We start from the raw sequence: 54,578 nt of genomic DNA on the forward strand, positions 1-54,578 counted from the left end.
ATCTCCCAAGGCTAAATACTACTCTCTGACCGATAGTGCACAAGTACCGTGAGGGAAAGGTGAAAAGTACTCCGATAAGGAGGGTGAAATAGAACCTGAAACCGTATGCCTACAAGCAGTGGGAGCACTATGGCTTCGGCCAGTGTGACCGCGTGCCTTTTGCATAATGAGTCAGCGAGTTACTCTCAGTAGCGAGGTTAAGCTCATAGAGTGGAGCCGCAGCGAAAGCGAGTCTGAATAGGGCGCATGAGTTGCTGGGAGTAGACCCGAAACCGGGTGATCTATCCATGTCCAGGGTGAAAGGGAGGTAACACTTCGTGGAGGCCCGAACCCACTGGCGTTGAAAAGCCAGGGGATGAGGTGTGGATAGGAGTGAAAGGCTAATCAAACTCGGAGATAGCTGGTTCTCCCCGAAATATATTTAGGTATAGCCTCACAAAGTAAGTAGCGGGGGTAGAGCACTGAATGGGCTAGGGGTCCTACCAGATTACCAAACCCAATCAAACTCCGAATACCGCTAACTGTTATTGTGGGAGTCAGACTGCGGGTGATAAGATCCGCGGTCAAAAGGGAAAGAGCCCAGACCGTCGGCTAAGGTCCCAAAATCCATGCTAAGTGGAAAACGATGTGGAAATGCCCAGACAACCAGGAGGTTGGCTTAGAAGCAGCCACCCTTTAAAGAAAGCGTAATAGCTCACTGGTCGAGTGGGTCTGCGCGGAAAATGTAACGGGGCTAAGCATGGTACCGAAGCTGCGGATTCGCATCTTAAGATGCGAGTGGTAGGGGAGCATTGTGTAAGCCTGCGAAGGTCGACCGCGAGGACGGCTGGAGGTATCACAAGAGATTATGCTGACATGAGTAGCGAAAAACAGGGTGAGAAACCCTGTCACCGAAAACCCAAGGGTTCCTCAGTAAAGGTAATCTGCTGAGGGTTAGTCGGTCCCTAAGGCGAGGCCGAAAGGCGTAGTTGATGGGAAACAGGTTAATATTCCTGTACCACCTGTGAATGCGATGGGGGGACGGAGAAGGGTAGGCGATCCGGGTGCTGGATGTCCCGGTTTAAGCGTGTAGGCGGGAGAGGTAGGCAAATCCGCTTCTCCATTCAACGCTGAGGCGTGATGACGAGAGCGTATGCTCACAAAGTCGTTGATCCCATGCTTCCAAGAAAAGCCTCTAAGCTTCAGTTCACAGGTGACCGTACCGTAAACCGACTCAGGTGGGTGAGGATGAAAGTCCTAAGGTGCTTGAGAGAACACTGGTTAAGGAACTCGGCAAATTGACACCGTAACTTCGGGAGAAGGTGTGCCCTCATTAGGTGTAGCGATTCGCACGTGAAGCCGAAGGGGGTCGCAGAGAAATGGCGGTAGCGACTGTTTACTAAAAACACAGGACTCTGCTAAGTCGAAAGACGATGTATAGGGTCTGACGCCTGCCCGGTGCCGGAAGGTTAAGGGGATTTGTTAGCGCAAGCGAAGCTTTGAACCGAAGCCCCGGTAAACGGCGGCCGTAACTATAACGGTCCTAAGGTAGCGAAATTCCTTGTCGGGTAAGTTCCGACCTGCACGAATGGCGTAACGATTTCCGCGCTGTCTCAACCAGTGGCTCAGCGAAATTGAATTCTCGGTGAAGATGCCGAGTACCCGCGGCAAGACGGAAAGACCCCGTGAACCTTTACTACAGCTTGACAGTGACATTCGGAATAGCTTGTGTAGGATAGGTGGGAGACTATGAAACTGGGACGCTAGTCTCGGTGGAGTCAACCTTGAAATACCACCCTGGTTGTTTTGGGTGTCTAACCCAGGCCCGTCATCCGGGTCGGGGACACTGTCTGGTGGGTAGTTTGACTGGGGCGGTCGCCTCCCAAAGAGTAACGGAGGCGCACGAAGGTTCCCTCAGGCTGATTGGAAACCAGCCGTAGAGTGTAAAGGCATAAGGGAGCTTGACTGCGAGACAGACAAGTCGAGCAGGTACGAAAGTAGGTCTTAGTGATCCGGCGGTTCTGTATGGAAGGGCCGTCGCTCAACGGATAAAAGGTACTCCGGGGATAACAGGCTGATCTCCCCCAAGAGTTCACATCGACGGGGAGGTTTGGCACCTCGATGTCGGCTCATCGCATCCTGGGGCTGAAGTAGGTCCCAAGGGTTTGGCTGTTCGCCAATTAAAGCGGTACGCGAGCTGGGTTTAAAACGTCGTGAGACAGTTTGGTCCCTATCTGCCGTGGGCGCAGGATACTTGAGAAGAGCTGTCCTTAGTACGAGAGGACCGGGATGGACGTACCTCTGGTGTTCCAGTTGTTCCGCCAGGAGCAGTCGCTGGGTAGCTATGTACGGAAAGGATAACCGCTGAAAGCATCTAAGCGGGAAGCCTCCTTCAAGATTAGGTATCCCTGGGAGCAATCCCCTGAAGGCCCGTTGTAGACCACAACGTTGATAGGCCGGGTGTGTAAGCGCAGCAATGCGTTCAGCTGACCGGTACTAATCGGCCGTGAGGCTTGACCATAAAAAATATTTACCGAAGGGGGTGGTAACCCCACCCCCCTTCATATCAAATCGACTGACCACTTCGCTCCTCGATACTATGCAATTGACGAGATACCTTTTACGGTTTCTCGGTGGCTATGCCGAGAGGGCCACACCCGTTCCCATCCCGAACACGGAAGTTAAGCCTCTCAGGGCCGATGGTACTGCATGGGTAGCTGTGTGGGAGAGTAGGTCGCCGCCGGGATTTTTTTGGAAAAGCCCATCTGTGTATTCAGATGGGCTTTTTCTTTGCTTAAATTTGCGCCGGGCCTGGGGTTAGATCAAGCCTTGTGCAACCATCGCGTTTGCCACCTTGATGAATCCGGCAATATTGGCGCCTACCACGTAATTCCCCGGATAACCGTACTCTTCAGCCGTTTCGAAGCAGGCTTTATGAATGCCGATCATGATCTCCTCCAGTTTCTTCTCGGTGAATTCAAAGCTCCAGGAATCACGGCAGGCATTTTGCTGCATTTCGAGCGCTGATGTCGCAACGCCGCCGGCATTTGCCGCCTTGCCCGGGCCGTAGGCAATTCCTGCTTCGAGAAAAACTTTGATTCCTTCCGGCGTGGTCGGCATATTCGCCCCTTCGCCAACTGCCATGCAGCCGTTGTTGATCAGTTTCTTTGCATCATTGCCGTTAATTTCGTTTTGCGTAGCGGAAGGCATTGCCACCTGGCAGGCAATCTCCCAGATGTTGCCGTTACCGACGTATTTCGCATCTGGATGAAATTCCGTATAATCTTTGATCCGCCGTCGTTCGACTTCCTTGAGCTGCTTGATGAGTTCAAGGTCAAGCCCCTGCTGATGGTAGATGACTCCGTTCGAGTCGGAGCAGGCGACGCATTTGCCGCCAAGTTCATGAATCTTCTCGATGGTGTAAATCGCCACGTTGCCAGAGCCCGAGACAATGCAGGTTTTCCCTTCGAACGATTCCCCCCTGGCTTTGAGCATTTCATTGACAAAATAGGTGGCTCCGTAGCCCGTTGCCTCTGTTCTTACCAGGGAACCGCCGTAATGGAGGCCTTTGCCGGTTAGTACCCCGGCTTCGTAACGGTTGGTGATTCTCTTGTATTGCCCGAAGAGATAGCCAATTTCTCTCCCCCCTACGCCAATGTCTCCGGCGGGAACATCGGTATGCTCGCCGAGATGGCGATAGAGTTCTGTCATGAAACTCTGGCAGAAGCGCATTATTTCATCGTCGGATTTCCCTTTCGGGTCGAAATCAGAGCCACCCTTGCCGCCGCCGATCGGCATTCCGGTTAAGGAGTTCTTGAATATTTGCTCAAAGCCGAGGAATTTGATGATCCCGAGGTAGACGGAGGGGTGGAAGCGCAACCCCCCTTTATACGGGCCGAGGGCACTGTTGAACTCAACGCGGAAGCCGCGATTGATTTGTACCTGCCCTTTGTCGTCCTGCCATGGAACTCGAAAGATTATTTGTCGTTCCGGTTCGCAGATTCGCTCGATAATTTTTCGCTCGGTATACTCCGGATGTTTAACAAGAACTGGTCCAAGGGATTCAAGCACTTCCCTTACCGCCTGATGAAACTCGGTCTCGCCCGGGTTGCGTTGCAGTACCTCCTGGTAGAGTGGTTCGATTTTTTCATCGAGGTGTTGAGGTGTCATTTGTTCTTCCTCCTGTGCAAAAAATATGCAGCCAGCCGTGGCGATATTGGCCCGTCGGGCGCCGCTGCACAAATACAATGCAGATAGTGCGCCATTCTGTCGTTATGTGAACAAAAAGTGTGCAACCAGGTGGGCGGCGGATTTGTAGATGTTAATTGTGGCCATGATCTCTCCCGTTTAGGAAACAGTGATTACTTTGTGTATCATACAGAGTAGAAAATAAAGACTGATGGACCGGTCATGGTGACGGTAGCCGAGCTTTACTTGCCGGACCGGATTCCTCTTGCTATGCTGGATTAGAGAGCTGATTGAGTTTCTGGAGGACTGGCAGGACGATCTGTTCCTCTAGAAGGAGACGCCGAAATGCTGTTGGAAATGCATTGCCATACTTCCGAGCATTCCTCGTGCAGCAGCGTTAGTGCTGTCGAACTGATTCGGCAGGTGTTCGGCAAGGGGTTGCAAGGGATTGTGTTCACCGACCATCATTATCTGTGGTCTGAGGCCGAATTGGCGGCTGTGCGTCTCCAGGCGGCGGTTCCAGAATATTTCCTGCTCCTGTCTGGTCAGGAGATCAATACCCCGGAATATGGCGATGTCCTCGTCTATGGAGCGACTGAGGCGTTTGTTTCAGGGACATCAACTGCCGTTATCCGACAATGCTTCCCCGATGCGGCACTCGTCTGGGCACATCCTTACCGGCACGGGAGGGAGCCCGCGACAAGAGAGCTGTTGAGCGAGCATTTCGCCGGGGTTGAAATATTCAACAGCAATCACACTGTCCGCGAGAACAGCCATGCGCTTCAGGATTGGCACCGCTGGCGATTTACCGCATTGGGGGGCACGGACACCCACGGAGGGAGTTATGCCGGACTCTATCCCACGCATTTTGACCACCCTGTGCACACCATCGACGAACTGGCGGCAGAAATTCGTCATGGCCGTTGTCGGCCGTTTATCAAGGAAATTCCGCATGCCGGGGCAAACAGTCAGGTGACCGAAGTTACCATCGGTACCAAGGGGGCAGACGAAGTCCGGGAACGAATCGTCATTCGGGAGATGCGGAATCGTCATAGCTGGACGACAGCGGAGCGGGCCTTCCAGGTAATGGAACAGGTCGCCGGGGAAGGGTTCAGTAGCGGTCCATACCGGGTTCCCAAACCGATTGACAAGGACCCTGCTTCGATGACCCTGATCGAGCAAGGCGTACGTGGCAAGTCGCTGTTTGACAAATTGCTCACGGCTCGACCTGAAGACGGAACGTTCTATGTCACCTTGGCGGCCGAGTGGCTGGCCCGGTTACATAATTGCCGGCTCGCGGTAACCCCGCCGGCGGAATTCCTGACCAGGGAGCAGCGCCGACTGGAGCGGTATCTCCAGCGATTCAGCGAGATCGACCACAAACAGACGCGTAAAGTCAAACACCTCATTGAGGCTGTGTTGAACGAGGAAGCGCGAATTGTCTGTTCTGCCACGACAGTTTTGGTGCAGGGACACGGGGATTTCCACCCGAAGAACATTTTTATCGGCCAAGACAATCAGGACGACCGGGCCACATTGTTCGTCGCGGCCATTGATTTTGAAAGTTCGCTGATGTTGCCGCGGTCTTTCGACGTCGGTTGCTTTCTGGCGCAGTTTCGGAACCAGTTTTTCGCCCACCCTGAAATCCTGCGAAATTATCCGGACGAACTGTTTATTGATGCGTACCTGCGCCGGCTTGAAGAGGCGGAAGGTGACTTCCTTACACAGGTCCAGCTTTTTCGCGCCCGAACCAATCTGAGCATTGCCGCCTACCTGATCAAGGTCGGCCTCGGCGACAGTGAAGATCTGTGGCGGGTGCTGGTTGAGGCTGAACAGTCGCTCAGTGGCCGGGGATGATGCTTGTATCCCAGCAATGCTGGAATTCCGGCATTTCTCCGCTATACTTGATCTCTATCTATCACCAAGGAGGAATCTCGCCCCATGCTCAGCAAGAAGATGTCGTCGGCGCTCAATAAGCATCTGAACATCGAGCTCTATTCGGCGCAACTTTATCTTTCCATGTCTTCCTATGCCAATTCCATTGGTCTCAAAGGTGCCGCGAACTGGTTCATGGTGCAGTACCAGGAGGAAATGGTCCATTTCATGAAATTCTATATGTATCTCAACAGCCAGGGAGAGTGTGTGTCGCTCGGGCCGGTGGAAGCACCGCCAAACAACTTCCCCTCTCTTCTCGGGATGTTCGAGGCGACACTCAAACATGAAACCTTCATCACTTCTTGCATTAATGAGCTGTCGGAGCTGGCAGTAAAGGAAAAGGATCATGCCAGCAGGATTTTCCTGCAGTGGTTTGTTACCGAGCAGATCGAAGAGGAGGAAAATGATCGGGAAATCATCGGCAAGTTGAAGCTGGTCGGCGATAACGGCTATGGATTGCTCCTCTTGGACAATGAACTGGGAACTCGGGTCTTTACCCCGCCAGCCGCTGCCGCTCCGGGCGCCTAGTGTAGCTGGTTTGCGCCCGGGGGGACGGCGCCTGCCTCCCCCGGGCATGGAGGATGGTGCGGTGAAAGTCCGTTTCTGCGAGCACAATAAGGGGAAGAGCAAGACCTACAAAAAGCTGCGTGAACAGTTCCCCCGGCTGGATGTCAAGATCAAGGACTGCATCAGAAAATGCGGCCCCTGCCACAAAAACCCCTTCGCCGTCGTCGACGGCAAGACCATCTGCGGGATCGATGCCGAAGATCTGTATCAGAAGATTATCAAGGAAATGACCTGATCATCCCCTGCCTGCCACTAGCGGTTCCTGGCGTGTATTTCAAAGAGGCCTGAAAATTAAATAAAATTATGTGGTAGCGGCTAGTGTAAACAAAGTACCCTGCACGAGAAGGCTATCATTCGTTTGGCGAAGTCCGGTTGACCTGTCGGGCCTATTGCTGCCTTCGATGTCCCGTCCGGAGGAGACATTCGCAGCTGATGTCCATTCGTGCAGTTTTTCACACCATGACCCGACGGCGGCTTCTCGGGGCCGTTCTTGCCTGTCTGTTTGTTGTCGGACTTGTCGCCGCATTTGTCCGGGTTCGTTTCTACGGGCATTATGAGGGTATTTACCTCCTCAAGGACGACCGACCCGGCATCGTGATCGCGGACGATGTCATCCTGGGGCAGGAGAGCGAGGTGCTGGCGGCCCTGCCATTCGAACGGTTGCTTGAGGTTTTCGCGAACGAACGGGACAAGGCGATCAATAGCGAGTCTCTTGATTATGAATGGTTTTCTCATGACGGCAGCGGTTTTGTTCGGAGCTACTTTGCCGATGGCACGGTGATGCTCACCTGTCTCAGCCGGTTCGTCGACAGTGGCGGGGGCGAAACGAGGGGTATTTTTGTCGGGGGAGGGCTCCCCTTCAGTCTGAGGAGTGAGGGCGACGGCTCGCTGAATGAAACCGGGATTTCCTTCTACGATACTTCCCGCTGGCAACATCTCTGGTGCAATGTCAACGAATCGATCTCCCCGGGGGACAATCCCGGCTTGATTATCGCCCCATCGACGTGGCAGTTCCTTGGCAGCCGGGCGTTCAAGGCGCTTCCCGGGCAACTTGCCCTGCAAAGTAGCCATCGGGTGGTTCTTGACGGTGTACCGTTGCGGCTCGACCGCTTTGCCTTTTTTAAAGCGGGGCGCCACTATTTTACCCTGGTGATTCGGATCGTGAATGAAGGCGCACGGCCCGCCGGTTACTTTTACGTTTACGGCGACGAACCGTGGGTTGGGAATTACGGGACTTCGGCAGGCAATGTCGGCTGGCTGGCGGACCGGTTGGTTCACTACGAGCAGTCCGTCGATCCGGAGCGTTACGGGTGGGGTGGTTACTTCGACTATGGTAACGCGGCAGCCGGGGAATCTCCCGGTAGCGGCAGCGGGACAGCGAATTTTATCGAATGGCAGCAGGGCGTGCGGCCGAATCTGGTGTACTTCTCCAATCGGATCGGCGCGTTCGCCGAAGAACGCGCGAGAGTTCCCCTTGCCGACCCCGCCAACCGGGTCATCTTCCTCCAATGGGGGCCACGCTACCTCTACCCCGGTCAGTCCGATACGCTGGTATTGGTTATCGGTATGGCTGACCACGATCCGGTGAGCGGCTTGCCGGTCAAGCCGGCGACAACCTTCGATCCCCGAGATTATGCTCCGGTGATTCCCGAGGGCTTTATTTCTGCCGCTTCCCCTTCCCGGCAGTAACAGATTGTTTTAGGCCTTACCTAGGCCTTGATTGTCCCTCCTCAAGTAAAACCCGAACCGGCGGTACATGCATAGCAGTAATCGCCGGTCGGGATTGGGATGCCGATTGGCGGGTGTCCCGCCATCTCCGCCACGTGGCGTTTTCTGCCCTCCAGCGGTTGACCGATGGCAAGGTTGAAGTCGCAGTCGAAGAGATATCCGTCCCAGGAGACGGAGACGAGGCTGCGACACATGAGCCCTTGAACGGTTGCCGGATTGAAACTTCCCGCCAGCTTTTTCAGATAGTTCTCCAGGTTGCCCGACGATTCGAGCCAGTGGCGGAAACGTCCCAGCGGGACATTGGCAAAGGTGTAGAGATGGGAAAAGACGATCCCGTGTTTGCGCAGCAGATCCTGGCGAAATTTCTGCTCCGTCTGGCACTGGGCGGGGGGGAGAAACGCTCCGGTCGGGTTGACAACAAGATCGAGCTCCAGATTGTTCCCGTCCACGCCGAAGCCGAGCTGGTTCAGCATCTTCAGGGTGGCGACGCCTTTCCCCATGTAGTCGATACCGCGCTGGGACTCGGCCTGGCCGGTGTTGCAGGAAGGGAATGAGGCGACGATTACGCATCGCTGCTGCCGGAGCACTTCTACCAGCGCCCGGCTCTCCGGCCTGCCAAGGGCCGACAGATTCGTCCGGAAAAGAACCCGCGGAGCGAGGGGGGCCAGTTCGGTCAGCAGCCACTCGATGTGCGGCACCAATTCCGGCGCGCCACCGGTGATGTCGATCTGTTCGAAGCGAGCTCGCCCGGCGTAAGCGATCACCTCGGCCATGGTTTCCCGGGTCATGACTTCGTGGCGGCTCGGTCCCGCTTCCAGGTGGCAGTGGCGGCACGCCAGGTCACAAAGGAGGCCGACGTTGATCTGGAGAGCCCTGCTGCTCGCCCGGGTTAACGTCAGTCCGTGCTTCGCCAGCGTGGCGCCGAAATCATCGATGCCGGGCTCGGGAAATGCTTGCGGCTGCCGGTTTGATTGCTGATCCATGATGAAGGGCGAGATTTTCAGAGGGAAAGCTTTTCGGCGGCTTTCCGCATCTGGATGCCATGGACAAGTGATGCGCCGCCCCTGATGGCGTTGGCGACGTGCACCGCTTCGGTCATTTCCCCAAGGTTCGAACCTTTTTCCAGACAGGAGGTGGTGTAGGCGTCAATGCAGTACGGGCACTGGATTGCGTGGGCCACTGCCAGGGCGATCAACGCCTTTTCCCGGCCGGTTAGCTCTCCTTCGGCAAATACCGCGCCGTAGTAATCGAAAAATTTTCGCGCCAGCTCCGGAGCGTCTTTGCCGATCTCGGCGAATCGTTCCAGGTCTTGGGGTTCGTAATAGGATGTGGTCATGATGGTTCCCTTCGTTCGATTATCTGCCGGTCAGGGCTTCTGCCGTGCTTTTGCTTTTGCGGACAGGACGGGGAGCAGCGAGAAGAGCCCCAGGAGGGCAAAAGCGCCGATTACCCGGGGTGATGCGACGTCGCCGGCCTGTTCGATGGTGGCTAGGCTTGCCCCGGCATTGCAATACACGAATCCCCCCGGAATGATCCCGATTGCCGTGCCGATGACGAACGTGCGGAGTGGCAACCGTGTCAGGCCTGCGCCGAGATTGATCAGGAAAAACGGAAAGAGGGGGACCAGCCGGAGAAAGAGGAGGTAGTTGAGTCCGGAAGTTTCCAGTTCCCGGTTAATGCCCGCCAGCCGCTGGCCGAATTTGCGTTGCACCGTTTCGTGGAATAGATAGCGGGTAACGAGGAAGGCGGCTGTGGCGCCAAGCGTGGCACCGGTTACCGCATAGACGGTCCCCATCACTGCTCCGAAGAGCGCTCCCGCCGCCAGGGAGAGGATGGTGGCCCCGGGGAGGGAGAGGGCCGTCTGCGCAATATAGATTGCCAGGAAGCCGCCGACGGTTGCCAGCCGATGGCTGGCGTACAGTTCGAGTAGTGTCTGGCGATTGGCTTTGAGCGACGCGATGGTGAACTGTTTGTCGAGATCAAGGGCGAAGAAAAGGACGATAAGCCCCACGACGATGGCGCTGACGATGATTTTGCGGCGACTCATAGGGACCTTATAACCCATTATGCCCGAGATGCAATTGGCGCCGGTCTTCTTCAAACCGTTCCGAATCCGCCGGGGGATGAGTTAATGGGAACTCCTTTTCTTTAGTTTGTAGAAGGCTCCGGCATTGTCGAGAGCGATGGCGGCGTGGTTGGCGACGGTGAGCAGGAATTCCGCTTCGGCATCGGAAAAGGGCCGGCCATTGGCTTGTCCGGAGACGGTGATGACGCCGGCGACTTTCTCTTTGACCCGGAGGGGGACGGAAAGGATGCCGGGGGGGGAGAACAGGTCGCCGTGGGGATCTTCTTCAAGGATGCGGCGGGTGAGGGGAGCCGGCGTTTCCTCACCGATCCGGAGCGGCTTGTTGGTGGCGGCCACCAGCCCGGAAATCCCCTGGTCGCGATGGAGGTTGAAACTTTTTGCCAGTTCGCGGTCGATCCCGACCGAGATTTTCATGGAGAAATTCTGGCCTTCCCGGTCAAGGAGCAGGAGATAGCCTTTGGTGGCGCGGAGTTCCTCGATCACTCCGTCGACGAGCGTAGCCAGGATTTCGCCGACGTCGAGGGTCGCCGAGACGGCGGCGCAGAGCTGATTTGCCGTCCGCATCATCCGGAGTGCGTCATTCAGTTCGTCGTTTTTTCCCTGTAAATCGAAGATCAACCGGCGGTTCTCGATAGAGAGGGCCTGTTTTTCAATGGCCCGCTCAACGATGTTGATCAGGATTGCCGCGTCGTCGATCGGCTTGATGACAAAGTCGTAGGCGCCAAGACGCAGCGCCTTGATGACGTTGAAGCTGGAAGCATTGCTGGTGACGAGGATTACTTCGATATCGGGATTGAGGTCTTTGATCAGCTTGAGCAGGTTGAGACCGCTCATCCCCGGTAGGGTGATGTCGGTTATGACGATGTTGAAGGAAGACCCCGAGAGATGCAGCAACGCTTCCTCGCCCGAAGCGACGGAGGTTACGGAAAATTTTCCCGTCTTGAGGATTTCAACGAGCGCCTTTCGGGATGGTGACGACTCATCGACGAGAAGGAGCTGCTTTTCCGGAGTGGTTTCCACAAGGGACTTCCTTTCCATCGTCTCCGGTCGACCGGAGTCTAATGATGTTAGACTATGATCCGCTAATAATCAACCGCAAATGGAATCGGCTGTCAAGTCGTTTACAGAGCGGATTTGCCGGCCGAGAAAAGCTTTGACAAAAGAGCCGTAATTCTTATAGTATTGCCGGAAATTCGCTTGAGGTCGTGTAATGCAAGCTGCACTTGCCCTGGTTGGGGATGATCTGAAAAATGTCGAGGCACAGTTCAAGAAAGATCTTGAATCTGATGTCTACCTCATCAAGAAAGTCGGCGAATATGTACTTGCCAGCGGCGGGAAGCGCATCCGCCCGACGTTGCTGCTCCTTTCGGCCAAGCTGTGCGGCTATCAGGGCGAGCGGCACGTGCCGCTTGCCAGTGTCATCGAGTTCATCCATACTGCAACCCTGTTGCATGACGATGTGGTCGACAGTGCGACTCTCCGCCGCGGCAATGCTTCGGCCAATGAAGTATGGGGCAACGAGGCGTCGGTGCTGGTCGGCGATTTTCTCTTCTCCAAGTCATTCTCCCTGATGGTCCAGGCCGGTGATCTGCGGGTATTGCAGGTGCTTTCCGACGCCACGACCATCATCGCCGAGGGCGAGGTCCTCCAGCTCCTCTGCACCAGCGACCTTGAGATGACCGAAGAGCGGTACATCGAGGTGGTCAAGAGCAAAACCGCTGTCCTGCTCTCGGCGGCCTGCGAAGCCGGTGCCATCCTTGGTACCGTTTCAGCAGACCAACAGCAGGCGTTGAGCGATTACGGCATGGATCTGGGGATTGCCTTCCAGCTTATGGACGATACCCTTGATTACATCGCCAGCGAAGAGCAATTCGGCAAGGAGATCGGCCACGATCTGGAAGAGGGCAAGATCACCCTGCCGTTGATTCATACGCTCCAGCGGTGTACCGATGAAGAGCAGGAAGTCATTGCCGAGGTCGTCGAGAAAGAACTGCTGGAACCGGGTGATTTCGAGGCGGTCTTTACCTTGGTTCACCGCTACGGCGGCATCCAGTACACCACGACCGTGGCCGCCGAATATGTCACTCGCTGTAAGTCCCACCTCGATGCGTTCGCAGATTCCCCCGCCAGACGCGCGCTGATCGAACTGGCCGACTACGTCGTCAGCCGTAAGCGTTAAATGGCTGCCCTAGGTCGTTAAATGGCCTATCTTGCTGTTTTATTGTAAGTTTGTTGCTGTGATTCTGTGTGGTTCCCCTTGGCGTGGTTATTGCTTTGGTGAGGATGTCTTCATTTGCCGAAGCTGTACGAAGGGGGCGGCCATGGAAGAAGCCACGCTCGTTCACGAGGCTGAGTTGACCGTTGATGGCGCCAGTTACCAGATTCTTGTCTACCGGCATGTCGACGGCCGATACTTTGCCCTGACCGATCTCAGCAAGAACGACATCGTGATCAACGATGGCGATTCGCTCGAAACGGCCCTGGCGAAACAGCGCAGCGTACTCCCCCTCGCCATCGGCTCACGACTGATTCTCGCCGAGTTCAGAGGCCGCTCGCGGATGCCTGCCGGGTGTCAGCTCTGATCAGGTTCTGACAGCAGTCGGTCCTTGATTCCCCGTGATTCCTTGATTCATCGTGGTTTTTGCATATCCCCCTGCCTGTTGCCGGTAACGACAATTTCTGTCGCCGCTCTTTTGTCCTTGCAATCTCATTTCTCATGAACTAAAAGGGGAACCGGGGGGAGGTGCCCGCCTCCTTTGCCCCACCCGTTTGGAAGTTGGCCTGAATTAGCTGACATGACCACCGGAGGTAACAATGAGAGGGATATTCGTCCGCCTGCTTCCCCTGCTGCTGGTCCTCACCCTGACCGGTTGTTCGCGGGAGCAGACCGCCAAACCGGCCATTGAAGGAAACCCCGCACCCAATTTCACCTTGAACACGCTCGACGGGAAATCAGTCACCCTTGCCGACCTGCGGGGGCAGGTTGTGCTGGTCAATTTCTGGGCCACCTGGTGCCCACCTTGCCGCGCGGAGATCCCTTCGTTGATGCGGCTGAATGCCGCCATGGCGGGCAAACCGTTCCGGATGCTCTGTATTTCGATCGATGAAGGCGGCGCGGTGGCGGTGCAGCAATTTTTCCGTTCCAGCGGGATGATGCTGCCGGCTTTGCTGGATACCGACAAAAAGGCCGGTTTGGCCTACGGGATCACCGGTGTGCCGGAAACCTTTGTCATCGACAAGGGGGGTGTTATACTCAAAAAGGTCGTTGGCGGCATGGAATGGGACCAACCCGAGGTGGTCGCTTACCTGAACGACCTGACCAGCAAACCCCGCTAACGGCTGCGGGGAATTACCGGCCGATCCCGCCGGCTGAATGGAGTGGGCATGGAACCATCGCATATTACTTATTTTGGGGCATTTTTCGCCGGGCTGCTGTCGTTTCTCTCTCCCTGCGTGCTGCCGCTGATTCCCTCGTTCATTACCTACATAACCGGGCTCTCCTTTGCCGACCTCCAGTCGGAGCATCCGACCCACAAGGTTCGGCAACTGACGATCATTCATACGCTGCTGTTCATTGGCGGCTTTACATTCGTCTTTGTTTTGCTGGGGGCGTCGGCGACCTTCGTCGGCGGCTTTCTCCAGGAACACATGGTAACGATCAGGAAAGTCGGCGGGGTGCTGATTATTATCTTCGGCATCCATGTCAGTGGCCTGGTGCCGATTCATCTTCTGTTGGGGGAAAAGCGGATCTCGCTCCATCGCAAGCCGGCCGGGTATTTCGGCAGCTTTTTGGTCGGCCTGGCGTTTGCCGCCGGCTGGACTCCCTGCATCGGGCCGATCCTGGCCTCGATCCTGATGGTTGCCGCCACCGAGGAAACGATCAGCCACGGGATTATCCTGCTCTTGGTCTATTCGATGGGGCTGGCAATCCCGTTCTTCCTCGCCTCCCTCGCTATGCATCAGTTTTTGGTGTTTTTCAACCGCTTCAAAAAGTATATCCGGCTCTTGGAGATTGTTACCGGCGTTTTCCTTGTTGTCGTCGGGGTGATGATCTACGGCAACTACCTCAACATCCTCTCCCGGTACGCGATGAAATGGTTTGGAGGGATGTAGCGGATGACTGGTAGTGCTCTTTCGTTCCAGCTGGCCGTGGTCGATCTTGATGCCACGGAGGCGTTCTATGTTGGCATCCTGGAACTTGACGTAACTAGGGCGCTGACCGTTCGCGGCGCCCCAGAGCATCTGATCCTCAAGCAGCAGGGGTTCGAGATCATTTTCGTCGAGGACGACAACGTCCTCCAGGCGCATCCGCTGTTGGCAGAGCGTTTCGAAGAGTACCCCAAAGGGGTTGGCATGACTTTCCACCTGGCGGTGGATGACATTGAAGATGTCTACCAAGCGGTAGTTGAGGAAGAACTGGAAATCTTTTATCCACTGGAGCTGCGCCCTTACGGAGTCAAAGAATTCTGGTGTTTCGACCCGGACGGCTATCTGCTGGTAGTGGAAGAGGCCAGTACGCGCCAACCGTGATCGGCGCGGGTATTCGGGGGAGCTGTAGGGACGTGACCAGTCACGTCCCTATTTTTGTTCGTTTTTCTTGTCGTCCTTCCGCACGGGAGAACAGGAATCGGCCATTCAGGTCTGAACGCCAAAGCGGGGGAGGATCACCCGGTTGAGGATGATCCAGAAGGCGAGAAAGCCGAGCATGATCAAGATGTCTTTCATAATGTCACCTCTGCATTTCTTATATCAGATATAAGGTAGAATATATAGATAAAACAATTGGCCCGGCGGGGTGGCATCGTCGGGCCCGATGACTGCCGTATTATGTCTCAAGGGGTGAGATCATGTTCTTTCATCAGCGGGGCGAAAGAAAACACGGCATTATGTCGGACATTCCCGTTGACGGCAGCCGCTGTGCCGGATGTGCCGCCGACTGCTGCCGGGGATTTTTCAGTGTCGCTCTGACGCCGGAGGAATACGCGTTGCTGCAGCGGCTCGGGGCGCGGCGGCTCGAATTTACCCTAAGCGGCCGTTTCTATCTGATCATCGAAAATGGCTGTGAGTTCCTCTGCGAGGACCGTTGCGGCATATACGAGTCCCGGCCTACCATCTGCCGGCGATTCACCTGTAGTGACGGCGACAAGCCGGCTGCTGGCCGGTAGGGCGGGACGAACCGGCCGACCGTTGCCTTGCTTGAAGAATTGAATTTCGCCTCTCCATACATTCTTACTTGACAACTTCACTTGGCAAATTTATATTGAAAATCACTTTCAACTGTGGAGCGGGTGTGAACAAGGCCAAAAAGAAAATCTTTGCCGACTTCATCGCTGACCGGGGGCTGAAGACCACCCGCCAGCGGGATATAATTCTCGATGCTTTTCTCGCTTCAGATCGTCACCTGAGTATCGAGGACCTCTACCTCAAGCTGCGTACTAGCCACCCGAACATCGGTTACGCCACCGTCTACCGGACCCTGAAGCTGTTTGCCGAATCGGGCATCGCCCGGGAGATCCAGTTCGGCGACGGACAGACCCGTTACGAGCATGTGGAGCAGGGCGAGCACCACGACCACTTGGTCTGCACCGGCTGCGGGGCGATCATCGAGTTCGAGAACGAGGCCATCGAGAAACTGCAGGACAAGGTGGCGGCCAGCCACGACTTCCTGATCCAGTACCACAAGCTGGAGCTTTACGGCCTCTGTCCCAAATGCCGAAAGTAGCTGTCGGTGCTTCGGTCGGACAGGTGACGAGGGCGTTCACCGTCGCTGGAGTGTCGCGGCTCTTTTTTGGGTTTGGTGAGTGAAAGTGAATATCAAAAGCATAATTAAGAAGGAGCAGTCAAGACAATGGCCATTTTCAAGAAGAAACCTTCCTGCCATGGCCCGGTAACCGGGCCTGCCATCAAGGGAAAGAAGGTCGCCCTGGTTGGCAACCCGAATGTCGGGAAGAGTGTTCTTTTTAACGCCCTGACCGGAGCATACGTTGCGGTTTCCAACTATCCGGGCACGTCGGTTGAGGTGTCCCGCGGTTCGTCGACCATCGACGGCCAACCCTGCGAGATCATCGATACGCCCGGCATGTACTCGATCCTGCCGATCACCGAAGAGGAGCGGGTTGCCCGGGAAATCCTGCTCAACGAGCGGCCTGACGTCGTGTTGCACGTGCTCGACGCCCGAAATCTGGAACGGATGCTGACGATGACGATCCAGCTCGTTGAGGCCGGGCTACCGGTGATCCTGGTGGTCAACATCATGGATGAGGCGGAACGGATGGGCCTGGAAATCGATATCCCGCTATTGCGGGAAAAGTTGGGGATTCCGGTCATTGGTGCCGCCACGGCAAAGAAGCGCGGCTTGGCCGAAATCCGCCAGGCGATTGCCGGCTACGAAGAGGGGCGACAGGCGGTCTTCGGCTACAGTCGACGGCTGGAAGGCGATATCGTCACGATTGCCGAGCTTTTACAGGGAGAATACACCCTGAGTAGGAAGTCGCTGGCGTTGCTCTTGCTGCAGCGGGACGAGGAGATTGCCCGACTGGTGGCGGTGCAGGAGGGAGAGCGGGGTGCGTTCGTTGCCGAACGGGTGAAGGAGAAAATTTTTGAACGGCGTGAATCGTTTCACCTCGACCTGTCGCTGGAGCGGAAGGAGATCGTCAAGGGCCTCTTGGCCGGGGTGATCAGGACCCCGGCCCAACGCCGGGTAACCTTCGGCGAGCGGCTCTCCCGTTGGGCGGTCAATCCGCTGACCGGCGCGCCGCTCCTGATAGTCGTCCTTTACTACGGCCTGTACGAGTTCGTCGGGGTGTTCGGCGCTGGCACCCTGGTCGATTTACTGGAGGGAAAGCTGTTCGAGGGGTGGTTCAACCCCTGGATCAGCGGCGTCGTCAAGTCGATCATCCCCTGGGAGATCATCCAGGAGCTGTTCGTTGGCGAGTACGGGGTGATTACCCTGGGGCTCCGCTATGCGGTCGGGATCATTCTGCCGATTGTCGCAACGTTTTTCCTGTTCTTTTCCGTGCTGGAGGACAGTGGCTATTTCCCCCGCCTGGCCCTCCTGGTCGACCGGCTGTTCAAGAAGGTCGGCCTGACCGGCCGGGCGGTGATCCCGATGGTCCTCGGTTTCGGCTGCGATACCATGGCGACGATGGTGACCCGCACCCTGGAAACGGTACGTGAACGGGTCATTGCCACGGTACTGCTCGCCCTGGCGATCCCCTGCTCGGCGCAGCTCGGCGTCATCCTGGCGCTCCTTTCCAAGACGCCGGGAGCTCTCCTGGTCTGGAGCCTCTGCCTGCTCGCCATTTTCCTGCTGATCGGGCTGCTGGCGGCGAAGATCATGCCCGGAGAGACGCCGATGTTCTACATGGAGCTGCCACCGATGCGCCTGCCGCAGCTCTCCAACGTGCTGACCAAGACCTACACCCGGATGCAGTGGTACTTCATGGAGATCCTGCCGCTCTTCATCCTGGCGTCGGTACTTTTGTGGCTCGGCAAGGTGACCCATTTCTTCGAGCGGCTGGTGGACTGGATGGCGCCGGTCATGGCCGCCGTGGGGCTCCCCCGGGAGGCGGCGGTTGCCTTCATCTTCGGCTTCTTTCGCCGTGACTACGGGGCCGCGGGGCTCTATGACCTGCAGAAAAAGGGGCTCATGGACCCGCGGCAGCTGGTGGTGGCGGCGGTTACCCTCACCCTGTTCGTGCCGTGCGTTGCCCAGTTCCTGATGATGAAGAAGGAGCGGGGAACCAAGGCGGCACTGGGGATCGGCCTGTTCGTTTCGCTGGTGGCTTTCGCCAGCGGCTGGCTGCTCAATCGGTTCCTGTTGACGACGGGGGTCCTGTGATTCGTTGCGGTTACTGCGGTTATGAATTTTCCGAGGAAGAGGGTATCCGCGGTTGCGGCAAGTGCGGCAAGCCGGGCGGCTGCCGGATGGTGCGCTGTCCTCGCTGTTTCTATGAGAACCTGCCGGAACCCGGTACGGTCAAAAAGATGAAAAAGCTGCTGGAAAAGTTAAAATAATACAGATGTGCCATCCCTAATGGCCCTGCAGCGTTCTGCCTCGCCCCCATCGCTGCTCCCCGGCGCTCGCTGGTCGATCGCCTGCTGGCACAAGGAGAAACCTATGAAACTGTCGGAAAAAGCCGAAGAAATTCTTGAAGCACTCTGGATTGCCGTCGAGGAGGAAGGGAAAAGCTCGCTGGAGGTGGACCAGTTTCCTGTCCCGGCCGATGATCCCGCCTACCGGGAGCTGACCGGCCGGGCCTTCATCGAGCTTCGGCAGGGGCGGGTCTATTTCCGCCCCGAAGGGAAGGATGAGGGGCGGAATACCATCCGGCGGCATCGGCTGGCCGAGCGGCTGATGATGGACGTGCTCAATATCCGGGGTGAGGTGGGTGACGACAAGGCCTGCCAGTTCGAGCATCTGCTCCACGAGGGGGTCGACACCAAGGTCTGCACCATGCTCAATCATCCGGCCACCTGTCCGCACGGCAAGCCGATTCCGCCGGGCGACTGTTGCGACGAGGCAAAGAAGAGCGGCGATATCGGCGTGGTGCCGCTGACCGAGCTGAAGGCCGGTGACGAAGGCGCGATCGCCTACATCCTCACTGAAGACGATACGAAGATGCGCAAGCTGATGGCCATGGGGGTCCTGCCGGGAAACAGCATCGTTCTGATGCAGACATTTCCGTCCTACATCTTCCGGGTCGGTTTTTCCGAGTTTGCCATCGACACCAATCTGGCACGGGAGATTTTTGTCCGGCGGTAGCCGCTGTCGGTCACTGGTGGAGAGTAGCCGCGGCGATGGCTGGCCGCGGCTTTTTTGTCGGCTCCGGAGAAAAATGGCGACCGGCGACTTTCTTCTTGACACCGAAAACGTATACGGTTATTTGTTGGGTGCTACTAATTGTATGCTTGGTAACACCTGACAGTAAAATTACCTACGTTCGTGTTTAAGGAGGCTGGTCATGCATATGGCAGATGCACTGATCTCACCGGCGGTCGGCGGCACCATGTGGGCGGTGTCGGCGGGGACCGTCGCCTACTGCTCGCGGCGGGTGCGGCAGGAGCTGGACGACCGGAAAGTGCCGTTGATGGGCGTACTGGGCGCCTTCGTTTTTGCCGCCCAGATGATCAATTTTACCATTCCCGGCACCGGCTCCAGCGGCCATCTGGGCGGAGCGCTGTTGCTGGCGATTCTTCTCGGCCCCCACGCCGCCTTCCTGGTGATCGCCTCGGTGCTGGTGGTGCAGGCGCTCCTCTTTGCCGATGGCGGGCTGCTGGCCCTTGGCTGCAATATTTTCAACCTGGGCTTTTTCCCGGTCTTCTTTGCCTATCCGTTCATTTATCGCAAGCTGGCCGGCAGCGAGGTCGGCGGCGGCCGACAGGCGACAGCGGCCATTGTAGCCGCCGTGGCGGGATTGCAACTGGGGGCGTTCTGCGTGGTGCTGGAAACGGTTTCCTCCGGGATTTCCGCCCTGCCGTTCAAGACGTTCCTGATGATGATGCAGCCGATCCACCTAGCGATCGGCATCGTTGAAGGGGTGGTAACCTCGGCGCTGGTGACCTTTGTCGCCCGGGCCCGACCGGAAATCCTGGCCAATACCCGGAGCGGTGCACCCCTTGCCGCCGTGCCGCTGCGCCGGACGATTGTCGCACTGCTGCTGGCGGCGGTGGTGACCGGCGGGTTCGTCTCCTGGTTTGCCTCGGAGCGTCCCGACGGCCTGGAATGGTCGATCGCCAAGGTGACCGGCAGCGACGAACTGGCGGAACCGGCTGACGGTGTCCACCGGGCGCTGGCCACTACCCAGCAGCGAGTGGCCGTGCTCCCCGATTACTCTTTCAAACAATCCACCGTCCGGGCCAACGCCCGCACCGGCACGTCGGTGGCGGGGCTGGTCGGCACCCTGATTACCCTGGCGGTGGCCGGTCTGGCCGGCCTGTTGCTCCGTCGCCGCACCCGTCCCGCTCCGTAGCTGCCGGGAAGACGGCCGTATGCCGGCCGATCGCTGCTCCATCCGTTACCGAATTGCGGTCCCGTGGGGTATTGATCGTTTTGCGGCGATAGCCGCTGTGCTGATATTTTCTTTGCCGGGAGTACCCACTTCCGGTTGACCGTCGGGTACCCATGGCTTCTATCGATAAAGCGCTCCCCGAATTCGCCTACCTGGAGGTGCTCGCCACCCGCGAGACGCCGATCCACCGGCTCGATCCACGGGCAAAACTGCTGGCTACCCTGGTGTTCGTGGTCATGGTGGTCTCATTCGATCGCTACGCGCTTTCGGCCCTGTTCCCCTTTTTTCTCTTCCCGCTGGTGCTGGTTACCCGGGGGGGGCTGCCCGCCGGTTTCCTGCTCCGCAAGACACTGCTGGCGCTTCCCTTTGCCTTCATGGTCGGCCTGTTCAACCCCTTTTTCGACCGGACACCGCTCCTGGCCCTCGGCCCGGTGGTGATTTCCGGTGGCTGGGTCTCCTTTGCCTCGATCATTCTCCGGGCGCTGCTTACCGTTGGCGCGTCCCTGGCGCTGATTGCCGTGACCGGTTTTACCGGCGTCTGCCTCTCCCTGGAACGGCTCGGCTTTCCGCAGGTCTTTGCCGTGCAGCTGCTGTTCCTCTATCGCTACCTGTTCATCCTGGTGGAGGAGGGGGGCCGGACGGCGCGGGCCCGGGAGCTCCGCTCCTGTGGGGCCCGGGGGCAAGGGATCGCTTCCTACAGTTCGCTGGTCGGCAACCTGCTCTTGCGCACCTGGGACCGCGCCGAGCGGATTCACCGGGCGATGCTGTCGCGGGGATTCCAGGGGGAATTCCATCTGCGCCGGACGACGCGTTTCGGCTGGCGGGAGCTCGTGTTCGTCGCCGGCTGGAGCGGGCTGTTTGTCCTCTTTCGGTTAGTCAATATTCCGGTCCTGATCGGGACCCTCGTTACGGGAGTTGCAGGATGAGCCATCATATCGTCGAAGTCCGCGAGCTGTGCCACACCTATTCCGACGGCTCCGTCGCCCTGCGCGGCGTCTCGTTTCGGATCACCCATGGCGAGTCGGTGGCGATCATCGGTGCTAACGGGGCAGGGAAATCGACGCTTTTGATGCACCTGAACGGCTATCTCGCCCCCACTGGCGGCGAGGTGCGGATCGGCGACTATCCGCTGACCAGGGGGACCCTGCCGGAGGTGCGCCGAACGGTGGGGATGGTCTTCCAAGACCCGGACGACCAGCTCTTCATGCCGACGGTCTTCGACGACGTGGCGTTCGGCCCGCTCAATCTCGGTTTCCCCCGCGAAGAGGCGGAGCGCCGGTCGCTGGAGGCGCTGAGCCGGGTCGGCGCCGAGCATCTGCGGGACAAACCGCCCTACCGCCTGTCGGGCGGCGAAAAGAAGCGGGTCGCCATCGCCACGGTACTGTCGATGGCCCCCGACATCCTGGTGATGGACGAGCCGACCGAGGGGCTGGACCCGTTCGCCCGCCGGCAGCTGATCGGGCTGTTGCGGGAATTCCACCATACGAAGATCTTTACCACCCATGACCTTGACATGGTGTTGGAACTCTGTCAGCGGACCATCGTTCTCCATGACGGGGAAGTGGCCGCCGATGGCCCCCCGGAGGATATCTTCCGGGATGTGGCCCTGTTGGCCGCCTGCCGGCTGGAACAACCCCTGTCGATGCAGGGGTGTCCCGTCTGCGGCCGAACCATTCATCAGGAACCAGGAGGGAACCGATGAAACGACTTTCGTTGATGATGTTCTGTTGCCTGTCGTTCGGGATGGCGGCGGGTGCGGACGGCGGTGAAGGGCCGGCCGGCGAGGCCGGGACCGGCTTGGCCGAACCGTGGGCCTGCCGCGAAGCGGCGGCGCTGGCCCGGCAATTTGCCGCCGAAACAGCACTGGCCAGTTGGCGCGAAAACGAACCGTGCCGGCGCCGCGAGGCTGCGGCGTGCCTGGCTGCCGTTCAGGAAAAAATGCTGGCTGCCGCCGGGACAGCCGGTCGCGCCGCCGTTTCCGACGAGACGCTGGCGCGGCTGTCCCGCCTCGATGCTGCCTTGCGGGGCGAACTGGCCGACAACGAAGGCTACCAGACCCGTCGCAAAGAGATCCAGGCGATGCTGGCCAAGCCGGAAACACCGCCTTTCCTCTACAAGGTCGGGGTCGACGGCTTTCTCCGCGGCGAGGGGGTCGCTGCCTTCCGGCTCACCGATTTCAGTTACCGGCCCGATCACGGCGAGGGGCGGTTCCTCTACCGGGTCAAACCGTATCTTTATTGGCATCCCACCGACTTTCTCGACCTCCACCTGGAAGGGCAAGGCTACGGCTACAGCGGCGGCAACCAGTACTACGGTAAATATTCCCTCTACCAGGGCTTCATCGAGGGACGCTGCCCGCGCTTCGAGGGGCTATCCGTGAAAGTCGGTCGCCAGGAACTGGTGTACGGCAGCGCCTTTATGCTCGGCAGCGATTCGTTCTACGACGGGTTGAGCTATGATGCCGTGAGGGTGCGGCTGACGCCGGTCGGGCCGCTGACCGTCGACCTGTTCGGCGGCTGGTATGCTCCGCCCTTTGCCGATGGGATGGCGGGGAACCTGGCGGGCGGTTATGCCAGCTGGGCTTTCGGCGAGGAAACGGCTCTGGAGGCCTATACCTTCCGCGATACCGGCTCCGCCGACCACCAGGTCGGCGAGTACCGGACCAGTTGGGGGCTCCGCGGAACCATGGCACTGGGACCGGTGGAACTGGAAGTGGAGCCGGTCTGGCAGACCGGGCGCCTGTACAACGCCGATCTGGGGGGCAACGAAAGCATCCGGGCCTGGGGCGGACATGCGGACCTGACGGTTGAGGCAACCCTCGCTGACCGCCGCACCTCGCTGTTCATCGGCGCGGCGTACGGCTCCGGCAGCCGGGATGCCGCCGCCGGCGCCAGTGCGCGGCAGGAGTTCAGCAATCCGGCTACCGATACCTCCTTGACCGGCGACATGAACGTGGTTGGCTCACTGGCGGGACTCGACGTGGGGGATTACCATGCCAGCGGCCTGCAGGTCTATACCCTCGGCTGGGGGGTCGATCTGCTGTCGGCGGTGAATTTCTCCGCCACCGGCCGCTATTTCCTGGCCAATTACGTACCCGAGGGGGCAAGCCGCCGGCTCGGTCTGGAAACCGACTTCACCCTTACCTGGACCGCCAGCGACGAGCTGGCACTGATCGTCGGCTACGACCGCTTCTTCACCGGCGGCTTCTTCCACGCCGCCACCGGCAGCGACAGCGATATTCATTACGGCTATGCGATGCTCCAGTTCAACCTTGCCCACCAGCGGCCGAAGCGACCGGCGGTTCGCTGACCGTCACCCCGCAATGGCGCCGGCTGCCGTGTCCTGGCAGCCGGCGCGGATCTTTCCTTCACGGCGACGTCTCCGTCGACCGGCATTTCTATTTCCCCTTTCCTGATTTGACACTTCCGGAATCGTCGTTATAATTACCCCTGATTTATACGAGAATCTATAATGAGACAAAACGGTTACCGTCCTGTTTTCGGGTAGGCCGGTAACTATGATGGAGTGATGCCCGAGGGATGCTCGCGCGTGCGCTGTCTGGAGATAGTTTGTTGCTGATCGGCTTGCTGTGTCTGATGCTTGCCGTTCTGCTGCCGGTAGCCGTTGCCGGCGCCGGCCGAGTCGGCGGTATGCCGCTTGCCGTCGCTGCCGTTGCGGCGGGACAACCCGGCTGCTCCGCCGTCGGGAGCGTTGCCCCGGCCGCCGCAGAGGCGGACGATGCTTCGACATTCGAGCGCGAGCAGCTGTTGCCGGCGGTATTTCCCCATGCGGTACCATCACGGATGACGTTCGCCGTTCCTCCGGCCCGGTCGAGGGAGGTGGCAATTTACCTTCCCGAGCCGCCCGACCCCCCACCACGTTTCACCTGCCCCCGCTGGCATTGACCGGCCCGAACGATCTCTGCCCCTTGCCGGGGCGAACGCTTCGCCGCCGGACATTATCGCTTGCCGCCTGGCCCTCTTGCCGGGTGGCTGACGGTTGTCACCGCTGACCAGAAGGGGAGGGGTCTGCCCCTGGAGGAATATATCGATGAAGTTATGTGATAAAGCCGGTTTGCTGCTGGTTCTTGCCGGGCTGGCGCTGCCCGGGACGGGGGTGGCGGAAAATCTGATGCTCGACGAGATCGTCGTCCGGGGCGAAACGGAGTCGCCCCGGGAAGAGACGCTCTCTATCCGCGAGGTGCGGGAGAGTCCGGCCAAGGATGTGGGCGAGGCGCTGAAGCAGTTGGAGGGGCTGGCCATCGTCCGCAAGGGAGCGATCGCCAACGACGTGGTGCTGCGGGGGCTGCAGCGGGACAATATCAATGTCCTGGTCGACGGAGTGCGGGTCTATGGCGCCTGCCCCAATCGGATGGATCCGCCGTCGTTCCATTACGATTTTGCCGAGATCGAGGAGATCAAGGTCGTCAAGGGCCCGTACGACCTGGAGAACGCCGGCAGTCTCGGCGGGACCGTCGAGACAGTGACGAAAAAGCCCCAGCCGGGCTTTAGCAGCGACCTGACGCTCGGCTATGGTTCCTACGACAGCGTCAACGCCTCGGCAACCGCCTCCTACGGCGCCGACCGGTTCGACGGGCTGCTCGGCTACGCCTTCAAATATTCCGGTGTTCCCGAAGCGGGGGACGGCAAGCTGATTACCGACATCTATCCGGCGACCAACCCGAATCGCTACCGGGCCGACACCCTCGATTCGAAGGCCTACGAGATCAATACCGGCTGGGCTAAATTCGGCCTCAGGCCGACGGCGAAGAGTCGGATGGAGCTTGGCTACTCCTACCAGGATGCCGAGCATGTGCTTTATCCCTATCTGAAAATGGATGCGGACTACGACCGGACCCACCGGCTCAACTGGCGCTACCGGGCGACGGACCTCACCGGTCCGGTCAAGGCGGTTCACCTGCAGGCCTATTGGGACCGGGTCAGCCACCTGATGGACGACAGCCTGCGGCAGAGCGCCGTCGGCAAAGCGCGGGACTACTCGATGCAGACCGACGCCCGCTCCCAGGTGGTGGGGGCGAAAGCCAACGCGACGGCGGCGGTCGGCCCGGGGAGCCTGAAGGGGGGCGCCGACTACTACAGCCGCAACTGGGACGCCCTGAACGTGCGGGCTGCCTATACCGCCGCCCAGCCTTACGCGCCGCTCAACATGATTCCGGATGTCTTCGTCGATAATCTCGGGCTGTTTGCCGAATACGAACTGCCGCTCGCCGAGCGGGTCAAGCTGCGGGGGGGTGTGCGGGGCGACCTGACCTGGATCAGGGCCGATAAGGCGAACAATGCGACGGCGCAGGACGACCGCACCGATTTCGCCGAAGTGAGCGGCAACCTGCAGCTCACCTGGACGCCGGCCAGCGGCGTCGAGCTGTTTGCCGGGCTAGGGCGCGGGGTGAGAACCCCCGACCCGGAGGAACTCTACATCGATGTGCCGGCCATGGCGCCGGCGATCACCTGGCGGGGGAATCCGGCGCTGCGGCCGACGGTCAACCATCAGGCCGACCTGGGGGTGAAGTATGCCACCGGGCGGTATTATGTCAGTGCGTCGCTCTTTTACAGCCGCCTCGACGATTATGTCAACCTGGCTGCCGTTTCCACCGCCCTCAAGAGTTACCGGAACATCGATGCCTCGTTGTGGGGGGCCGAGTTCGGTTCCCAGGTGTCGCTGCCGGCCGATCTCTATCTGAAGGGCTCTCTTTCCTACACCGAAGGGGAGAACCGGGACGACCATCGGCCGCTGGCGGAAATTCCGCCGCTCAAGGGGAGCTTGGCGCTCCGCTACGATGTGGAGCGCTGGTTCGTCGAAGCGGTGCAGAATTTCACCGCCCGCCAGGACCGGGTCGATTCGGGACTTAACGAACAGGAGACAGCCGGCTGGCTGACCACCGACCTGAAAGCCGGCGTCAAATACGACTCGCTGTCGCTTTACGGCGGCGTCAACAACCTCCTGGACAACCAGTATTACAGCCACTTGTCGTATCAGCGGGACCCCTTTGCCAGTGGCGTCGGCTTCAAGGTTCCGGAGAACGGGCGCAATTTCTACCTGACGGTCGCCTATGCCTTTTGACCGCCATGCCTGGGTGATTACCAGCCGAAAGGAGTATCTCGTGGGAAAACGAATTGTTCTGCTGCTTGTTGCCGCCATCCTCGTCCTGACCGCCGGTCTTGCCGGCGCCGCTTCCCTGCCACCACAGGCGGGTGGCGCACCGCCGGCGGCCGCCACCGTGCCGGCCGATGTCGCCACCCATCCGGAGTGCGACAACTGTGGCATGAACCGGGGGAAATTCTCCCATAGCCGCGTCCTGATCACCTATGCGGACGGCACGACCGTCGGGACCTGCAGTATCAACTGCGCTGCCGCCATGCTGGCGGAACGGCAGGGACAGGCGGTCACCTCGGTGCAGGTCGGCGACTACAACGACGGCACGCTGCTCGCTGCCGAACGGGCGCTGTGGGTAATTGGCGGCGACCGGCGCGGCGTGATGACCGCCACCCCCAAATGGGCCTTCGCCGACCAGGCGGCCGCCGCCGCGTTCATCGCCCGGCACGGCGGTCGACCGGCCTCCTATCAGGAAGTCCTGCGGGCGGCGACGGACGAGCTCTGAGCCGCTGCCGGCGGGAGGGGGAAATGCATTCCCGTGAATACCCCGGCAGATTTGTTGCATGGTCGCTCTTGGCCCACGCTGTCCTGATCGCAGGGCTGGTGGCCGTCGTCGAATGGCGGCCGCCCCGGCTGCTTGTGCCGGCGATCCTCGTCGATCTGGTGGTCGCCGAATCGCCGCCACCCGTGCCGGCCATGCCGACGGTCGCCCCGCAGCCGGGGCCGGTCCGGCGGGGAGCGCCGCCGGCTGCCGGCGCCAGGAAACAGCCGGTCGAGCCGCGGCAGGCGGCGGCGATCCCGCTGGTGACCGCGCGATCGGCAGCGGTACCGTCGGTGACCGTTGCGCCGGTGGGCGAGCCGGTCCGGGCGGCGGCTCCCGCCGTGGCGGTCCCCGTTACGCAGCCGGCGGCTCTTGCACCGCCGGCTGCCTCGTCACCGCCGGCCGGGGCCGTCGGGGGCGGTGACCGGACCGAACGCCCGGCGTACAGCGGACCGGCAACGGGGGAGAAGGAACGTTATCTGACACTGCTCCGGCAGCTGATCGAGGGGCGCAAGGAGTATCCGGCCATGGCCCGTCGTGGCCGCCTGGAGGGGACGGTGCGGGTCCGCTTTGCCGTGGCCCGCGACGGCACGGTCCGGGCGGTCGAAGTGGCTCGCTCCTCGGGCGTGCCGCTGCTCGATGCCGGCGCGGTCCGGGCGGTTAACCGGGCTGGGGCGTTCCCGCCGCTGCCGGCGGCGCTCGCCGGCGACGAGGCACACTTCGAGGTGCCGCTGGTTTTCAGCCTGTCGCCCCGGTAGCCCGTTGGGCGCTGCCGTCATTTCACCACCAGGGAGAGACCAATGAGAAAATTCGGCTTGCTGCTGGTAATGCTGTTGACCATGGCTGCTGTGTCCGCCGGGGCACGGGAGGCGGCTCCCACCCCGCCGGCCGGGGCCAAGTGCCCGGTCTGCGGCATGTTCGTCGACAAGTACCCTAACTGGGTCAGTGTCCTCACCTTCAAGGGGGGGGAGCGGGTGTACTTCGACGGGGTGAAGGACCTCTGCCGCTACTATCTCGACCTGAAGAAATACCGGCCGTCCGGCAAGCCGGCCGACGTGGTGCAGGTCACCGTCCGGGAGTATTACCACCTCCGGCCGATCGACGGGACGAAGGCGTATTATGTGCTCGGCAGCGACGTCTACGGGCCGATGGGGCACGAACTGATCCCGCTCGCCTCGCCCGCCGATGCCAGCGAATTCATGCAGGACCACCGGGGGACGCGGATTCTCCGTTTCCGCGAGATCACCCCGGCGATCCTCGGCACGCTGGAATAAGGGATGGCGGTGAACGATTCCGGACGGGGCGCGGGACTCGGTTATGCCTGGAGCTATCTGGCCGTTACCGCGCTGCTGATGGTTGTCCTGGGGCTCCTGGCACTCCATGCCCGTGTCCGGCAGCGGGCGGATCGGGAGAGCCTGGCCCGTTCCGCCGGACTGGTGCGGCGCCTGGGCCTCACCGACCTCTGCCTCTATACCGAGGCGCGCCATACCCGCCATCCGGCCATGGCCGACCTCCATACCCCGTTCCAGGACGGACCGCTCTCCCTGGACCATTTCCCCACCGGTTCGCTGGTCAGCCTGCCGGCGACCCTGACGAGGAATCATGAAACACGCCCTTGACCGCTACCTGAACATCCTCCAGTACACCATTGCGGCGCTACTCAGGCGGCGGGGGAAGAATTTTTCGTTGCTGGTGATCTTCACCTTCCTCATCTTCGTGCTGGCGTCGGTGATGTTTTTCACCACTGCCCTGAAGCGGGAGGCGGCGCTGCTGCTCGAGGGGGCTCCCGACCTGGTGGTGCAGAAGATGATGGCTGGCCGCCACGATCCGATCCCGCTCACCTATGCCACCAGGATCGAAGCGATCCGCGGCGTCACCGAGGTCCGGCCGCGGCTCTGGGGCTACTATTACGAGCCGGTGGCCCGGGCCAACTATACGCTCATGGTCCCCCTCGCCGCCCCGCCGCCGGCCGGGGAGGTCAGTATCGGCCGCGGCGTCGCCCGCTCCCTGCATCTTGCCGTGGGCGATCTGGTCATGCTCCACGACTACCGTGGCGGCATCGTGCCGTTCGAGGTGCGAAGCCTGTTCGCCGCCGACTCGGAACTGGTCTCTTCCGACCTGCTGTTGATGGCGGAGCCCGATTTCCGGGCGCTGTTCAACGTTCCGGCCGCTGTGGCCATCGATCTGGCGGTCAGCGTCAGCAACCCGCGGGAGCTGCCGACCGTGGCCGCCAAGATCACCGCCGCGCTGCCGGATACCCGGGTGATCGTCCGGGATGATATGCTCCGGACCTACGCGGCGATCTTCGACTGGCGCGCCGGGATGATGATCGTCATCCTCTTCGCCGCCATCCTGTCGTTCGTGATCTTCGCCTGGGACAAGGCAACCGGCCTGAGTGCCGAGGAACGAAAAGAGATCGGCATCCTCCGGGCGGTCGGCTGGGATACGGCGGACATCATCCTGCTCAAGGTCTGGGAGGGGGCGGTGATCGCCCTGACCTCCTTCCTGCTCGGGGTGATCCTGGCCTACGGCCATGTCTTCTTCCTCGGTACGACCATCTTCGAACAGGCCCTCAAGGGGTGGTCGACCCTCTACCCCCGCTTCCGGCTGACGCCGTTCATCGGCGGCGGGCAGCTGGTGGTGCTGTTCATGCTGACCGTCGCTCCCTACCTTGCCGCGACGGTGGTGCCGGCCTGGCGGGCGGCGACCACCGATCCCGAATCCGTGATGAGGAACTAGCATGCTCGAACTGACCGAGATTACCAAACGCTACCATGTGGGCCAGGCCAACGAATTTGCCGCCCTCGACGGGGTCAGCCTGAGCATCGCTCCCGGCACGGCGACGATCCTCCAGGGGCCGAGCGGTTCGGGCAAGACCACCCTGCTGGCCCTGATCGGCTGCATGGGGCGGCCGACCGCCGGCCGAATCCGCCTCTCCAGCCAGTGGGACCTGGCCGGGCTTGGCTTCGGCGACTGCGCGGAGCTCGAACTGACCGGCCTGGCGGAGCGGTTTCTGACCGCCATTCGCCGCCGGTTGTTCGGTTTCGTCTTCCAGAGTTTCAACCTGATCGCCGGGATCAGTGCCCTGGAGAACGTCATGCTGCCGGCCTACCCGACCGGGATGAGCCACGGCGAGTGCCGGGAACGGGCCGCGACGCTCCTGGCGTCCTTCAATCTGAGCCAGCGGGCCGCCACCCGCGTCGAACTCCTTTCCGGCGGCGAGATGCAGCGGGTGGCGATTGCCCGGGCGCTGGTCAACGATCCGGCGATCATCATTGCCGATGAGCCGACCGCCCATCTCGACACCCGGCTTTCCGCCGAATTCATGGCGATGATGGCTGACTGCAAGGCTCAGGGAAAGACGGTGGTGATCGCCAGCCATGACCCGCTGGTCTGCAGCTGGCCGCTGGCCGAAACGGTGGTGGAGATGCGGGACGGCCGGGTGATCGGCGTGGAGCGGCGCCAATGATGTTGCAGCCGGCGGTCCTGGCCCTGCTCAGCGCCTCGCTTTTGGTCTCGCTGATGACGGTCGGCGCCGGCTGGCTCGGGTTGCAGATCCTGCGCCACTGGGACCCGCGCAGCGGCAGCGAACGGCAACTGCTGCTGGAGCGGCGGACCTACCTGGTTTCCACCCTCCTCCGGTTCTGCTTTCTGCTCCAGGCCCTGTCGCTCTTTTATTTCATCTACACCGCGGACAGCCTCCATTCCCGCTTTGCCGGCGCGATGTGCGCGGTCGGCACCTTGAACGTCGATCCCTACGGTTACCCGGTGCTGCTGGTGAAGATCGTCACCTTCCTGCTGGCGGGCGTCTGGCTGATCATCAACCACACCGACAACCTGGCCTACGATTATCCGTTGATCCGGCCGAAATATCTGCTGCTGCTGGTGATTGCCCCGCTGGTGGTCGTCGAGGCCGGGCTGCAGCTCGCGTATTTCGCCGGGCTGCGGACCGACGTGGTCGCCTCTTGCTGCGGTAATCTCTTCAGTGCCGCCGCGTCGAGCCTGCCGGGAGAGATGGCGGCGCTTCCCGGCCGGCCGCTGATGGCGGCACTGGCCGTCGCCGTCCTGCTCACCGTGGCGAGCGGGATCGTCTTTTACCGTTGCCGGCGTTGGGGGCTCGTCTTTTCCCTGGCCAGCGTCGCTACCTTCCCGCTGGCCATCCTCGCCCTCATTTCGGTGCTCTGCCTCTACTTCTACCAGCTGCCGACCCACCACTGCCCGTTCTGCCTGCTGCAGCGGGAGTACGGCTACATCGGCTATCTCCTCTATCTGGCTCTCGGCACCGGCGCCGTCGCGGGAGCCGGTACCGGCTCCCTGCTGCCGGCCGCCCGGCTGCCGAGCCTGCGAGCGATCGTCCCGCGGCAGCAGCGGCGGCTGGTGGTCGTGACGATCATCGCCTATCTCCTCTTCATAGCGCTGGTGCTCGGCCGGATGGCTCTGACCGACTTCCATATGGACCACTGGTAACGGGGCGCGGCATGGCGGGAAGGGCGCCACGGTTTTTACGCTTGACGCCGGCGGCGTGATGGGGGGAAAATGCCGGGGCGCACCGCCGGTATGGCGGCGTTCGCAGAGTTCACCACCGGAGGAAATCATGAGAAGGATCGTCTGCCTGACGGCAGCCATTACCGTCCTGGCCGCTTCGGCCGCCCTGGCCGCCGAGCGGGTCGCCCTGCCGAAGAATTACCTGAAATGGGCGAAGAGCAAAGAAAAGACCATCACCGACAAAACCTCGCTCTTTTACGGCATTCACAACATCTACGTCGACAAAAAGACCCTGCCGGCCTACCGGAAGGGGGGGCCGTACCCGGAGGGGAGCCAGTTCGTGGTGGTCCAGTATGGGATCAGGGAGGTGGCCGGCAAGCCGGTCAAAGGGAAGAAGAGCATGGTGGTGCTGATGAAAAAGGACAAGCGGCAGACCGCCACCGGCGGCTGGCTCTTTGCCGGCTTCACCGCCGAGGGGAAACCGTCCGGTCTCGACCCGGTGAAAAACTGCTACGAGTGCCACCTGAAAGAGGCGCAGGCGACGGACTTGGTCATTTCGAAGTACGCCGATTTCAAGTAGCAGCTCCGCCCCCACCCTCAACCTGCCGTTTTCATCCCGGGCGCCGCCGACCAGCGGCGCTTTTTTCGTCTCTCACCCCGGGAATTTTGCCTTAATATTTCCGTTACTCCGTCGATAAGCCTAACTATGGTTTCTCCCCGCGATGACACGTCCCGTCCCGCCACCGGGCGACAGCAGCCATACGGCTCGGTCTGGTTCGAGAGCCGCTGGTACCGTTTTCTGCTGACATACACCCTGGTGGCCGGGATGGTCACGGCCATTTTCGCCTGGATCGCTTTCGACCATCGGCTCGTTCACCGCGAACGCCTGGCGGCGCGGGAGGCGGGGTTGGTCGACAGCGAGCAGGAATGGCTTGAAGCACTGTTTGTGCGAACCCAGGCCAATCTGCGCGTTCTGGCTGCCGACGACGACCTGTATGTCTTTCTCGCTTCCGGGCGGGAGGAAGCCCGCCTGACCCTGGAGATGCAGCAGCGGTTGTTTCTCGAGGTGCAGAACGGCAGTTACTCACGGCTTTGTCTGCTCGACAATGCCGGCCGGCCGGTTATCAATGTTGTCGACCGGCGCCACTTCGAGCCCGTTCCCCCGGAATCGCTCTCTCCGGCGTTTGCCGGGAAGGCTCTGGCCCGGCGGGTTGCAGCCCTTGCCCCCGGTCGGGTCGCCATGATCGCCCTGGCGCCGCCGCCGATTTCGGCAACGGCTGGCTATACCCCCGGCCTGGTCCTCCGCTTCATGACGCCGGTGTTTGATTCGCCGGGTCAGTTACGCGGCACTCTCCTTCTCGATTACCGCGGTGAACGGGTCATCGAGGGGATGAACCGGTGCAGTGCCAAATCCCTCGGGACACTTTTCCTCGTCGATCAGGACGGGCTGGTACTGGTGGATGCCCACGATGGCGTGGCCGGTCATCCTGCCGGCAACGGCGGGCGGGCCGATTTCGCCCGACTCCATCCCGACTTGTGGCGGGCGATGAAGGCGGGTGGCAGCGGACAGCGACTGACCGCCAACGGGTTGTTCACCTATGTGGCCATTGCGCCGGCTCTTGCAGGTGATGACGATCCCGATGTGCCGGGACCGGCGGGAAGAGCGCTCTCCCCCCCTGCCACCACCGTCTATCTGGCATCATTCGTGTCGACGGAACGATGCCGTGCCTACCTGTGGAATGAACTGATCGATCTGCTTTATGCCTATCTGGTCGCCATGGGGGGAGTGGCGGTCGGTGCCTGGTTCTATTCCGGGGTGCAGCAGAAGCGTCTGGCGGTCCAGCGCGACCTCGGTCAGTCCCACAGCATGCTCAATTCGCTTATCGCGGCGTCACCGCTGGCAATTTTCGCTCTCGATGCCACGGAAGTCGTCACGATCTGGAACCCGGCGGCCGAGCAGATGTTCGGCTGGCCAGCGGCCGAGGTGGTCGGCAACCGGCTGTCCGCAGTTGCCAGACGGCCGGGTTGTTTCCCCGATCATGTCTGGACACGGGTCCTGAACGGCGAGACCGTCACCGGCCTCGAATTTCGCCCCTGCCGTCGGGACGGCCGGGCCGTCGACTTGGTCATGGCCGCTGCGCCGGTCCGCAACGAGCAGGGGGAGGTAGCCGTCATCATGGCGCTTGCTGCCGATATCACGGTGCAGAAGGCGAGCGCGGCGGCACTGGTCGATGCCAAGGAGGCAGCTGAGGCGGCCAACCGGGCCAAGAGCCAGTTCCTGGCAAACATGAGCCACGAGATCCGCACGCCGATGAACGGGGTGATCGGCATGCTCGACCTGCTGCACGAGTCTCTGCCGGTCGGTCAGCAGGCGGAATACGTGGCCATCGCCCATCGGGCGGCCGACAATATGCTGGCGGTCATCAACGGCATACTCGACTTTTCCAAGATCGAGGCGGGGACACTGCAACTGGAGGCGGTTCCCTTCGTCCTGCGACAGGCTGTGGAGAAGGGGGTCGGGCCGCTCCGTGCCGAGGCGGCCCAGAAAGGGGTCGAGCTGGCGATGGTGTATGCGGATGTCGTCCCCGAGCAGGTGGTCGGCGATCCGGTCCGGACCGTCCAGATCATCGTCAATCTGGTCGGCAACGCCGTCAAGTTCACCCGGCAGGGGCGTATCCGGCTGGCAATCGGCGCGGAACCGGCGGGGAACGACACGCTGATGCTTGCCATTACCGTCAGCGATACGGGGATCGGTATCCCGGCCGACCGGCTGGCGGCGATTTTCGAGCCGTTCTCCCAGGCCGATGGTTCCATGACCCGCCATTATGGCGGCACCGGCCTGGGATTGTCGATCGTCAGGAAACTGGCGACGGCAATGGGTGGCAAGGTTTGGGTCAGCAGCGAACCGGGGAAGGGGAGCACCTTCATCTGCACCGTCACGGTGGGGACCGCTCTTACCCAGCCCCAGCCGGAAACCGGGGCGGGTGTGCCGGCGGCGGAACAACCAGCGCCGGTCGCTTCTCCCGGTCCCGGCAGCAGCGGCCGGCCCCTGCGGATTCTCTACGCCGAAGACAGCCCCGTCAACCAGGAGGTCATCACCATCGTTTTACAACGGGACGGCCACCGGGTGACGGTGGTCGACAACGGCGAGGCGGTGCTGGAACTCCTCGACCGCGAGGAGTTCGACCTGGTGTTGATGGATCTGCAGATGCCGTTGATGGACGGCTTCGAAGCGACGCGGCAGATTCGCCGGCGCGACCGCGAGCGAGGCGGTCATCTGCCGGTGATCGCCCTGACCGCCCATGCGATTGACGGAGCCCGGGAAAAGTGCCGGGCGGCCGGGATGGATGATTACCTTTCCAAACCATTCACGGCGGAGAAGCTACGTGCCCTCTTGGCGTGCCATGGCGGGCCGGTCCGGGGGCCGGGCGGAGCGGCGCTGGTCGGGAAGGAGGGCGGTAGCGGTATTGCCGCCGCTCATGGCACGGAGATTGTCGACGAGTTGGCCGGTGCCATGGCGGCCAACGATGCCGAGCAGATCGAAATGGTTGCCGCGCGGCTGAAGCGGTTGGCGGGCGAAGCCCGTCTGGAGCGGCTTGCCGACGAGGCGTTCCGTATCCAGCTGGCGGCCCGGCGCAATGATCCGAACAAGTATCCGGCGCTGCTTGAGGCGGTTCGTTCCCTGGCGGGGGCGCTGCCGGGGAGCGGGACGGCGGTTGTCGGGAACGAAGGTGAAGATCCGGCCGGCAAACAGCGGCCGGTGGGATAATGGCATAACGGAAAGGAGCAGGAATGAAGACGCTGATAGTGGAAGACGACTTTATCTCCCGGAAAATCATGATGGAACTGCTGACCCCGCTGGGTGAGTGCGATGTTGCCATCGACGGCGAGGAGGCGGTTCAGGCCTTCCGGCTGGCCCATGAGGAGAAACGCCCCTACGATCTGATCTGTATGGACATCATGATGCCGAACATGGACGGCACCGAGGCGCTGAAGCTGATTCGCGCTGCGGAAAGCGCCATGGGGGTGGCCGCTGCCCATGAGGTGAAAGTTGTCATGACGACGGCTCTCGACGATCCCAAAAGCGTGGTCGAGGCATTTTACCATGGCGGTGCCACCTCCTACCTGGTCAAACCGATCAGTAGGCAGAAGCTGATGAAGGAAATCAGGAGCCACGGCCTGCTCTGAAGGCGTGGGAACTGCGGTAAATCAGGGGAAACTGGCGGAGATCAGGAAATTCCTGAGATGCCGAGCGGTTTTTTGCCTAAAGGTTTGGCGCCTCGGGCCGATAAGGTAAGCGTTATCAATAACATAAAGACGAAAGCCCCTCCGGGTGACCGGTTGTGCTCCGTCGGCGAGGTTGTGGTTAGTGAAAATTCCCTTTTTGCGCAGTTTTGGCAACGGACCGGATAGCTCGTCGGCGGGCGATGATTTTGCGATCGGTGCCCCGATCGGCGATCAACTGGCCGGCCAGTTCGGCGGCTGGGCGCAACACCTGGAGACTCTGGGCGAACAACTGCTCCTCCTGAACGGCTCCACCGAAGACGAGTTCCTTGCCATTGGCGCCCGTCTCCATGATTTTTACAGCCGCGCCGCCGACATCGAGCGCATGACCCAGGCAATTGCCGGGCAGGTGATGGGCGAAGAGATCAAGGGAGAAATGGCTTCGCTCGGGACGATCCTCGAACGGATCGGCGGCTACCTGGCCCACGCCGAGGAAGAGGTTGAACAGAGCACAACCACCCTGGAAACGATCCGCGACCTGATCGTCCACCTCAACGACCCGCTGGACGGCTTCAAGAAGATCATCAAGAACCTCCACATGTTGAGCACCGCCGTCAAGATCGAGAGTGCCCGGCTTGGCGAAGGGGCGGCCGGCTTCAATACCCTGGCCGAGGATGTGGAGCGCCTGTCGGTGTCGATCCGTGACAGATCGGCCAGCATCCTGGCCGAGCGGGATGCCCTCGGCGGGATGATTGAGGGGACTCTCGGCCGGGTCGCCCAGGTCGAAACCGAACAGCGGAAGAACATCCGGCCGATCCTCGACAAAACCGGGGACAGCCTCAGCACCCTTGCCGTGGTCCACGAGCGCTGCTCGGCGGCGGCAGCGAGCGTCTCCGCGCTCTCGGCGGAAATTTCCGGCAACATCGGCGAAGTGGTTACGTCGCTCCAGTTCCACGATATCACCCGCCAGCAGATCGAGCATGTCAAGGAGGCCTTCGACGACATCCGCTGCCAGCTCGAAGCGCCGGTTACCGATTCCCGGGCCGTCGCCGGCGAATGCGCCGACATCTGCGAACTGCAGCAGGCCCAGTTGCAGCACGCGGCCGCCGAGCTGGTAACCGCCGTTGAGCGGGTTGTCGGCGGCCTGCAGGATATCGCCCGCAAAGAGGCCCATATGGCCGATGAATCGCGGGGGATGGCCGGTATCGCCGATCAGACCGGGCACTCGCTCTTTGCCGAGATGGAAAACGATATGGGGATGGTGGCGGCTGCCTTGGCCGAGAGCGCTGAAGCGAACCGCAACCTGACCGTGGCAATGGAGGCGGTGGTGGCCTCGGTGAGCGATATTGCCAAATTCGTCAACGACATCGAGGAGATCGGCTCTGAGATCGAGCTGATCGCGCTCAATTCCCAGGTCAAGGCGGCCAATACCGGCGACGGTGGGGCGGCGCTCGGGGTGCTTGCTGAAGCGATCCAGAACCTTTCGGGCGATGCCCGGACCCGGACCGGCGCCGTTTCCGAAATGCTCCGGAAAGTCACCGAGGTTACCGAGAGCCTGATCCGGGAGAACCGATTGGAAGTGCGAACCATGACCGACGAGGTGGAGAGCTTGGTCAGCGAGCTGAAGCTGCTGCTCGGTTCGGTTCGGCGGATCAACGAAGAGCTGCTGACCTTCCTCGGTGAGATGGATGGCGCGGTCCAGTTGCTGTCCGTCGATATCGATGCGGCGACCCGCGGGGTGAGTGTCCATCATTCGGTACAGCAGGTCCTGAGCGAAGCGATCGGCGAACTGGATGACCTGGTCCGCCAAGTGAGGCAGTTCGTGCCGTTGGCCTCCGGAGCGGGGAGGGAGGCCCGGCTCCGGGAGCTGGCCGAACGGTACACCATGCACAGCGAGCGTAAGGTTCACGCGGCAGTGACCGGTGGTGGCGCCAGCTCCGGTGGAGCAGCGTTCCCGGCGACCGCCGCAGCCTATGCCGGGGAGCAGGAACTGGGCGACAATGTGGATCTTTTCTGAAGGGGATGCGCTGTGAAAAAGGAGCAACAATGGAAGGATTAATCATCGAGCAGCGGCAGGGCGAGCAGGCTGACCGCCTGTTTCTGGATGTCAGTGGCGAGTTGACGATCTGTTTCGTCGGCGAATTCCGTGAGGCGCTTCTGGACGGCCTGGAAAAGGCGACCGAGATTACGGTCAACGTCGAGCATGTCAGTGCCGTCGACCTGACCGGCTTGCAGCTGCTCTGCTCAGCCCACCGGACGGCTTCGGCGCGGGATAAGACCTTCGGCATTGTCGGCCGGCAGAACCGGATCTTCGCCGAGGCCGAGCGGCTTGCCGGGTTTTCCCGTCATGTCGGCTGCGTTAAGGATGTGGGGAAAACCTGTATCTGGACTGGAGGTAATGAATAATGGCCAAGACGATAATGACCGTGGACGATTCGGCCAGCGTGCGCCAAATGGTCAGTTTTACCCTGAAGCAGAACGGCTACGAGGTGGTTGAGGCGAACGACGGCAAGGATGCCCTGGCCAAACTGGCCGGGACAAAGGTCGATATGGTGATTACCGACCTGAATATGCCCAATCTGGATGGTATCGGCCTGATCAAGGGGGTGCGGGCCAACCCGTCCTACCGGTTCACGCCGATCATCATGCTGACCACCGAATCCCAGGAATCGCGCAAGCAGGAAGGGAAAGCGGCCGGTGCCACCGGCTGGATCGTCAAACCCTTCAAGCCGGAACAACTGGTGGCGGTGGTCAAAAAGGTCCTCGGCTAATGGACGCCCATCGCCAGGCATACAAGGAAGAAGCCTATGAACTCCTGGCCGAGCTTGAAACGTCGTTATTGGAACTGGAAGAGGCTCCCGACGATTTCGATCTGATTAACCGGGTCTTCCGGGCCATGCACACGATCAAGGGGTCGGGGGCGATGTTCGGCTTCGACGATATCGCCGCCTTTACCCACGAGGTCGAGACTGTCTTCGATCTCGTCCGCAACGGCGGGATGGCCGTGACGACCGAACTGGTCAACCTGACGCTGTCGTCCCGCGACCTGATCAAAGGGCTGCTCGACGCTTCGGACGGTGGCGAGCCGGTGGCCGCTACGGACCTGGCCGAGGTCGTCGCCCGTCTGAAGCGGCTGGTGCCGGCGCCGAAGATCGGCAGCCCGTTGCCGGCAGGGCCAGCGGCGGAACCAGCGGCCGTTGCCGACGCGGGGAAGGTGGTGCCGGTCACCTACCGGCTCCGCTTCGTCCCGGTGCCGGAGGTGACAGTCAACGGCACCAACCCGCTCTTGTTGCTCGGCGAATTGCGCGAGCTGGGCAAATGCCGGATCGTTGCCCAGATGGCGAACGTCCTGTTGCTCGATGCGCTCAACCCGGAGTGCTGCTATATTTTCTGGGACGTGATCCTGACCACCGACCGCGGCATTGACGCCATCAAGGACGTCTTCATCTTCATCGAGGACGACTGCGAGCTGAAGATCGACGTCATTGACGACGGCGGGGCGCTTGATACCGATGCCGACTACAAAAAGCTCGGCATCATCCTGACCGAGCGGGGCGACCTTTCTCTGGCGGAGATGGACGAGATCCTCTCCCGGCAGAAGCGGTTCGGCGAACTGCTCGTCGAGAATAACGTCGTCCCGCCGGAAAAGGTGGAATCGGCACTGGTCGAGCAGCAGCACGTCAAGGAGGTCCGCAAGGAGCGGCAGGCGCAGGAGAACGCTTCCAGTATTCGCGTTCCGGCAGATAAACTCGATCTCCTGGTCAACCTGGTGGGCGAGCTGGTGACCGTGCAGGCCCGGCTCTCCCAGACCGCCGCCGGCAAGGCCGATCCAGTCCTGGTTACCATTGCCGAAGAGGTGGAGCGGCTGACCAACGAACTGCGCGATACCGCCCTCAATATCCGGATGCTGCCGATCGGCACCACTTTCAGCAAGTTCAAGCGGCTGGTCCGCGATCTTTCCGCCGAACTCGGCAAGGATATCGAGCTAACCACCGCCGGTGCCGAAACCGAACTGGACAAGACGGTAATCGAGAAACTCAACGACCCGCTGGTCCACCTGATCCGCAACAGCCTCGATCATGGCATCGAAGCGCCGGAGGCGCGGCTGGCGGCCGGCAAGCCCCGCCAGGGGACCGTTCATCTGGCGGCGGTCCATTCCGGCGACAGCGTCCTGATCACCATTACCGATGACGGTGCCGGGCTGGACAAGGAGGCGATCCGGGCCAAAGGGATCGAGCGGGGAATCATTCCCGCCAACGCCGAGCTGAGCGACAAGGAGATTTTCGGTCTGATCTTCGCTCCCGGTTTTTCGACCGCCAAGACGGTCACCAGCGTTTCCGGGCGCGGGGTCGGTATGGACGTGGTGAAAAAGGCCATCGAGGCGCTCCGCGGTACCATCGACCTTGCCAGCGAGCGGGGGAAAGGGACGGTCATCACCATCAAGCTGCCGCTGACCCTGGCGATCATCGAAAGCCTGCTGGTCAAGATCGGCGTCGATTCATTCGTTATCCCGCTGTCGATCGTCGAGGAGTGCGTGGAACTGACCCGCGACGACCTGAAAAATGCCCATGGCCGCAATCTGGCCAACGTCCGCGATCAGATCGTTCCCTACGTCCCGTTGCGCGAACGGTTCCGGATTGCCGGCGAAACGCCGGAAATCGAGCAGATCGTCATCACCCGGGTCCATGACAGCCGGATCGGCTTTGTGGTCGATCATGTTGTCGGCGAGCATCAGACGGTCATCAAGTCGCTCGGCAAGATGTACAAGGATGTCAATGGCCTATCCGGGGCGACGATCCTCGGTGACGGCAGCGTCGCTTTGATTCTCGATATCCCCCGGCTGGTCCGCGACGTGGAACTGGAACAACTGACCAATTGAGACGGTTCACTCCGGGTTCGGCTGCCGAACCCGGGGCGCTGTCGCCCCCCTCCTCCCGGAACCTGCCGATCCCGCCGCTCTTCCGGCCCCACGGTTGGTTCGCTTTTCGTTGTCCGTACCACGTGCGGCTGCCGCTGCTCGCCCCTGCCGAATCCGTTGCCACCGCTTGAGGAACCGCGTGGTCTTGCAGTATGGAGTCGGGTGTTGCAATGATCGGTGCTGCCGTTCAAGGAGGGGCAACGCTGCCCCGGGAGGATCGAAGATGGATCGAAAACAGGCGGAAGCCGGGATTGAGAGCCGTTTCAGCCACCTGAACGATCTGCCGCTGCTGATTCGCCACCAGAGCGACGACGGCGAGTGCCGGTTCTGTAACCGTTCCTGGCTCGAATACACGGGGGGAACGGCGGAAACGGAGTGCGGGGACGGCTGGTTGTGCCGGGTCCATCCCGATGACCGGGAACGGTGCCGGGAAGTTCTGCTCGCCACTATTCGCCGCCGGGCGCCATTCGAGCTGGAATATCGCTTGCGCCGGAAGGACGGCGAGTATCGCTGGCTGCTGGAAACGGGAGGACCAGTCCCGGCCGGCGGGGGGGATGACGCCGGATATCTTTGCTGCAGCTACGATATTACCGGCCGGGTCAAAGCCGAGCGTGTGCTGCTCCAGTCGGAGATGCGACTGCGGGAAACCCTCGAGAACATCCGGCTGATTGCCATTAGGCTCGATACCGCCGGCCAGATCAATCTCTGCAACAAATATTTTCTCGAACTCGTCGACTATCCGATCGATGTGTGACTAGACAGATGCTGCATGAAAAAGCGGGATAAAGCGAAACGAATCGAAATAGACCGAAATTAATCGGAATGGCGCGGGTTTGTGCGAGCGGTTGGGGAAATTATCGTGGCGGAGTTGGACAGATGAGATTTCTACTTTTTAGCAGTTCGGACAGTTGATTTGTGAAATAATGACGCCGTTTTTATCTGGGCGATTATTTCCGTTTCGCGCTTCTTTAAGATAGCAAGCTCTTCAAACAATGCGGCAAGGCTTGCGCCCTGCTTCATCATGATCTCCCGATCCAGCCCCATCTTTCCGTCAGACTCGCGAAGGCTTTTTGCATATCTGCCAAGTGAGGATTTAGATATACCATAACCCTGATCATTAAGCCATGTGGTGATTGGCAGATAATTCCCATCATACGCCCTCAGTCGACGTTTAAGCTCAATCACGACATCCAGTGGTAGATTATTGACCGTTGACCGTTTCGACATCCTATTACCTTATTTCTCGGGCAACGCCAGCCTGACTAGATTGTCGATTACCGAATCCATCATTAATTCGCGGAATTCTCGGTCTTTATAGTTGCCATCGAAAATCCTCATTGATGTCATCGTCAGGTTGATCGTCTTCTCCACAGACAGCGTTGCGCCATATTTCACTATGCACGCATTCAGGCGCTCCTGTACCTGGGCCATCAGTTCGGCGCTCGGGTCTATGACATAGCGCCTTTCCTTCTCCTCCGCCAATTGCCCGCCCTCGCCCCGCCTCATCGGCCCTTGCCCAGCCGCCAACCACGCCAATGTGCACCCACCCACATCAGCTATAGCATGAAGTGTTTCCAGGTCTGGAGTTGTATCACCGCGCAAATAACGTCGCAATGTCCCTTCAGATATTCCGCACTTTTCGGCAAACGACCTATTTGATTCGTCGCCCATGATAGTTTTTAGGCGGTCCTTGAACGCGTCAGAGTTCATAGGCCAAACTCCGACGCAAGTGCACAATTAAACTCCGACGCGTCGGAGTTTGGCAATGAGCTGTAATATAAGTATTTTTGGGTATACTGCGTTATTAAAGGCATAAAGCAAACTCCGACGCGTAAATTATGATTGACGTGCGTCAAAAATGTAATTATCATGCAAAGCATCTTAAGTCTGAACGACAAAAAAGAGGAGGCGGTTATGGATGCCCTCAAACTTGCTGGAAACTTCATGCGCCGACACTTCGACGACTGTACCAAATCAGGCTATTACAGCGGTATCGCCATGTTTCAGGAATTCTTGCGGGAATATCCGCTTAAGGATGATGAATGGACACTTCTGGTCATACATGCAGCCGGAATCATTTGCGAGCGCCCTGGCTCAACAAGCTTTCCAGACGAGCAAGTGACGCCTCAGCTTGGAGGCGCTCAAGATCCTGTTCAGGCTTTAGCTGGCCACAAGAGGACTTCGAATCATTGATGATTCTTCGGAACGCCTCGTTCAGTGCATTGATTGATATGTCTTTATCCCTGGAAATCAGGCGGCAGACTTGATCTCCGATAGCCCTAAGAATAACACCGTCGGATTCGGCAGCTTTTTTATAAGTATCTGCCTGTTTTTTAAGAAACTTATCAACATCCATAACCACCTCCAAAGGATTCGTTATGAAACGAAAAACGCAATTGAGCCGCAGCAAGGCCGCCAAAATAAAGTCAATGCTGGTCGCCAGGGACATCACCCAGCAGTCCATAGCCGAATATCTCGACATCTCCCCGGCCGCCGTGTCCGGGGCCATAAACGGTCATTTCAATTCCCGCCGAACCCGTGAATACGTGGCCCAACTGCTCAATGTTGATTATCACAAACTGTGGGGCAAGTCCGCTTAACCAGTTAAGCGGTTTATACCACAACGTTGAATGAAATCGTACCAAGAAAAATGAGGGTCGTCATGGCAAATAGGAAAGCATCGGTTGACAGCAGCATATCAAAACAGCAGGGCTTGTTTGATAGCGGCCCTGCAGAGGGTTCACTGGATATTGTGCTGGGGCTGAAACAACTGCTTTCCCGTCTCTTGCGCGGTTATGACCGTTACTTGGTCGCCGCCCAGATCAGCAAGGCCACCCTCAAAGAGATCAGCAAAGACTCCCTCGACAAAATGCTTTCATCGGACCCCGCCTATCAACCATCCGCCATCCAGGTGCTGGCCATCTGCAGGATCTGCGGTGACGACCTGGAGCCCTTCCGCTATTTGGTGGAGCCGCTGGGAGCCAGCGTACTCTCCGCCGATGACCATGATCTGGTCGAGATGGCCCGCTTGCAGGAAGAAGAGCGCAAGATCAAGGCCCGGATGAACGTCCTTTTGAGCAAGCGGGGGCTGAAATGAAAAATGTGACTTTCAAAGTGGAGCTGATCGTGCGCGATGACGGATTTATTTCTATCGCCAATGTCAGCGGTTGCGCCGGCTTCAACGATCTGTCCGAAGACTGTCGGGATAAGGAGATATTCTCCATTGCCGCCGGGATGATCAGACTTGAAGACATTTCCCGGTATCGTTCACTCAGGAGCGCCCTGTGAAAAGCCATTACACCGCCAAGGAACTGGCTGGACTGCCGGGGATGCCACAAACGGAGCGTGGCGTACAACGCATGGCAGACCGTGAGATATGGCCGTGGCGCAAGCGCTCTGGCCGTGGCGGCGGTAAAGAATACGCCCTCGCATCGCTCCCCGCCGAGACACGTCAGGCCCTGGCCACCACCAACACCCGCGTCGGTTATGATTCACCGACCGTACAGGCGGCCGACGCCTATGCTACCCAGATGCAACTATCCGCCGAGGAGAAAGAGCGCCAGCGCCAGAATGCCCGCACTCAGAGCCTTGCCACCTTCGACCGGCTCCCCGAGTGGAAAAAACAGGGAGCCCGTGCCAAGCTCGCCATCATCCAGGCCTGCGACCACTACATCAGCCGCCACGGCTTGGCTAAATTTGCCGGTCAGAACAGCTTCGCCCACGAGTACAACCTGGGTCGGATCGACGTCGCCCCCTGGGTGCGCTCCGAGATCCGCCAGATACACCCCGGCACCATGCGCAACTGGATCAGGGAAGAGTTTGAGCTGGGCGTCATGGGACTCGTGGACTGCTATGGCAACCGCAAGGACCAGTCCAAGATCGAAACCTGGAACCGGACCGTCCTTCCGGACGGCACTGAGACGGCACCGATGGCCGACACCATCACGGCCCTGATTCTCAAACACCCCCATATCACCGAAAAAAAATGCAACGAAGCCCTGCGCGGGCTACTGCCGGAAGCACCGGAGGTCCACAACAAGACCGTCAAGCGCTTCATGGACAAATGGAAAACGAAAAACGCTCACCAGTACGCCCTGGCTGTCAATCCTGACGACTTCAAGAACCGTCTGCAGCCCGCCTTTGGCTCCCGCTCAGAGGGTGTCGACGGCCCCAATCAGCGCTGGGAGATCGACGCCACTCCGGCCGACCTACTCCTCACTGACGGCCAGCGCTACAAAATTATCGGCGTCACCGACGTTGGCACGGCCCGGCTGAAGTACTACGTCACCCAGACCGAGAAGGCCGGCGATAACGCCTTTGTCGTGCGCAACTGCCTCCTCGACTGGGGCGTACCCAAGCACGGCACCATCGTCACCGACGAGGGGAGCGCCTACGTCGGGGATCATTTCACGCGGGTCCTCTCCGACCTGGAGATCGATCACCACATCTGCAACCCCTTCAGCGGTGACGAGAAACCACACATCGAACGGAGCTTTCGTACCTTCAGCCATGACCTGATCGAGCTCACCCCCGGCTACTGCGGGCACAACGTGGCCGAGAGAAAACGCATCGAGGCACGCAAATCCTTCGCCCAGCGGCTTATGAACCGCAACGAGGTTATCGAGGTATCTATCAACTCCGCCGAGCTGCAGGACTTCGTCGACCGCTGGATTGCCAACTACCACAATCAGGTGCATTCACGCCTGGGCACGACACCCAACCAGGCCGTGGCCGCATGGCCGCACCCGATCCACGTCATCACCGACGAGCGGGCACTCGACACCTTGCTTGCCGAGGCGGTGCGCCGGGGCGGTAGGCTCCCTATCGTTGGCAAGAAGGGGATCAGGGTCAACGGCGGCCGTTATATCCATCCCGACCTGGGCCGACATATCGGCGAACGGGTGCGGGCCTTCCAGGACCCCGCCGACCTGGGCCGGATCATCGTCCACACCATGAACAGAGAGGGTGTCTGGGAATTTTGCTGTATCGCCGAAGACCCCACGCGCACCGGCATCTCCATGTTCGAGGTCGCCGCTGCGACACGCCACGTCCACAACGAGCACAAGAAAGAGATCGCGCGGCTCACCCGCGAGGCCAAGAAGGCATTGAAAGGCGTCGACGTGGTCGACGCGGTAATGACCTACCGGGAGAGAGAGGCGGCCGCAGCCCAAGGAAACGTCGCCCACTTCCCGCGTCCGACCATCGAGCATACAACGCCCGGCCTGGCCGCTGCCGCCGAGGCCCGTGCCGCCCTGGACGGGAAAGCTGTTGAAACTCCGGGATTCGACGAAACTGCCATAGAGGCCGCCAGACAGCGCTGGGCCGAACTAAACGCCCAGGAAACTAACGTCATAGCCCTGCCCACTGCAGCCCGGCCCATGTTCGGTACCGACCTGGAGAAATACCGCTGGCTCCAGGACAACCCACGGCTCACCACCGAAGATGACGCTACCTGGTCTGCTTGGTATCAGAGCACCACCGAATACCGATTAATGTTCGGGGGAGACGAAGAAGAAGTCCGCAAATAGAAAACCCCCTCCGGCTGCACCCGGAGAGGGTTTCGATCAAGAGCGGGTCGAGCCCGCCATTTCCAAGGAGGAGTCAATGTATAACAAGTTTGTCCGCACGTCAAACGTTCTCAACTTCCTGGCCGGATTCACGGCACTGGAGACCCGAGGCGCTGCAGAAAGCTGCTACATGCTGGTTTCCGGGAGGGCCGGTTACGGCAAGACCGGCACGGCCCGTTGGTGGGCCAACAAGCCGGAAGTAAACGGAGTCTACATTCAGGCTGCCGCAGGCATCACCCCACACTGGATTCTCGCCGAGATCGTGCGAGAGTTGGGCGACGTCCCGGACCGCCGCCGCGAATACTGCTTCGGTCAGGCGTTGCGTAAGGTCGCTCTGGCACGGCGGCCCATCGTCATTGACGAAGCGGAATTCTGCTTGAATGACCCTGAGGTGCTCGAATCCGTGCGCGGCATCTCCGACCTGACCGAAGTTCCGGTCGTATTGGTCGGCTACGACAAGATCATGTCCAAACTTGCCCCCTACGAGCAGCTCTACAGCCGGATATCTGCCATTGTCTCCTTCAACCCTCTCGAAGTTGTCGATGTACGCGCCTGCTGCACGGAACTGGCCGAGGTCACGATTCATGACGACCTGGTCGAGGAGATCCATCGCCAATCCGCTGGCCGTCTGAGACTGATCAAGGAAGGGATCGGCAACGCCGAGCGCCACGCCAAGCGTAACAAGCTCGCCGAGGTATCGCTCGACGACATGCGCGGCCAAGTCATCATCAACAACTGGTCGAAGACCGGAAAGGGCCGATCATGACCTGGCCCGCCAATAAGATTCTCCGGGTGCTGGCCTCCTTGGGTGTGGCTGCCACTGCACAGGAGATTACCGCCGCCACCGGTATGACCCTCGACCAAGTGTGGGACGCTTGCGACACGCTGGTCAAAAATAGGCTAGCCAGTCGCCAGGATCGAGGCGTCTATCTCATCACCGCTGCAGGCACCGCCGCCCTGGTAGACGGTAAGGAAATAAAATCCGGCCCCAAAGGCCCGACCGGCCCTAAAGTCAAGCGCGGCACCTTTCGGGAGCGCCTCTGGCAAGCGATCAGAAAGGAACGCAAGGGTACTATTGGCAACTTTCTATCCCTAGCTCTTCTAGATGGTGAGGACGAGAACAAGGCTACCGAAAACGCGCAGAAATACCTCTGCGTCCTCTGCCAGGCGGGCTACATGTCGCGGTTGCCAGGGAAGCAGCGCGGCACTGCGCTTTGCTCCAATGGGTTCACCCGCTACATCTTGGTAATCAACAGCGGTCCGCTGGCCCCAGTGGCTCGCAGGGTGCAGCGTCAGCTCTACGACCCGAATACCGGCAATACAGTCGAACTCCTGGAGGTGGCGAAGTGAGCCGCGACAACCTCTTTAGCTTTTTTATCACGCTCTTAAAAACCGAGCCCGCCGCGCAGATCGCCGCAGCCACCGGGTATTCGCAAGGTACTGTCTCCCAGGTCAAAAACGGCAAATACCAAGGCGATGACACGATATTTCTTCAGGCAGTTTTCGCCGTTTATGGCAAATGGCAATGCCCTAACCTGGGAACCGACGTTGATTTGCAGCAATGTCGGGCCGAAATGGCGAAACCATACAGTGCTGGCCGGGTACGGCAGTGGGCGGTCTGCCAGCAGTGCGAAAGGAGGTCTTAAGATGATCCACTGGGGCTGGCTGATCGCGGCATTTTACGGCGGGGTACTCGCGGGGATCGCCGTCATCGCTCCCTGCCGGGCAGCCAAGGATGCCGATGAACGGATGGAGCGAATTGCACAGACAGGCGAGAAGGGGGCAAACCATGATCAGACGCATCATTAAACGCATTGTTCAGACGACGTTCACCATTCTGCGTGAGGAGTGCGAGCGATTCAAATTCCGCTGCTGGCTCAAACGCCGGGCGGTCAGGTGGGTGAGATAAACCAACAACCAAAGGAGATCAGGCGATGGCAGAGAACAACAAGGTGATCCCGACAGGGTACATGGAAGACACGCAGGGCCGGCTGGTACCCGTCGAATCGATTAAGGTGATAGACCTCGCCAGGGACGCGCTCGTCATGGAGAGCATGAAAGAGGCCCAAGCTATGGCTGACGCCCTGGCCAGATTCAAGGGCACCATTATGGAGGATATAGAGGCGTTCTGTGAACTCTCCGCCGAGGCGTACGGGGCAAGGTTGGGAGGCAAGAAAGGAAATGTCACCCTCTATTCCTTCGACGGTCGCTACAAGATAATTCGCTCCATCGACGACTTTATCACCTTCGACGAGCGTCTCCAGGCGGCCAAGGTTTTGATCGATGAATGCCTGAAACGGTGGTCCGAAGGGAGCGACGCCAAATTGCGCACCATCGTCAACGATGCATTCCAGGTCGACAAGGCGGGCCGGATCAATACCAACCGCGTCCTGGGACTGCGGCGGATCGAGATCCAGGATGAAACCTGGCAGCGGGCCATGAAGGCGATCAGCGAGAGTGTTCAGGTGGTTAGCTCCAAGGCATACGTCAGATTCTATGAACGGCAACCGGACGGCAGCTACCAGCAGCTGAACCTGAACATTGCGGCATAAGGAGTGGTGATTACCATGGCAAAAGCTAAGCACAGCTTCAAGGACACCAAGGGACTGTTGTGGGTTGCATGCTCCGAGTGTGAACGTGGCGGAAACGGCTCTGCCCCGGACAAATGTTCCTGCGGTTGGAGGGTGAAACGGTTCAACGGCTTGGGGTGTTACGGCAAGGGACAATTATTGAAGGGACTGGAGGTGGCGTAATGAACAAAGTGTTGGAATTGATAAGGGAGTTCGACACCATCACCACTGTCGGCGAACTGCGGAGCGCGCTGGCTGAATGTCCCGATGGTGTGCCGGTCGGCGACGTTGTTGGCTGCCCGCTCCTGGTGGCGATTCTCCTCGATCCAGCTACGGGGGATCTGCAGGCGGAAATCCGTTAATTGCTTGACCGCTGAAGCCGAGGGTCGGACATCAAGGTCCGGCCCTTCCTTGAACGGTTAAGAGGAGTTTGTTGCGTGCAAAATCAATCACAAAAACAGAAAAAGCGGCAAAAGTGCACGCACATGAGTGCGGAAGAATGCAAGCGGTTGCGCTCGGAAATAAAGTTAGGCCCCTGTGACATGTGCCGCATCCTGGGGATACCGCGCCGCACGTACCAGGATTACGAGGCTGGCCGGCGGGGCATACCCGAAAGCGTGGCCACGCAGATCCGGGAGGCGTATCGGCGCAATCGGGAATTTATGGCCGGGCTGCCAGCCCGCATCGAGACCTGGTTTTTCCGCGATTTTCCAGGAGGGGTGATTCCCTCAGTTCACGTCGAAAAAGAGGGAGAGGGACTATGACAAACGCTGATTGGGATCACGTTGAACAGTGCCTTCAGAGCCAATTCCAGCCAGTCGGGCTTGTCTGTGACGGCTATCATCTCTGTCTCTGTCTTCAGCGGATGGGGATGAAGCTGGTCATCACGTTCTTTGTTAACGGCGATCTGAAGGGTCGATGGCTGGGCGAGGATTGCGAGGAACGACGCCGCTTTTTCCGGCCAGTCAAAAAGTCAGCTTGGACGGCAAAGAGTCGTCTTGCCATACAGAAGACGAGTAAACGCATGCTCAAGAGGCTGGGTATCGATCCGACCGAGACCATCACGGTCTATTACCCCTGGTGGAACTCCTTCAAGGCCCTCAAGAGCCATCTGCGGAAGCATAACGAGTGCATCGAACTGGTCAAGAATTGGCGGTACGCCGCAGCAGAGGGGGAGGCCCTATGAGGACCCTCGCTGGAGGCTGGCAGATAGAAGATTCGTGCTACGTCGATGCGGCGCCGAGCCCCGACCGCACCCCGACGCCGGCCGCCGAACTGGAGGCGTTTCTGGCCGCCAACACCTTCTTCTGCGAGGCATACGCCGCGCGGATCAGGGCGCAGCAATGCGAGACGAACAGGAGCAACGGCCTCTACCTCTGCGGTAAGTGCGCCCAGGAGCGCCCCAGTGTAGCAGCGCCGGCCAAGCGCCGGGGCCGGCCGGCCAAGCGCCACATGAGAGATAATCCGGAGAGCCCTTGGCGACAGAACCCGATGTTTATCCCGAAGGAGAGACGCCCGGGCTTGAGTGAGTGCGACGAGTCGTCGGCGATTGCAGCGTCACTGGCGGCTGCACAGTCGCCGGCAAAGTCGCGCCAGAGGCGAATTCAGGCGCAAAACGGGGTAACTTCAGGAGGTCCGTCATCCGAGATTATCGCCCAGTTACTGAAGCGCGTGCAGAAAATGATGTCGAAATCGAAACGGAGGACCTTACGTGGGCGCAACTAAACCTGATCCCCGCAACAACGTACTTTCCTGCCGAGTGAGCGACGACACGAAGCATTGCGTCGAGCATGCCCTGGCCGGCCGCACCATTCAGCAGTTTCTGCATGCCGCCATCGAGGAGAAGCTGATCGCGGAGCGGCAGGGCCGGATTGATGCCCTGATACGCGATGCCATCTGACGACTATGACTACGAGGAACGCGCCGCGATCATGGAGCATTGCGGCGGCCTCGATCGGCACGAGGCCAAACGCCTGGCGCGGGAGCGCCCCTGGGAAACGGACAAATGGTGGGGCATGCCGCAGCCGGAGCAGTTGACCTTTGAAGATGACCCACTCGCCGGCGAATTCTTTCAGTCGATGAAGCAGAAGTTCGGAGGATGGTAATGGATCGGATAGACGAAAGCGGCTGGTTGCAGCAGCGACTCCCGCTGCCGGAAACGAGGGGGGGGGGCTTCCTTGCCCGGTTCGATGACCAATAAACAGTCGCAGTACAGGACGCTGATCCGGAACATGCGAAAGCAGCAAGAGTCAGGGCACTTAGTCAGGTGTCCCGTGTGTGACAAACTGGTGCTCGCTGCCAATACGACGAACGGCAAATGCTCCTACCATGAGTTACGTGAGGATTAAACCATGGCTTCCAGGCCCTTTGAAAAGCGCACCCCCGAGGAGCAGTGGAACATCGACCGGCCGCGCATCCACGCCCTGAAAAACAAGGTCATGGCCACCCGGCCCGACTATACCGACGACAACTACCGGGATACGATCCTGGACATTAGCAAGGGGCGTACCGACTCCTCCAAGGAGCTCTCCGAGCGCCAGCGGCAGGAGTTGATCGGCCGTCTCTCCGTACTGGCCGGGGAAGAGCCGCGCCGGACGTGGCAGCCACGGGACAAGAAGAGCTACCCCGGCCGGCCCAAGAACATGGACAAGCCAGGTCACAGCAGGGCCGAGCAGCTCGGCAAGATTGAGGCGCTGCTCACCGTGGGCGGTAAGGCTTGGGCTTACGCCGATGCCATCGCCAAGGCGGTCTGCAAGGTGGATCGGGTGGCCTGGGTGACGACTGGAGACCTGTACAAGATCATCACCGCCTTGCGCAAACAGGCCAAGCGCGAAGGATGGGACCTCTCCGGAGAGAAATGAACCACCGCGACCTCGACATATACCGCGAGCTCTACAAGGAGACTCTGGCGGATATCTGGGACAAAGTGAGCGACCTCCTGGAGGAGCGAGGTCTCGCCCATGCCGACGCCGAATATGCTGGGCTGCTGATCACCGAGTGGATTCGCACCACCTGGGGCGGCCAATTCCTGGTCGAGCGACACTTGGGTGATCCACGGCCGGCCACGGTCCTGCCCGAGGAGGCCGGCCCGGCTCTGCTCGATGCACCGCCGGCTGCCGTTGACCCCCTTGTGGGCAGCCGCTTCGCGACCTTGCGCGACCATGCCGTGGCCGTGTTGGCGCAACTGGCACCGGGCATTGCTGGCCACGACGGCATTGCCCTGACGATTGTCGAGACCATCCGCAGGGACTATCGTGGCCACTACATCACCCGCATCAAACGACTCTCCCAGCTGCAGCGCGATCAGTACATCTGGCGTCAGGCCACCAGCGCTGCACGGGTGGAGCAGCTGGCTGTCGAGCACGGTATCAGCGTGGTGCGGGCCTACCAGATCAACAAGGAGATGCAGCGCCGCAAGGATCTGCGCGATCAGCTGGTGCTGTCGTTTGACTGAGGCGGAGGACGCGTATCCAGCGAACCTGCACAAATGACGTTGTGGGCATAACGACACGCTCACCGGCTTGCCCGGTGCAGCGGCCGTTATCCGGATTGCCATTGATTGCCAATAGTGGTACATAGAACAGATTGAACCCAAGCCCCTCCACCTAGGAGGGGCTTTCTGCGTTTAAAGCGGCTTTAAACGTGTCCCCCACACATTTCAGTTAAGCTGCCTCCATCAAACGGAGGCAGCTACAATGCTTATCACCAACAAGCAGTTCCGACAACTTTTCCCCGCCAACAAAAACCCCGAGGACTGGGCAGATGCCATTAACACCATCTGCCCGCAGTACGGCATCAACAATGCCCGGCGCCTGGCCGCCTTTCTCGCCCAAGTTGGGCATGAGTCGCAAGAATTCACCCGCATGACCGAAAACCTCAACTACTCCGCCCAGGGGCTGGCCGATACGTGGCCAAACCGTTACGCCGTCGACCCGAAGGCCCGGCCGCGCACTCCCAACGCGCTCGCCCGGCGTCTGGAACATGACCCCGGCGCCATCGGCAATAACGTCTATGCCAACCGGCTCGGCAACGGCCCGGAGGAGTCCGGCGACGGTTATCGCTATCGAGGCCACGGCCCCCTGCAGGTCACTGGACGGGATAACCTGATGGCCTTCGCCCAGGCGGTCGGGAAAAGCCTGGAGGATGCACTGCAGTATATCCGCACCCCTACCGGGGGGATCATCTCGGCCTGCCTGCATTGGCAGCACCGCAACCTCAACCACGCCGCCGACCAGGGGGACGTAGTGGCCTGCACAAAACTCGTCAACGGCGGCACCATCGGCCTCGCCGAGCGCCGGGCACTCAATGCCAAAGCCGCCGCCCTACTGGGCGTAGCCTCCGCGTAATCCCCGTCATTAGCAATCATGCGGGTCAACCCGCCAACCACAAGGAGGAAACATGTCTATCTTTAAACGCTTTGCCCCCCCTGTCGCCATTTTTTCCATCAGTCTATTAGTGGCCATGATCCTGGCGGCCGCCTGTGGGCTGGCCCTGGCTGCCGACCCCGTCGCGGCCGCTACCCCGGTCGTCACGCCGGGCGTTCCCCAGGCATCCCTGTTTGCTTGGTTCCGGCAGAACCTGGTCTACGTCCTCGGCGTGGCCCTGGCTATTTCCGAGTTGCTCGGCGTCATTCCCACCTTCCAGGGCAATGGAGTGCTCGACTCCATCATTAAGAGCCTCAAGTTCCTGATCAGTAAGACGACCACTCCTCCGGCGGCCTGAAAATGGCTGCCGGCTGGGTGGGACTCATCACCACGGCGCTGACGCTCCTCGCGTCAGTGCTGGGGTGGGCGGTAAAGAACAAGGAGACCAGGGATGCACGGACCTATGACAACGATACGGCGCACTTCGACGAAGCTTTGGCTACTCGTGACACTGATGATCTTAGCCGGATGTTTGATGAGCTGCGCGTCCCCGGCACCGAAGGTAGTGACGATCCCGGCCGATCGGAAGCTGACGCTTCTGCCGGACGGTAATTACCAGGTGACTCCGGCGTGGCTACGGGATCGGTATGAGTACGAGCGGGCGATGAAAGACCAGTTGGAGAAATACCGAAATGCCCGATGACATTGACCGCGCTCAAGCGATCAACGAGCAGTTCCAGGACGCCGTGCTGGCGGAACACTAACGCAATCGCCAGCACGGCCCGACCGCAACCCACTGCGATAAGTGCGGCACTGAAATCCCCGAAGGGCGGCGACGAGCCGCCTCGGGTTGTCGCCTCTGTATCCGTTGCCAGGAGGCATATGAAATTCATGCACATTGGAGGGCTTTGTGAGTGTCACGCTGACATTCTGGCAACTAATCACCCTACTGCTGGCGTTTTTCGCGGCGGTTTTCGCCGGCGCACGGTTGCTGCTCAGTCAGATCGACCGGCGGCTCGATGACCGGTTCCTCTCTCTGCAGGAGGCAGCAAAGGCCGGAGATGCCATCATCCACGAAACGTTGCGGCAGCACATCAACGAAGAATCGAAGAATTCCGGCCAACTGATCGAGTTAGAGAGACAGCTGCTCCGGTGGGAGGCCCGGCTGCCGATCGACTATGTCCGCCGCGAAGATTTCATCCGCAATCAGACGACTATTGAGGCCAAGCTCGACGGCCTGGCATTGAAGTTAGACAACTCCCAAACGAAAGGGGTGGAACATGCTTGACCAGAAAGCGCGGC

The 54,578-nt window shown here is 60.1% G+C and carries 65 protein-coding genes, 2 rRNA genes and 1 pseudogene (2 of these 68 only partly in view); 60 read left to right on the forward strand and 8 right to left on the reverse strand.

The features are described from left to right. Together QMN23_RS06535 and rrf are read left to right on the forward strand one after the other, a co-directional pair. Positions 1–2,500, forward strand: a 23S ribosomal RNA gene (locus QMN23_RS06535) (it extends 457 nt beyond the left edge of the window). A 108-nt stretch (positions 2,501–2,608) separates the two neighbouring features. Further along, a 5S ribosomal RNA gene (rrf, locus tag QMN23_RS06540) occupies positions 2,609–2,725 on the forward strand. A gap of 71 nt (positions 2,726–2,796) precedes the next feature. On the opposite strand, the gene gdhA is transcribed toward rrf, so the two are convergent. Continuing rightward, a complete protein-coding gene (gene gdhA, locus QMN23_RS06545) occupies positions 2,797–4,149 on the reverse strand; it encodes an NADP-specific glutamate dehydrogenase (protein WP_282003829.1) in 1,353 nt (450 codons plus the stop codon). A gap of 363 nt (positions 4,150–4,512) precedes the next feature. Here gdhA and QMN23_RS06550 point away from each other — a divergent pair, with 363 nt between their 5' ends. From QMN23_RS06550 to QMN23_RS06565, 4 genes are all read left to right on the forward strand, one after another. Beyond that, positions 4,513–6,024 (forward strand): phosphotransferase, encoded by a 1,512-nt coding sequence (locus tag QMN23_RS06550; protein WP_282002778.1) that lies wholly within the window; start codon positions 4,513–4,515, stop codon positions 6,022–6,024. An 84-nt stretch (positions 6,025–6,108) separates the two neighbouring features. Next, positions 6,109–6,630 carry a ferritin gene (locus QMN23_RS06555; RefSeq protein WP_282002780.1) on the forward strand — a complete coding sequence of 174 codons (522 nt, stop codon included), beginning with the start codon at positions 6,109–6,111 and terminating at the stop codon, positions 6,628–6,630. A gap of 61 nt (positions 6,631–6,691) precedes the next feature. After that, the gene (locus tag QMN23_RS06560) at positions 6,692–6,904 is read left to right on the forward strand and encodes a DUF1450 domain-containing protein (RefSeq protein WP_282002782.1); all 213 of its coding nucleotides are present in this window, start codon (positions 6,692–6,694) and stop codon (positions 6,902–6,904) included. 197 nt (positions 6,905–7,101) lie between these two features. Then, a complete protein-coding gene (locus tag QMN23_RS06565) occupies positions 7,102–8,358 on the forward strand; it encodes a hypothetical protein (protein ID WP_282002784.1) in 1,257 nt (418 codons plus the stop codon). Positions 8,359–8,399: 41 nt separating this feature from the next. Here the strand turns inward: QMN23_RS06565 and arsS are convergent, their stop codons facing one another. The 4 genes from arsS to QMN23_RS06585 form a co-directional block, all read right to left on the reverse strand. After that, entirely contained in the window at positions 8,400–9,380 is a 981-nt protein-coding gene (gene arsS, locus QMN23_RS06570; protein WP_282002785.1) for an arsenosugar biosynthesis radical SAM (seleno)protein ArsS, read from the reverse strand. A 17-nt stretch (positions 9,381–9,397) separates the two neighbouring features. Then, positions 9,398–9,733, reverse strand: a complete 336-nt coding sequence (locus tag QMN23_RS06575; RefSeq protein WP_282002786.1) for an arsenosugar biosynthesis-associated peroxidase-like protein — start codon at positions 9,731–9,733, stop codon at positions 9,398–9,400. 30 nt (positions 9,734–9,763) lie between these two features. Continuing rightward, complete coding sequence (locus tag QMN23_RS06580) at positions 9,764–10,444, reverse strand: TVP38/TMEM64 family protein (RefSeq protein WP_282002787.1); 681 nt, start codon at positions 10,442–10,444, stop codon at positions 9,764–9,766. Between the two features lie 81 nt (positions 10,445–10,525). Continuing rightward, positions 10,526–11,503: a response regulator gene (locus tag QMN23_RS06585; protein ID WP_282002788.1), complete on the reverse strand. Its 978-nt coding sequence runs from the start codon at positions 11,501–11,503 to the stop codon at positions 10,526–10,528. A gap of 190 nt (positions 11,504–11,693) precedes the next feature. Between QMN23_RS06585 and QMN23_RS06590 the strand changes: the two genes are divergently transcribed. The 31 genes from QMN23_RS06590 to QMN23_RS06740 all read left to right on the forward strand — a co-directional run bounded on the left by QMN23_RS06590 (position 11,694) and on the right by QMN23_RS06740 (position 41,529). Further along, on the forward strand, positions 11,694–12,662 hold the full coding sequence (locus QMN23_RS06590) for a polyprenyl synthetase family protein (protein ID WP_282002790.1): 969 nt from the start codon (positions 11,694–11,696) through the stop codon (positions 12,660–12,662). 142 nt (positions 12,663–12,804) lie between these two features. Then, positions 12,805–13,065, forward strand: a complete 261-nt coding sequence (locus QMN23_RS06595) for a hypothetical protein (RefSeq protein ID WP_282002792.1) — start codon at positions 12,805–12,807, stop codon at positions 13,063–13,065. A 232-nt stretch (positions 13,066–13,297) separates the two neighbouring features. Then, positions 13,298–13,819 carry a TlpA family protein disulfide reductase gene (locus tag QMN23_RS06600; RefSeq protein WP_282002793.1) on the forward strand — a complete coding sequence of 174 codons (522 nt, stop codon included), beginning with the start codon at positions 13,298–13,300 and terminating at the stop codon, positions 13,817–13,819. A 48-nt stretch (positions 13,820–13,867) separates the two neighbouring features. Continuing rightward, on the forward strand, positions 13,868–14,596 hold the full coding sequence (locus QMN23_RS06605; protein ID WP_282002794.1) for a cytochrome c biogenesis CcdA family protein: 729 nt from the start codon (positions 13,868–13,870) through the stop codon (positions 14,594–14,596). A 3-nt stretch (positions 14,597–14,599) separates the two neighbouring features. Then, entirely contained in the window at positions 14,600–15,013 is a 414-nt protein-coding gene (locus QMN23_RS06610; RefSeq protein ID WP_282002796.1) for a VOC family protein, read from the forward strand. 317 nt (positions 15,014–15,330) lie between these two features. Further along, positions 15,331–15,648 (forward strand): YkgJ family cysteine cluster protein, encoded by a 318-nt coding sequence (locus QMN23_RS06615; RefSeq protein WP_282002798.1) that lies wholly within the window; start codon positions 15,331–15,333, stop codon positions 15,646–15,648. A gap of 125 nt (positions 15,649–15,773) precedes the next feature. After that, complete coding sequence (locus QMN23_RS06620) at positions 15,774–16,205, forward strand: Fur family transcriptional regulator (RefSeq protein ID WP_282002800.1); 432 nt, start codon at positions 15,774–15,776, stop codon at positions 16,203–16,205. A 126-nt stretch (positions 16,206–16,331) separates the two neighbouring features. After that, complete coding sequence (feoB, locus tag QMN23_RS06625; protein WP_282002802.1) at positions 16,332–18,323, forward strand: ferrous iron transport protein B; 1,992 nt, start codon at positions 16,332–16,334, stop codon at positions 18,321–18,323. Further along, positions 18,320–18,499, forward strand: coding sequence for a hypothetical protein (locus tag QMN23_RS06630; protein WP_282002803.1), 180 nt, complete (start codon positions 18,320–18,322; stop codon positions 18,497–18,499). Before feoB ends, QMN23_RS06630 begins: the two co-directional genes overlap by 4 nt. A 103-nt stretch (positions 18,500–18,602) precedes the next feature. Beyond that, positions 18,603–19,247 (forward strand): metal-dependent transcriptional regulator, encoded by a 645-nt coding sequence (locus QMN23_RS06635; protein WP_282002805.1) that lies wholly within the window; start codon positions 18,603–18,605, stop codon positions 19,245–19,247. 199 nt (positions 19,248–19,446) lie between these two features. After that, positions 19,447–20,454, forward strand: a complete 1,008-nt coding sequence (locus QMN23_RS06640) for an energy-coupling factor ABC transporter permease (RefSeq protein WP_282002807.1) — start codon at positions 19,447–19,449, stop codon at positions 20,452–20,454. A gap of 152 nt (positions 20,455–20,606) precedes the next feature. After that, positions 20,607–21,419, forward strand: a complete 813-nt coding sequence (cbiQ, locus tag QMN23_RS06645) for a cobalt ECF transporter T component CbiQ (protein WP_282002809.1) — start codon at positions 20,607–20,609, stop codon at positions 21,417–21,419. After that, on the forward strand, positions 21,416–22,195 hold the full coding sequence (locus QMN23_RS06650) for an energy-coupling factor ABC transporter ATP-binding protein (RefSeq protein ID WP_282002811.1): 780 nt from the start codon (positions 21,416–21,418) through the stop codon (positions 22,193–22,195). Before cbiQ ends, QMN23_RS06650 begins: the two co-directional genes overlap by 4 nt. Next, positions 22,192–23,802, forward strand: a complete 1,611-nt coding sequence (locus QMN23_RS06655; RefSeq protein WP_282002813.1) for an alginate export family protein — start codon at positions 22,192–22,194, stop codon at positions 23,800–23,802. Before QMN23_RS06650 ends, QMN23_RS06655 begins: the two co-directional genes overlap by 4 nt. A 260-nt stretch (positions 23,803–24,062) precedes the next feature. Continuing rightward, on the forward strand, positions 24,063–24,398 hold the full coding sequence (locus tag QMN23_RS06660; protein WP_282002815.1) for a hypothetical protein: 336 nt from the start codon (positions 24,063–24,065) through the stop codon (positions 24,396–24,398). Between the two features lie 145 nt (positions 24,399–24,543). Further along, the gene (locus tag QMN23_RS06665) at positions 24,544–26,574 is read left to right on the forward strand and encodes a TonB-dependent receptor domain-containing protein (RefSeq protein WP_282002817.1); all 2,031 of its coding nucleotides are present in this window, start codon (positions 24,544–24,546) and stop codon (positions 26,572–26,574) included. 40 nt (positions 26,575–26,614) lie between these two features. Continuing rightward, positions 26,615–27,112: a nitrous oxide reductase accessory protein NosL gene (locus tag QMN23_RS06670; RefSeq protein WP_282002819.1), complete on the forward strand. Its 498-nt coding sequence runs from the start codon at positions 26,615–26,617 to the stop codon at positions 27,110–27,112. Between the two features lie 23 nt (positions 27,113–27,135). Further along, complete coding sequence (locus QMN23_RS06675) at positions 27,136–27,906, forward strand: energy transducer TonB (RefSeq protein WP_282002821.1); 771 nt, start codon at positions 27,136–27,138, stop codon at positions 27,904–27,906. Between the two features lie 42 nt (positions 27,907–27,948). Next, positions 27,949–28,422: a nitrous oxide reductase accessory protein NosL gene (locus QMN23_RS06680; protein ID WP_282002823.1), complete on the forward strand. Its 474-nt coding sequence runs from the start codon at positions 27,949–27,951 to the stop codon at positions 28,420–28,422. A gap of 3 nt (positions 28,423–28,425) precedes the next feature. Next, entirely contained in the window at positions 28,426–28,767 is a 342-nt protein-coding gene (locus QMN23_RS06685; protein ID WP_282002825.1) for a hypothetical protein, read from the forward strand. After that, positions 28,751–29,887, forward strand: coding sequence for an ABC transporter permease (locus tag QMN23_RS06690; RefSeq protein ID WP_282002827.1), 1,137 nt, complete (start codon positions 28,751–28,753; stop codon positions 29,885–29,887). Before QMN23_RS06685 ends, QMN23_RS06690 begins: the two co-directional genes overlap by 17 nt. A gap of 1 nt (position 29,888) precedes the next feature. Continuing rightward, entirely contained in the window at positions 29,889–30,617 is a 729-nt protein-coding gene (locus tag QMN23_RS06695) for an ABC transporter ATP-binding protein (RefSeq protein WP_282002828.1), read from the forward strand. After that, on the forward strand, positions 30,614–31,615 hold the full coding sequence (locus QMN23_RS06700) for a hypothetical protein (protein WP_282002830.1): 1,002 nt from the start codon (positions 30,614–30,616) through the stop codon (positions 31,613–31,615). Before QMN23_RS06695 ends, QMN23_RS06700 begins: the two co-directional genes overlap by 4 nt. A gap of 127 nt (positions 31,616–31,742) precedes the next feature. Then, positions 31,743–32,213, forward strand: coding sequence for a cytochrome P460 family protein (locus QMN23_RS06705; RefSeq protein ID WP_282002831.1), 471 nt, complete (start codon positions 31,743–31,745; stop codon positions 32,211–32,213). Positions 32,214–32,339: 126 nt separating this feature from the next. Continuing rightward, entirely contained in the window at positions 32,340–35,402 is a 3,063-nt protein-coding gene (locus tag QMN23_RS06710) for an ATP-binding protein (protein ID WP_282002833.1), read from the forward strand. 23 nt (positions 35,403–35,425) lie between these two features. Further along, positions 35,426–35,821: a response regulator gene (locus QMN23_RS06715; protein WP_282002835.1), complete on the forward strand. Its 396-nt coding sequence runs from the start codon at positions 35,426–35,428 to the stop codon at positions 35,819–35,821. Positions 35,822–36,002: 181 nt separating this feature from the next. Further along, positions 36,003–37,874, forward strand: a complete 1,872-nt coding sequence (locus tag QMN23_RS06720) for a methyl-accepting chemotaxis protein (RefSeq protein ID WP_282002836.1) — start codon at positions 36,003–36,005, stop codon at positions 37,872–37,874. Between the two features lie 29 nt (positions 37,875–37,903). Next, positions 37,904–38,263: an STAS domain-containing protein gene (locus QMN23_RS06725; RefSeq protein WP_282002838.1), complete on the forward strand. Its 360-nt coding sequence runs from the start codon at positions 37,904–37,906 to the stop codon at positions 38,261–38,263. After that, entirely contained in the window at positions 38,263–38,628 is a 366-nt protein-coding gene (locus QMN23_RS06730) for a response regulator (RefSeq protein ID WP_282002839.1), read from the forward strand. Before QMN23_RS06725 ends, QMN23_RS06730 begins: the two co-directional genes overlap by 1 nt. Further along, positions 38,628–40,736 (forward strand): chemotaxis protein CheA, encoded by a 2,109-nt coding sequence (locus QMN23_RS06735; RefSeq protein ID WP_282002841.1) that lies wholly within the window; start codon positions 38,628–38,630, stop codon positions 40,734–40,736. Before QMN23_RS06730 ends, QMN23_RS06735 begins: the two co-directional genes overlap by 1 nt. Before the next feature lie 262 nt (positions 40,737–40,998). Beyond that, on the forward strand, positions 40,999–41,529 hold the full coding sequence (locus QMN23_RS06740; RefSeq protein WP_282002843.1) for a PAS domain-containing protein: 531 nt from the start codon (positions 40,999–41,001) through the stop codon (positions 41,527–41,529). Between the two features lie 131 nt (positions 41,530–41,660). Here the strand turns inward: QMN23_RS06740 and QMN23_RS06745 are convergent, their stop codons facing one another. The 3 genes from QMN23_RS06745 to QMN23_RS06755 form a co-directional block, all read right to left on the reverse strand. Then, on the reverse strand, positions 41,661–42,002 hold the full coding sequence (locus QMN23_RS06745; protein ID WP_282002845.1) for a phage protein Gp27 family protein: 342 nt from the start codon (positions 42,000–42,002) through the stop codon (positions 41,661–41,663). 9 nt (positions 42,003–42,011) lie between these two features. After that, positions 42,012–42,485, reverse strand: a complete 474-nt coding sequence (locus tag QMN23_RS06750) for a helix-turn-helix domain-containing protein (protein ID WP_282002847.1) — start codon at positions 42,483–42,485, stop codon at positions 42,012–42,014. A 364-nt stretch (positions 42,486–42,849) separates the two neighbouring features. Beyond that, on the reverse strand, positions 42,850–43,131 hold the full coding sequence (locus QMN23_RS06755) for a hypothetical protein (protein ID WP_282002849.1): 282 nt from the start codon (positions 43,129–43,131) through the stop codon (positions 42,850–42,852). A 22-nt stretch (positions 43,132–43,153) separates the two neighbouring features. Here QMN23_RS06755 and QMN23_RS06760 point away from each other — a divergent pair, with 22 nt between their 5' ends. The 23 genes and pseudogenes from QMN23_RS06760 to QMN23_RS06865 all read left to right on the forward strand — a co-directional run. Continuing rightward, entirely contained in the window at positions 43,154–43,375 is a 222-nt protein-coding gene (locus tag QMN23_RS06760) for a helix-turn-helix domain-containing protein (RefSeq protein ID WP_282002851.1), read from the forward strand. A 62-nt stretch (positions 43,376–43,437) separates the two neighbouring features. Further along, on the forward strand, positions 43,438–43,872 hold the full coding sequence (locus tag QMN23_RS06765) for a hypothetical protein (protein WP_282002853.1): 435 nt from the start codon (positions 43,438–43,440) through the stop codon (positions 43,870–43,872). After that, a complete protein-coding gene (locus tag QMN23_RS06770) occupies positions 43,869–44,063 on the forward strand; it encodes a hypothetical protein (protein WP_282002854.1) in 195 nt (64 codons plus the stop codon). Before QMN23_RS06765 ends, QMN23_RS06770 begins: the two co-directional genes overlap by 4 nt. Beyond that, positions 44,060–46,303 carry a transposase gene (locus QMN23_RS06775; RefSeq protein ID WP_282002855.1) on the forward strand — a complete coding sequence of 748 codons (2,244 nt, stop codon included), beginning with the start codon at positions 44,060–44,062 and terminating at the stop codon, positions 46,301–46,303. The genes QMN23_RS06770 and QMN23_RS06775 overlap by 4 nt, the downstream gene beginning before the upstream one ends. A gap of 76 nt (positions 46,304–46,379) precedes the next feature. Next, positions 46,380–47,108: an AAA family ATPase gene (locus QMN23_RS06780; RefSeq protein ID WP_282002856.1), complete on the forward strand. Its 729-nt coding sequence runs from the start codon at positions 46,380–46,382 to the stop codon at positions 47,106–47,108. Continuing rightward, positions 47,105–47,692 carry a hypothetical protein gene (locus QMN23_RS06785; RefSeq protein ID WP_282002857.1) on the forward strand — a complete coding sequence of 196 codons (588 nt, stop codon included), beginning with the start codon at positions 47,105–47,107 and terminating at the stop codon, positions 47,690–47,692. The genes QMN23_RS06780 and QMN23_RS06785 overlap by 4 nt, the downstream gene beginning before the upstream one ends. Then, positions 47,689–47,988, forward strand: coding sequence for a hypothetical protein (locus tag QMN23_RS06790; RefSeq protein WP_282002858.1), 300 nt, complete (start codon positions 47,689–47,691; stop codon positions 47,986–47,988). Before QMN23_RS06785 ends, QMN23_RS06790 begins: the two co-directional genes overlap by 4 nt. 1 nt (position 47,989) lies before the next feature. Next, entirely contained in the window at positions 47,990–48,151 is a 162-nt protein-coding gene (locus tag QMN23_RS06795; RefSeq protein WP_282002859.1) for a hypothetical protein, read from the forward strand. Between the two features lie 125 nt (positions 48,152–48,276). Continuing rightward, entirely contained in the window at positions 48,277–48,894 is a 618-nt protein-coding gene (locus QMN23_RS06800; protein WP_282002860.1) for a DUF3164 family protein, read from the forward strand. Between the two features lie 200 nt (positions 48,895–49,094). Further along, entirely contained in the window at positions 49,095–49,274 is a 180-nt protein-coding gene (locus QMN23_RS06805) for a hypothetical protein (protein WP_282002861.1), read from the forward strand. 75 nt (positions 49,275–49,349) lie between these two features. Next, complete coding sequence (locus tag QMN23_RS06810; protein ID WP_282002862.1) at positions 49,350–49,676, forward strand: helix-turn-helix domain-containing protein; 327 nt, start codon at positions 49,350–49,352, stop codon at positions 49,674–49,676. Further along, complete coding sequence (locus tag QMN23_RS06815; RefSeq protein WP_282002863.1) at positions 49,673–50,098, forward strand: hypothetical protein; 426 nt, start codon at positions 49,673–49,675, stop codon at positions 50,096–50,098. The genes QMN23_RS06810 and QMN23_RS06815 overlap by 4 nt, the downstream gene beginning before the upstream one ends. Next, entirely contained in the window at positions 50,095–50,637 is a 543-nt protein-coding gene (locus QMN23_RS06820; RefSeq protein ID WP_282002864.1) for a hypothetical protein, read from the forward strand. The genes QMN23_RS06815 and QMN23_RS06820 overlap by 4 nt, the downstream gene beginning before the upstream one ends. Beyond that, positions 50,624–50,812 carry a hypothetical protein gene (locus tag QMN23_RS06825; protein WP_282002865.1) on the forward strand — a complete coding sequence of 63 codons (189 nt, stop codon included), beginning with the start codon at positions 50,624–50,626 and terminating at the stop codon, positions 50,810–50,812. Before QMN23_RS06820 ends, QMN23_RS06825 begins: the two co-directional genes overlap by 14 nt. Further along, a complete protein-coding gene (locus tag QMN23_RS06830) occupies positions 50,802–51,017 on the forward strand; it encodes a hypothetical protein (RefSeq protein WP_282002866.1) in 216 nt (71 codons plus the stop codon). The genes QMN23_RS06825 and QMN23_RS06830 overlap by 11 nt, the downstream gene beginning before the upstream one ends. A gap of 246 nt (positions 51,018–51,263) precedes the next feature. Then, positions 51,264–51,773, forward strand: a complete 510-nt coding sequence (locus tag QMN23_RS06835) for a regulatory protein GemA (RefSeq protein ID WP_282002867.1) — start codon at positions 51,264–51,266, stop codon at positions 51,771–51,773. Then, positions 51,770–52,366, forward strand: a complete 597-nt coding sequence (locus QMN23_RS06840) for a hypothetical protein (protein WP_282002868.1) — start codon at positions 51,770–51,772, stop codon at positions 52,364–52,366. Before QMN23_RS06835 ends, QMN23_RS06840 begins: the two co-directional genes overlap by 4 nt. A 241-nt stretch (positions 52,367–52,607) precedes the next feature. Then, complete coding sequence (locus QMN23_RS06845) at positions 52,608–53,258, forward strand: glycoside hydrolase family 19 protein (RefSeq protein ID WP_282002869.1); 651 nt, start codon at positions 52,608–52,610, stop codon at positions 53,256–53,258. 52 nt (positions 53,259–53,310) lie between these two features. Further along, positions 53,311–53,634 carry a hypothetical protein gene (locus tag QMN23_RS06850; protein WP_282002870.1) on the forward strand — a complete coding sequence of 108 codons (324 nt, stop codon included), beginning with the start codon at positions 53,311–53,313 and terminating at the stop codon, positions 53,632–53,634. 2 nt (positions 53,635–53,636) lie between these two features. Beyond that, on the forward strand, positions 53,637–53,888 hold the full coding sequence (locus tag QMN23_RS06855) for a hypothetical protein (RefSeq protein WP_282002871.1): 252 nt from the start codon (positions 53,637–53,639) through the stop codon (positions 53,886–53,888). Between the two features lie 188 nt (positions 53,889–54,076). Further along, positions 54,077–54,190: pseudogene (locus QMN23_RS19615) on the forward strand (TraR/DksA C4-type zinc finger protein); the annotation flags it as partial. After that, positions 54,187–54,564, forward strand: coding sequence for a hypothetical protein (locus QMN23_RS06860; RefSeq protein ID WP_282002872.1), 378 nt, complete (start codon positions 54,187–54,189; stop codon positions 54,562–54,564). The pseudogene QMN23_RS19615 and the gene QMN23_RS06860, both read left to right, overlap by 4 nt. Beyond that, positions 54,557–54,578, forward strand: the start of a protein-coding gene (locus tag QMN23_RS06865) for a hypothetical protein (protein ID WP_282002873.1). Its footprint extends 287 nt past the window's final position; the window shows 22 of its 309 coding nt (coding positions 1–22); the start codon lies at positions 54,557–54,559; its stop codon lies off the right edge, out of view. Before QMN23_RS06860 ends, QMN23_RS06865 begins: the two co-directional genes overlap by 8 nt.

Origin of the sequence: Geotalea uraniireducens (genome assembly GCF_027943965.1) — a bacterium.
GTDB lineage: Bacteria > Desulfobacterota > Desulfuromonadia > Geobacterales > Geobacteraceae > Geobacter > Geobacter uraniireducens.

What these genes read in the sequence shown, in the direction of transcription:
- QMN23_RS06725 (WP_282002838.1), top strand. Translation starts at nt 37,904, where the DNA reads ATGGAAGGATTAATCATCGAGCAGCGGCAGGGCGAGCAGGCTGACCGC.
- QMN23_RS06705 (WP_282002831.1), top strand. Translation starts at nt 31,743, where the DNA reads ATGAGAAGGATCGTCTGCCTGACGGCAGCCATTACCGTCCTGGCCGCT.
- QMN23_RS06680 (WP_282002823.1), top strand. Translation starts at nt 27,949, where the DNA reads ATGAGAAAATTCGGCTTGCTGCTGGTAATGCTGTTGACCATGGCTGCT.
- QMN23_RS06590 (WP_282002790.1), top strand. Translation starts at nt 11,694, where the DNA reads ATGCAAGCTGCACTTGCCCTGGTTGGGGATGATCTGAAAAATGTCGAG.
- QMN23_RS06760 (WP_282002851.1), top strand. Translation starts at nt 43,154, where the DNA reads ATGAAACGAAAAACGCAATTGAGCCGCAGCAAGGCCGCCAAAATAAAG.
- QMN23_RS06610 (WP_282002796.1), top strand. Translation starts at nt 14,600, where the DNA reads ATGACTGGTAGTGCTCTTTCGTTCCAGCTGGCCGTGGTCGATCTTGAT.
- QMN23_RS06565 (WP_282002784.1), top strand. Translation starts at nt 7,102, where the DNA reads ATGTCCATTCGTGCAGTTTTTCACACCATGACCCGACGGCGGCTTCTC.
- QMN23_RS06815 (WP_282002863.1), top strand. Translation starts at nt 49,673, where the DNA reads ATGACAAACGCTGATTGGGATCACGTTGAACAGTGCCTTCAGAGCCAA.
- QMN23_RS06750 (WP_282002847.1), bottom strand. Translation starts at nt 42,485, where the DNA reads ATGAACTCTGACGCGTTCAAGGACCGCCTAAAAACTATCATGGGCGAC.
- QMN23_RS06650 (WP_282002811.1), top strand. Translation starts at nt 21,416, where the DNA reads ATGAGCCATCATATCGTCGAAGTCCGCGAGCTGTGCCACACCTATTCC.
- QMN23_RS06665 (WP_282002817.1), top strand. Translation starts at nt 24,544, where the DNA reads ATGAAGTTATGTGATAAAGCCGGTTTGCTGCTGGTTCTTGCCGGGCTG.
- QMN23_RS06820 (WP_282002864.1), top strand. Translation starts at nt 50,095, where the DNA reads ATGAGGACCCTCGCTGGAGGCTGGCAGATAGAAGATTCGTGCTACGTC.
- QMN23_RS06555 (WP_282002780.1), top strand. Translation starts at nt 6,109, where the DNA reads ATGCTCAGCAAGAAGATGTCGTCGGCGCTCAATAAGCATCTGAACATC.
- QMN23_RS06715 (WP_282002835.1), top strand. Translation starts at nt 35,426, where the DNA reads ATGAAGACGCTGATAGTGGAAGACGACTTTATCTCCCGGAAAATCATG.
- QMN23_RS06755 (WP_282002849.1), bottom strand. Translation starts at nt 43,131, where the DNA reads ATGGATGTTGATAAGTTTCTTAAAAAACAGGCAGATACTTATAAAAAA.
- QMN23_RS06780 (WP_282002856.1), top strand. Translation starts at nt 46,380, where the DNA reads ATGTATAACAAGTTTGTCCGCACGTCAAACGTTCTCAACTTCCTGGCC.
- QMN23_RS06855 (WP_282002871.1), top strand. Translation starts at nt 53,637, where the DNA reads ATGGCTGCCGGCTGGGTGGGACTCATCACCACGGCGCTGACGCTCCTC.
- QMN23_RS06635 (WP_282002805.1), top strand. Translation starts at nt 18,603, where the DNA reads ATGAAACTGTCGGAAAAAGCCGAAGAAATTCTTGAAGCACTCTGGATT.
- arsS (WP_282002785.1), bottom strand. Translation starts at nt 9,380, where the DNA reads ATGGATCAGCAATCAAACCGGCAGCCGCAAGCATTTCCCGAGCCCGGC.
- QMN23_RS06840 (WP_282002868.1), top strand. Translation starts at nt 51,770, where the DNA reads ATGAACCACCGCGACCTCGACATATACCGCGAGCTCTACAAGGAGACT.
- QMN23_RS06745 (WP_282002845.1), bottom strand. Translation starts at nt 42,002, where the DNA reads ATGTCGAAACGGTCAACGGTCAATAATCTACCACTGGATGTCGTGATT.
- QMN23_RS06830 (WP_282002866.1), top strand. Translation starts at nt 50,802, where the DNA reads ATGCCATCTGACGACTATGACTACGAGGAACGCGCCGCGATCATGGAG.
- QMN23_RS06835 (WP_282002867.1), top strand. Translation starts at nt 51,264, where the DNA reads ATGGCTTCCAGGCCCTTTGAAAAGCGCACCCCCGAGGAGCAGTGGAAC.
- QMN23_RS06850 (WP_282002870.1), top strand. Translation starts at nt 53,311, where the DNA reads ATGTCTATCTTTAAACGCTTTGCCCCCCCTGTCGCCATTTTTTCCATC.
- cbiQ (WP_282002809.1), top strand. Translation starts at nt 20,607, where the DNA reads ATGGCTTCTATCGATAAAGCGCTCCCCGAATTCGCCTACCTGGAGGTG.
- QMN23_RS06710 (WP_282002833.1), top strand. Translation starts at nt 32,340, where the DNA reads ATGGTTTCTCCCCGCGATGACACGTCCCGTCCCGCCACCGGGCGACAG.
- QMN23_RS06765 (WP_282002853.1), top strand. Translation starts at nt 43,438, where the DNA reads ATGGCAAATAGGAAAGCATCGGTTGACAGCAGCATATCAAAACAGCAG.
- QMN23_RS06695 (WP_282002828.1), top strand. Translation starts at nt 29,889, where the DNA reads ATGCTCGAACTGACCGAGATTACCAAACGCTACCATGTGGGCCAGGCC.
- QMN23_RS06800 (WP_282002860.1), top strand. Translation starts at nt 48,277, where the DNA reads ATGGCAGAGAACAACAAGGTGATCCCGACAGGGTACATGGAAGACACG.
- QMN23_RS06845 (WP_282002869.1), top strand. Translation starts at nt 52,608, where the DNA reads ATGCTTATCACCAACAAGCAGTTCCGACAACTTTTCCCCGCCAACAAA.
- QMN23_RS06685 (WP_282002825.1), top strand. Translation starts at nt 28,426, where the DNA reads ATGGCGGTGAACGATTCCGGACGGGGCGCGGGACTCGGTTATGCCTGG.
- QMN23_RS06550 (WP_282002778.1), top strand. Translation starts at nt 4,513, where the DNA reads ATGCTGTTGGAAATGCATTGCCATACTTCCGAGCATTCCTCGTGCAGC.
- QMN23_RS06640 (WP_282002807.1), top strand. Translation starts at nt 19,447, where the DNA reads ATGCATATGGCAGATGCACTGATCTCACCGGCGGTCGGCGGCACCATG.
- QMN23_RS06580 (WP_282002787.1), bottom strand. Translation starts at nt 10,444, where the DNA reads ATGAGTCGCCGCAAAATCATCGTCAGCGCCATCGTCGTGGGGCTTATC.
- QMN23_RS06785 (WP_282002857.1), top strand. Translation starts at nt 47,105, where the DNA reads ATGACCTGGCCCGCCAATAAGATTCTCCGGGTGCTGGCCTCCTTGGGT.
- gdhA (WP_282003829.1), bottom strand. Translation starts at nt 4,149, where the DNA reads ATGACACCTCAACACCTCGATGAAAAAATCGAACCACTCTACCAGGAG.
- QMN23_RS06615 (WP_282002798.1), top strand. Translation starts at nt 15,331, where the DNA reads ATGTTCTTTCATCAGCGGGGCGAAAGAAAACACGGCATTATGTCGGAC.
- QMN23_RS06735 (WP_282002841.1), top strand. Translation starts at nt 38,628, where the DNA reads ATGGACGCCCATCGCCAGGCATACAAGGAAGAAGCCTATGAACTCCTG.
- QMN23_RS06675 (WP_282002821.1), top strand. Translation starts at nt 27,136, where the DNA reads ATGCATTCCCGTGAATACCCCGGCAGATTTGTTGCATGGTCGCTCTTG.
- QMN23_RS06655 (WP_282002813.1), top strand. Translation starts at nt 22,192, where the DNA reads ATGAAACGACTTTCGTTGATGATGTTCTGTTGCCTGTCGTTCGGGATG.
- QMN23_RS06595 (WP_282002792.1), top strand. Translation starts at nt 12,805, where the DNA reads ATGGAAGAAGCCACGCTCGTTCACGAGGCTGAGTTGACCGTTGATGGC.
- feoB (WP_282002802.1), top strand. Translation starts at nt 16,332, where the DNA reads ATGGCCATTTTCAAGAAGAAACCTTCCTGCCATGGCCCGGTAACCGGG.
- QMN23_RS06805 (WP_282002861.1), top strand. Translation starts at nt 49,095, where the DNA reads ATGAACAAAGTGTTGGAATTGATAAGGGAGTTCGACACCATCACCACT.
- QMN23_RS06795 (WP_282002859.1), top strand. Translation starts at nt 47,990, where the DNA reads ATGATCCACTGGGGCTGGCTGATCGCGGCATTTTACGGCGGGGTACTC.
- QMN23_RS06700 (WP_282002830.1), top strand. Translation starts at nt 30,614, where the DNA reads ATGATGTTGCAGCCGGCGGTCCTGGCCCTGCTCAGCGCCTCGCTTTTG.
- QMN23_RS06770 (WP_282002854.1), top strand. Translation starts at nt 43,869, where the DNA reads ATGAAAAATGTGACTTTCAAAGTGGAGCTGATCGTGCGCGATGACGGA.
- QMN23_RS06600 (WP_282002793.1), top strand. Translation starts at nt 13,298, where the DNA reads ATGAGAGGGATATTCGTCCGCCTGCTTCCCCTGCTGCTGGTCCTCACC.
- QMN23_RS06605 (WP_282002794.1), top strand. Translation starts at nt 13,868, where the DNA reads ATGGAACCATCGCATATTACTTATTTTGGGGCATTTTTCGCCGGGCTG.
- QMN23_RS06740 (WP_282002843.1), top strand. Translation starts at nt 40,999, where the DNA reads ATGGATCGAAAACAGGCGGAAGCCGGGATTGAGAGCCGTTTCAGCCAC.
- QMN23_RS06575 (WP_282002786.1), bottom strand. Translation starts at nt 9,733, where the DNA reads ATGACCACATCCTATTACGAACCCCAAGACCTGGAACGATTCGCCGAG.
- QMN23_RS06690 (WP_282002827.1), top strand. Translation starts at nt 28,751, where the DNA reads ATGAAACACGCCCTTGACCGCTACCTGAACATCCTCCAGTACACCATT.
- QMN23_RS06730 (WP_282002839.1), top strand. Translation starts at nt 38,263, where the DNA reads ATGGCCAAGACGATAATGACCGTGGACGATTCGGCCAGCGTGCGCCAA.